Source organism: Bradyrhizobium hereditatis (genome assembly GCF_020329435.1).
Classification (GTDB): Bacteria; Pseudomonadota; Alphaproteobacteria; order Rhizobiales; family Xanthobacteraceae; genus Bradyrhizobium; species Bradyrhizobium hereditatis.
Map to the genome: position 1 here is coordinate 114,023 of NZ_JAGKJK010000012.1, position 55,565 is coordinate 169,587.

Genomic DNA, 55,565 nt, shown 5'->3' on the forward strand with positions numbered 1-55,565 from the left:
GCCGGAATTCCTCGCCAAGGTAAAGACGACGTACATCGGGATCGTTGACGATTTCTTCCGGACTGCCCTCGGTCAAGATCTGCCCGGCATAGACGATATAGGCGCGGTCGGTGAGGCCGAGCGTCTCGCGGACATTGTGGTCGGTGATGAGGACGCCGATGCCGCGGTTGGTGAGGTGACGGACCAGATCCTGAATGTCGCCGACTGCGATCGGATCGATGCCGGCAAAGGGTTCGTCGAGCAGCATATAGTTCGGCCGCGTGGCCAGCGCGCGCGCAATTTCGACGCGGCGGCGCTCGCCGCCGGAGAGCGCGATCGAAGGCGACTTGCGCAGCCGCGTGACGTTGAATTCGTCGAGCAGCGCGTCGAGCTCGCGCTCGCGCTTCTTGCGGCTGGGCTCGACCACTTCCAGCACGGCGCGGATGTTCTGCTCCACGGTGAGGCCGCGGAAAATCGAGGCTTCCTGCGGCAGATAACCGATGCCGAGCCGCGCGCGCTGATACATCGGCAGCTTCGTCACGTCGTGGCCGTCAAGTTCGATCGCCCCACGATCCGCCTTGATCAGGCCGGTGATCATGTAGAATACCGTGGTCTTGCCGGCGCCGTTCGGACCGAGCAGGCCGACCGCCTCGCCGCGGCGGACATAGATGCTGACGCCACGCACGACCTGGCGCGTGCCGAAACTCTTCTCCACGCTGTGCACGGCAAGGAAGCCGGGCCGCTTGATCAGTTGCGGCGCGCCGCCACCATTGGTCTTGGCGTTCGGTTTGGAACGCGGCGACTGCGCGCGCGGACGCGGTTCACGTGGCGGTTCGACGTTGGGCGGCGGCTCTGGCAATTCCAGCCCGGGCAATGAAGCGGAACGCGCGATCGGCGGCCCATCGCGTACCGGGCTCGTGAGCATGTCGTCGAAGGAATCGCCGAGCGCGGTAATGTCCTCGCGCGAACGCGCAAAGCCCGCAGGGCCGCGTTTTGCGGGGCGTCGACGAAACATGCCGAGTAAATCCACCATCCCGCTTCGCTTACGCCTTTCACGGTGATTCCGCGACGCGCCCGCCAGCGAATCGCTTCGCTGCCGAACCATGAATGAATGGATGTCCCCTTCTTAGCGAAACACCCCTGCGCGCCCCGCTTGAGTAGATACAGGCTCACGCCATCAGCTTCAACCGCACGAGCCCGAAATAATCTTTAAGGCGCTGATATGCCTTATTTTTTACCCGGAATCAGCGACGGTATCTGCACCGGAGGCTGCTTCGCCCCGCCTGATCCCGGCCCGCAATTCTCTCCCTGGATGAACATGCCCTGGACCTTGCCGCTGTCGGATTCGACGCGCGACACGCCCGTGGTCATGTCGACCTTGAGGCGGTCGCCTTTGAGCACGTTCTTGCACTGGGTCAGCACGACACCGCCGACCATGGTGATGAGATTGGCGCGCGTGTCGAAGATCGCGGTCTCTCCCGTCACCACCTGGTCCTTCTGCGTCACCACGACGGAGCCCTTCGCCTCCAGGCGGCGGATCGACGAACTGCCGCCGGGCCCCGGCGTTGCGGATTGCATCGTCCCGGACTTCGATCCTTTCGGCGCTGCGGGCTGCGGCGAGTCCGGCGCAGGGCCGGAATCGTAGAACACCACCAGCGACTTCGAAGTCATGGTGGTATCGCCCTGCACGACCTTCACATTGCCGGAGAAGGTGGCTTCCTTCTTCTTGTCGCGCATTTCGAGCGAAGCCGCCTCGATCTGAATCGGTTGGTCGCGGTTCTGCGAAAAGCCTTGCATCGCATTGGGCACGCCCGACATCGCGCCCTGGGCGCGGGCGTCACCGGAAGCGAGCAGCGCGAGTGCAAGCGCTGCGGGCGCAAGACGGCGCGAGAAGAACTGCATCATCAAAATCACTTCGTGTTGACGGACTTGCCGGTGACGGACCGCGTCTTCGGCGGTGGCGGCGGCTCGGGCTCAGGCTCGGGCGCCGGAGGGCTTTCCATGATCAGGTTCATCACCACATTGCCTTCGAAGCGAACGATCTCGCCGCTGTTGATGATCCTGAGCCGATCGGCAGTCAGCGTGCCGTTCAGCAATTTGACGTCGACATGCTCGTCCGACGTCACCGTTCCCTTGTTGATGTCGACATAGGCCTGCGAAAGCTTGGCCTCGTAGCCGGTGGAGGATTGCAGGAAGATGTCCTTGCGCAGGTCCAGCATCTGCTGCTTGCTGTCGAAATATCCCGTGCGCGCATCCATCGTCACCGTGCTCTTGTCCTCCATCATGACCTTGGCGCGCAGCGTCTGGAGCTCGACCTGATCGGGGTTGGCGAGATCCTGGACCGCGGCCTTGGCCCACAATTCGTAGGGACGCTGGTCGGTCGAGAAACCGGCGAGATGCGGCGTTTCCATGGTGATCTTGGTGCCTGATACGACGAGATTGCCCATCTCGACGGGCAGCTTTAGCACCGGCACGTTGAACGGATTGAAAATCGAGATCGCGACGATGCTCGCCAGCGCCAGCGCCACTGCCGCCGGAACTGCGACCCGCAGCATCCGTACCATCCGGCTGTGGCGGGCGGCCGCGGCGAAGCGGACCTCCAGTCCGGGGTCGTAGGCAGGGTTCTGTACCGAGTTCACCGGGGCTCCAAGACGCCAGGAAAGCGTCATTCTACCCGCAATTGCGGGATTATGCAGCCCGGACACTCCTGATCAGTGTGACCGAAACGGGGCGGAAGCGGCCTGCCGGACCGCTTCAAATGGTCCCGGTCACGAATGCGCGAAGATGTCTTCGGCCTCCCAGCCACCGAGATCGAGCTTGGCCCGGGTCGGCAGGAAGTCGAAACAGGCCTGCGCCAGGTCGTTTCGGCCCTCGCGTGCCAGCATGGCATCGAGCTTCTCGCGCAAGGCATGGAGGTGCAGCACGTCGGACGCGGCATAGGCGAGCTGCGCCTCGCTAAGGCTCCCTGATCCCCAGTCGCTCGACTGCTGTTGCTTGGACAGGTCGATGTTGAGTACCTCGCGCACTAGATCCTTCAGGCCATGGCGGTCGGTGTAGGTGCGCGTCAGCCGCGAGGCGATCTTGGTGCAGTAGACCGGCTGCGGCATCACGCCAAAGGTCTTGTACAGCACCGCGATGTCGAACCGTGCGAAGTGGAAGATCTTTGCGATGTTCGGATTGGCCAGCAGCGCCTTCAGATTGGGCGCGTCGACATGGTCCTTCGGGATCTGGATGACATCGGCGCTGCCGTCGCCGTTCGACATTTGCACCACGCAGAGCCGGTCGCGGTGCGGATTGAGCCCCATGGTCTCGGTATCGATTGCCACTGAATCCTTGTAGCGGGACAGATCGGGCAGATCGCCGCGATGCAGGCGGATGGTCATGAAGGAAAGCCTCGTGTCATCAGTCGATTCGACGGAAACACTAGCGCCCGGCGCCGCGGGAGGCGAGCGGCTGGGCACGGCTTATAGGCCGGGAATTGGCGGCTTTGGGGATTTTGTTGGGCCGGCCCGCGCGAACCACCGCCGCGCCTTGGACCATCCTTTTCGCTAGTGACTTCGAGACTTTGGCTGCTCAGCCGCGTTGCCTTCGGATTTCGGGGGCTGAAGCTCTGGACTGTTGGCCCAGCGGTCGAGATTTTCGATGACGTCCGCATGGCTCGGCCGTCGCGGAGGCGGCGACTCCCGCTCTTCCGATAGCTTGCGCGGTAGCTTGAGGTTCTCGGTCATGGGCATTCTCCAAGGCCAGGATTATGTGCCTCCAGTGACCGCAAATCAACCCGCAACACATTGTTTTTACTTATGTATTTAGCTAACTTAGCGCGGGACTCGCGCTTCGGGGAACCAGCGTCAATGACGCACGTTGAGTAAATTACTCAATCATCTCATTTTGGGCTTCTTGACACCTCGAGGGGACCGTTCCGATGTCCGATATCCGCGGCGAACGACTACAGGTAATGCTGTCGCCCGAGGAACTGACGGCAATCGATGATTTCCGCTTCAAGCACCGGATGCCGACGCGAGCAGCGGCCGTCCGCGAGCTCCTGAAGCTTGGGCTGACCGTCCTGGCGCCCGCTGGACGCGGTCGGATGAAATCCAGCAACTACGGCGTGTTCAGCCGCGGTCCGGATGGACATTTGTCCGAGTCCGATCCGGATCCTGCGACGTAAGGTTCAGGAAAATATCTCGCCGCCACCGGCGGACTCGCGGCCGACGCGACGTCGCCAGCCGGCATCTTCGTTCGCTCGGGATGGGTGATGGTGCCCAGGAAAGGACTCGAACCTTCACGGCCGTGAAGCCACTGGCACCTGAAGCCAGCGCGTCTACCAATTCCGCCACCTGGGCACGTGGCGGGCTTAGTAAGGATCGGTTACGCGCTTGTCAAATTGCTTCAACGCCATCGGAATACGCTGTACAGCGGGGCCGTGTTGGCGTATCGCGAATCCGCTAAATCCCACCAATATCTTCGAATTTGACCGGCAGGAATTGACCCGATGGCATCGAACCTGGAAACGCTCGTCACGGTTTTTGGGGGATCGGGGTTTCTGGGGCGCAACGTGGTCCGGGCGCTGGCCAAGCGGCAATACCGGATCAGGGTGGCGGTGCGCCGGCCTGAGCTCGCCGGGCACCTGCAGCCACTCGGCCGGGTCGGCCAGATCCATCCCGTCCAGGCCAATATCCGCTATCCGGCTTCCGTCGAAGCCGCGATGCGCGATTCGGCTGTCGTCATCAATCTGGTCGGCACCCTCGCCGAGAGCGGCGCCCAGACCTTTGACGCGGTCCAGACCAAGGGCGCCGAGACCATCGCCCGGGCCGCCGCGGCCGCCGGCGCGCGGATGGTGCACGTATCGGCGATCGGCGCCGACGAGAATGCCCTCTCGGCCTACAGCCGCACCAAGGCGGCCGGCGAGAAGGCCGTGCTGGCAGCCCTGCCCTCGGCCACCATCCTGCGGCCATCGCTATTGTTTGGGCCCGAGGACCAGTTCACCAACCGGTTCGCGGCGCTGGCCCGGATATCGCCGTTCCTGCCGCTGATCGGCGGCGGGATGAATCGGGTGCAGCCGGCCTATGTCGGCGACGTCGCCGCCGCGGTCGCTGATGCCGTCGACGGCAAGACGAAGGCAGGCAGCATTTACGAGCTCGGCGGGCCGGAAGTGCTGACCATGCGCGAGGTCATGGAAATCATTCTCGCGATCACTGACCGCAAGCGCATGCTGCTCTCGCTGCCCTTCGGCTTGGCGCGGTTCAAGGCGCTGTTCCTGCAATTTGCGCCGGGCCCGTTCAAGCTGACGCCGGACCAGGTGGCGATGCTGCAGTCGGACAATGTGGTGTCGGATGCCGCCAAGGCTGCAGGGCTGACGCTCGAAGGGCTCGGCATCATGCCCGAATCGATCGAGGCGATCGCCCCGCAATATCTCTGGATGTTCCGCCCCGCAGGGCAGTTTCAACGCAAGAACGCGTAGGGATTCAAGGTGAGCAAGGCGAAGCGTGCCCACCATCCAGTATGCTGATGGACAGATGGTGGGCACGGCGCAAGCGCGCCTTTGCCTACCCTACAGCTTCGGAGAAGCTTACTTCCCCAGCGCCAGCGCGATCAGACCGACCGTGCCGAGGGCGACCCGCCACCACGCGAAGAACGTAAATCCGTGGCGGGTGACATAGGTGAGGAACGTCTTCACCACGATCGCCGCGGTGATGAAGGAGACCACGAATCCGATTGCGAGGATTCCGATGTGATCGAGGGTCATCTCGCCGCGGTTCTTGTAGAAATCATAGACGAACGCGCCGACCATGGTCGGGATCGCGAGAAAGAACGAGAACTCCGCCGCCGATCGCTTGTCGCCGCCGAGCAGCATAGCCGCGACGATGCTGGCGCCGGAGCGCGACACACCTGGAATCATCGCCACGCATTGCGCGATCCCGATCCACAGATACATCGTCAGCGGATAGCGGGTGGCGTCGTCTTCGGTTGGCTTGAGTTCGAGCTGATCAACCCACAAGAGGATCGCACCGCCGACGATCAGTGTGAAGTTCACCACCCATGGATTGAACAAGAGCTCCTTGATGTATTTTCCCGCAATCACGCCGACAATGACAGCGGGCAGAAACGCCAACAGCACGCCGATGACGAAGCGACGGTCATCAGGATTGGTGAACATGCCGACCGCCACGCGCGACAGCTTGAAGAAATACAGCATCACAATGGCGAGGATCGCGCCGAGCTGAATCAGGATCACGAAGCTCTGCCAGAACGCGCCCTCGCCAAGGCCAAAGAAGCGTTGCGCCAGCAGCATATGTCCCGTCGAAGAAACCGGCAGAAATTCCGTGATACCCTCGATGATGCCGAGAATCACTGCCTTCACTGCATCCGACATCATGATGGGGTCCATTTTGACGGGAAAAGCCGCGTTCTTCTCGCCCAATTATCCGGATGCCGCAATCGCAAAAAAACGCCAAACACAGGTTGCCTGATGCGCCTGCTTGGCTAGTGTCCCGATTCGCGTGCCGCGGACCTGACCCGCTTTTGGTTCCCAGAGCACGACGAATTTACTTCAAGGAATTCATGTACACGCTCTATCATCACCCGTTCTGCCCGCATTCGCGCTTCATTCGCCTGGTGCTCGGCGAATACGGCCTCGACCTGCGCCTGGTGGAAGAGCGGGCGTGGGAGCGGCGCGAGGGATTTCTCCTGCTCAATCCCGCGGGCACCACGCCGGTGTTGATGGCTGACGGCTTTCCGCCGATTCCCGGCGCGGGCGTGATTGCCGAATATCTCGACGAGACACACGGCCTGGAGGCGGGCGACCGGCGGCTCTTGCCGGCCGCGATGGGCGAGCGTGTCGAGGTGCGCCGCCTGATGGCGTGGTTCAACGAAAAATTCTTCGAGGAGGTCTCGAATCCGCTGGTGACGGAGCGCATCTATAAGCGCTTCATGAGCGAGGAGAATGGGGGCGGGGCGCCGGCGACCGACGTGATCCGCGCGGCCAAGGTCAATGTGCGGTATCATCTGGCCTATATCGGCTGGCTGGCGCAGACCCGGAATTTCCTCGCTGGCGACCGGCTGACCTACGCGGATCTCGCCGCCGCGGCGAATCTTTCGGCGATCGATTATCTGGGCGATGTGCCATGGAGCGAGGACGAAGCGGCAAAGGCGTGGTACGCACGGGTGAAATCCCGCCCGTCGTTCCGTCCGCTGCTCAGCGAGTGGCTGGCGGGCGTGCCGGCGTCGCGCACCTACGTGGACCTCGATTTCTGAACAAGACCGCACTCTCCGCTGCCGACCTGAAGGCCGCGCTCGTGCGCGAAGCGGAGACTCTCGGTTTCGACTGCATCGGCGTGACCGATCCCGCCAGGATCAGCGGCGCTGCAAAATATTTCCGTGAATTTCTCGATGCCGGCGCGCATGGCGACATGGACTGGCTCGCCGCGCAGCCCGAACGGCGGATGGATCCGCGCGTGCTCTGGCCTGGCGTGCGCTCGATCATCATGCTCGGCGTCAACTACGGTCCTGCGGAAGATCCACTCGCGCTGCTGGCGAAGCGCACGTGCGGTGCGATCTCGGCTTACGCGCAGGGCGATGACTATCACGACGTCATCAAGAAACGCTTGAAGACGCTAGCGCGGTGGCTGGCCGCCGAAACCGGCGAAGAAGTGAAAGTGTTCATCGATACCGCAGCCGTGATGGAAAAGCCGCTGGCGCAGGCGGCCGGCCTCGGCTGGCAGGGCAAGCACACCAATCTCGTCTCCCGCGAATTCGGCTCATGGCTGTTTCTCGGCGCGATCTTCAGCGCATCCGACCTGCCACTTGATAAAGCCGACACCGACCATTGCGGCTCCTGCAATGCCTGCCAGGAGATCTGCCCGACTGCGGCGTTCCCCGCACCTTACAAGCTTGATGCGCGGCGCTGCATTTCGTACCTGACGATCGAGAACAAGGGACCGATCCCGCACGAGTTTCGCAAGAGCATCGGCAACCGCATCTATGGCTGTGACGATTGCCTTGCGGTGTGCCCGTGGAACAAGTTCGCGCAGGAGGGCCGCGAAGCGAAACTCGCCGCGCGTACCGAATTGCGCGCGCCGTCGCTTGCCGAACTGGCACGGCTCGACGATGCCGCGTTTCGCGCGCTGTTTTCCAAATCCCCTGTCAAGCGCATCGGCCGCGACCGTTTTATCCGCAACGTGCTGATCGCTATCGGGAACGCGGATGATGTATCGCTGGCCGCTGAAGTTGAACGCTTGCTCGATGACGCAAGCCCGCTGGTGCGCGGCGCGGCGGTATGGGCGCTATCGCAATTGGTCGAGCGGAGGAGATTCGACGCGCTGGCAGCGAAGGCGCTTGACGCCGAGGCGGATGAAGACGTGCGCGCGGAGTGGCGCAGCGGCACCGCTGCCTGACCCTCACCCTGAGGAGCGCGCAGCGCGCCTCGAAGGGCGAGGCCACCAGCCGGGCCTGCATGGGTCGAGACGGCGCTCTGCGCCTCCTCACCATGAGGGTCGTACTTGATTCCAAGCAACGAAATCCGTCATGGTCATCAGCCATGACAAAGAACCAGCCCTTCTTTACTCATAACCGCGACAACGACACGTTCATGCCCACGCCCGTTTCCAACGGTCCGTGGGACCCCAATTCTCTGCACGGCCGCGTCGTCATCGGCCTGCTTGCCCACGTCATCGAGCAGCGCCACGGCTCCGACGAGTTCGTGCCGGCGCGGCTCACCGTCGACATGTTTCGCCTACCGAACATCATGACGCCGATCGAGGTCACGACCAGGCTGATCCGCGACGGCCTGCGTATCAAGGTGGTGGAAGCCGAGTTCTTCTCGGGCGGCACCAGCATGGCGCGCGCCTCCTGCCAGTTATTGCGCAAGACGGAAAACGCGCCAGGCAATGTCTGGTCGCCCCCGAACTGGGATGCGCCCAAGCCTGCGGATATTCCAAGGCCCACTGATCCAAGGCTCGGCATGAACGGCAAATGGACCACACGGCCCATCGTCGGCCATATGGGTTCGCTCGGACCGCGGCGGCTATGGATGAGCGAGGTGCGCGAGCTGGTCGAGGGTGTGCCGATGTCGCCCTTCGTCCATGTCGCGACGGGAGCGGATTTTGCGAGCCCCTTTGCCAATGCCGGTGATCAGGGCCTCGGCTATATCAACAGCGACGTCACGCTTTACCTGCACCGCCTCCCGGTCACGCCATGGGTCGGATTCGAGGTCGTCAACCATCACGCCACCGACGGCGTCGCGATCGGCGAATGCTGGCTCTATGACGAAGCGGGCCCGATCGGCACGTCGACGGTCGCAGCCCTCGCGCAGCGCAAGCCGATGGCGAAGCCGCCGCCGTGAGGTGAGCCTACCTCCCAGGCCGTCATTGCGAGGAGCACAGCGACGAAGCAATCCATCGTTCCGCATACGCGGAAGCATGGATTGCTTCGCTTCGCTCGCAATGACGGTGGAGACAGATCACTCCACCAAATGCCGCTTCATCTCTGGCCGCGCCTTCAGTGCCGCGCCCTGTTTGGCAACGATCTTCGCGATCCGCTCGGGCGCGAAGTGGAGATCGACAAACGCCGGCGCCGTGTTGGCGATCTCATGATACTCCGCGATCTTGCCGTTGCGCAGGTGCATGATCGCGACGCCCTCGAACATCGCCCGCACGCCTTTTGCTTCCGGCAATGTCGAGCGGTAGCTAAAGGTGTAGCGCGCATAGAGCTTCTCGCCGTCGCTGACGGGATCGTGCATGTCCCAGCGGAAATCGCTCGCCGTGCGGTAGAACCAGTCGTCGATCATATCTGCGATTTTCGTGCGGCCTTCAAACGCGCCATAGAACACATCGTGATAGACGCCGTCTTCAGTGAACAGTTCTGCGAAGGCCTTGCCGTTGCGCTGCTCGACGGCGTCGCAGAAGGTGCGGAGCATGGCTGTGGTGTTCATCGTTTTATCTCCGGTCGTCATGCCCCGCGAAAGCGGGGCATCCAGTATTCCAGAGAATGCGACGTTAATCGATAGGCCGCGGCGTACTGGATCATCCGCATTCGCGGATGATGACGTTGAGAGGAGTGGAAAGAACTCACCCCATCTCCGCCACCGCCGCGAGAATCCGCGCGATGTCCTGCGGGCGCGACAGGCGGTGGTCGCCGTCCTGGATCATGGTCAGCACCACGTCTTCCGCCGGCAGGCGGTGCGCCAGCGCGAACGCGTGCTGCCAGGGCACGTCGGGGTCCTGCGCGCCCTGCAGGATGCGCACCGGGCATCCGACCTCGATGGCGCTGCCGAGCAGGAGATGGTTGCGGCCCTCCTCGATCAGCGCGCGGGTGATCGGATAGGGCGTGCCGTCGTCATACTCGGAGGGGCGCATCCACACGCCCTTGGTCTTGATCTCCTCGCGGATTTCGTCGGAGAAGCTGTTCCACATCAATTGCTCGGTGAAATCAGGCGCCGGCGCGATCAGCACCAATCCGGCGAGCGTTGCGACCGGCGCCTCGCGCTTGGCGATGGCCCGCGCCAGCAATAGCGCCATCCAGCCGCCCATCGACGAGCCGATCACGACCTGCGGGCCTCGGGCGAACTGTTCGAATACCGCAACGCTCTCTTCCAGCCAGCGTCCAATGGTGCCGTCGATGAAAGCGCCGCCCGATTCGCCGTGTCCGGAATAATCAAATCTAATACAGGCGCGGCGATGTTCCGCGGCCCAGGCGTCCAGCGCCAGCGCCTTGGTGCCCCGCATGTCGGAATTGAAGCCGCCGAGCCAGAACAGCCCTGGGCCACTGCCGGCACGGGCGCGCACCGCGATGCGGCGGCTCCCCTCGCCCTCTCCCACCTCGATAAAGGCCGGTTCCTGGTCGGTTGTCGCAGAATTTGTCATGGATCGGTTACTCTTATCAGCCGCTTTGTCGGCGAGCGTGCTTCACTGGTCAAGCGCGACCCTGTGGCGCTTGCGGATCAGGCGGCTGCGCTATATTTGCCGGACGTGACCGAAATGCCTCGCATTTGACGGTTTTCGGGCGCAGGTTGCGAGTTCGCTTGCTGTCTGCGGCGTATTGTTTCAAACTACCGCCCTTCCTTTCACAACTTTGGAGAACTACCCATTCGCCGTCCCAACAGAGCCCCGCCCGCTGCAACCAAAGACGGGCCGCGCACCAATGATGATATCCGCAACGCGCAGATCCAGCTGATCGATCAGAACGGCGCCAACCTCGGAGTTGTCGAGACCGTGGTCGCCATCAAGATGGCCCTTGAGGTCGGCATGGATCTTGTCGAGATTTCGCCGAACAACAATCCTCCCGTTTGCAAGATTATGGACTACGGGAAGTTCAAGTATTCGGCGCAGAAGAAAGCCGCCGAGGCCCGCAAGAAGCAGAAGATCGTCGAGATCAAGGAGATCAAGCTGCGACCGATGATCGACGATCACGACTACGACGTGAAGATGCGTGCGATGCAGCGGTTCTTCGAGGAAGGCGACAAGGTCAAGATCACCTTGCGCTACCGCGGCCGCGAGATGGCGCATCAGGAGATCGGCACCAAGCTTCTGGACAAGGTGAAGGCCGACGTCGCCGAATTCGCCAAGGTCGAGCAGGATGCCAAGTTCGAGGGACGCCAGGTCGTGATGGTGCTGGCGCCGCGCTAAGGCTGAAGTTGGATGTAAAACGGCCCGCCAGATGATCTGGCGGGCCGTTTTCGTTGGTGCCGGTTGTGTCCCGGACGCGGTGCAACGCGCCGCCTTGTCGCGTGGTGTGCCGCTGATCCGAGGCCCATCCAATGAGGCAGGTGCCGGCTCTGCGTCGCAGCGTTACGCGTTGCACCGCGTCCGGGACACGAAACTCTTCTCAGTTCCGCGTGGCCTGCCAGGTACCGCTACAGTAATCACCGGTGATGATGCCGCGCCACCAGCCTGCGCCATAGCTGCCCACAAGCCGGCCACCGCCGCGCGCGCGGGAGGCGCCGACCGAAACACTGACCGCAACCGCACCAGCGCGACTGACCGATCCCGAAACCCTGCCGCCGCCAGCGGACGAAACCCGTCTGCCGACGACGGTGAAGGGAACGCTGTAACCTGAACTGCAATTGCCCCGCGTCGTGGCAAACACCACGTTCCAGATGCCGTCATAGCCTCGGACCGCCCTGCCTCCCCTCCGGGCGGCTTCAGCTGTGTCCGGGGCTGCCATCACGACCAGCGCAGCGAAAACGGGAAGCCAACGTGCAATGCGCAGGCCGCAAGATGCGCCAAAACAGACGATCAATCGCTGAAAATGGGCCATTTGTTCCTGCTCCGGGCTGGTACGTTAATGATATCACGCGTAGGTAGCTGGAGCAGGTTTGGCGGTTCATTATTGCCATTTGGCGCTTCCTCTGTCATAAGCCCGACCTTCATCGCCCGGCTGATTAAGGGCTGCCGTGTCGATGTCCGTGCGGGTGCCTCGAAGCTTGAGGAAAACCTGAGCACTTTCAACGCTCTAACGAGCATTTTAGCCGGCCGCGCGCCTTCACGGGCGCCTTTGTGTTGCGGCCATAGGAGAGCCAAATGCCCAAGTTGAAGACCAAGTCAGGCGCCAAAAAGCGCTTCAAGGTGACTGCCACCGGCAAAGTGATGCACGCCCAGCGCGGCAAGCGCCACGGCATGATCAAGCGGACGAAGAAGCAGATTCGTCAGCTCCGCGGCACCCGCGTGCTGTTCAAGACCGACGGCGACAACGTCAAGAAGTACTTCTTGCCGAACGCGTGAAGCGCGTTCACGCCCCATCACAGCCGAGCCGCGCCCGCGCGGCGATTCCGTCACCTCATTTCTGATCAAGGATACCTGTCATGTCTCGCGTCAAACGCGGTGTGACCGCCCACGCCAAGCACAAGAAAGTCTACAAGGCCGCCAAGGGCTATTACGGCCGCCGCAAGAACACGATCCGTATCGCCAAGCAGGCCGTCGAGAAGGCCGGGCAATATGCGTTCCGCGACCGCAAGCGCAAGAAGCGCACTTTCCGCGCGCTCTGGATCCAGCGCCTGAACGCGGCCGTGCGCCCGTACGGCATGACCTACAGCGTGTTTATCAACGGCTTGTCGAAGTCGGGCATCACGGTGGACCGCAAGGTGCTGTCGGATCTCGCCATCAACGAGCCGGCGGCGTTCCAGGCGATTGCCGAGAAGGCCAAGGCCGCACTCGCGGCCTGAGTCCGCCGCGGCCCAAGGGCACCGACGGCCCGAGGCACTGTCGGCCTGGCATCAGCGGGCCCGTGCCTTGAGCGTGCGCTGCCAGTAACGCTGGGCGACCTTCGCCCGGCAATACGCAGCGAACGAAATATACATGGTGCCCTCCTCGTGGCTGAACTTTCGGTCGCAGGCGTCCTTTTCGCGCTGATAGGTCCGCTTCTGCCGCGCGTTGAAGCGGGCCAGGAAGTCGCCCTCGCATCTCGTCTCAACGGCATCAGCGAGTGCGACGTCTCCGGTCGCCCCGGATGAGCAGGCGGACGCTATTTGCATGGCGCGCTTGCAGCTCGGAGCCGCCTTCAGCGCGGTCATGACATCGTCCCTCGACTTCGCCGGACAGTCTTCGGCGGCGGCCGGTACGGCAAACGACAGGACGAGGGCCAGAACGGCCATTCCGGGTCCAAAACGCATCTCGAGCTCCGTGATCGAACTCATCTTGGTGCGCCGCCGCTTGAATTGGTTCGCGAGCACCCAAGGCCCTTAACGGGCTTTTTGCTTGACGTTTTGGTCCCCGAGCGGCGACAACCCGGCGGCCATTTTGCGAGAGAGATTTGACCGTGTCCGACCTTGCCACACTCGAAAAGTCCATTCTCGACGATATCGCTGCCGCCGGCGATGAAGCCGCCCTCGAAGCCGTACGCGTCGCAGCGCTCGGCAAGAAGGGTTCGATCTCGGCACTGCTCGCGACCCTCGGCAAAATGTCGCCGGACGAGCGCAAGACGCAGGGCGCGGCCATCAATCTCGCCAAAGACAAGGTTACCCAGGCGCTTACCGCCCGCCGCGACATTCTCAAATCCGCAGCGCTCGATGCCCGTCTCGCCTCCGAGACCATCGATGTCACGCTGCCACTGCGGGAGGCACCCGCCGAAGCCGGCCGGATCCATCCGCTGAGCCAGGTGTTCGAGGAGGTCAACACGATCTTCGCCGACATGGGATTTTCGATAGCCGAAGGTCCCGATATCGAGACCGACGACTACAACTTCACCAAGCTGAATTTCCCGGAAGGACATCCGGCGCGGGAAATGCACGACACCTTCTTCTTCAACCCGAAGGAAGACGGTTCGCGCATGCTGCTGCGCACGCATACGTCACCGGTGCAGGTGCGCACGATGTTGTCGCAGAAGCCACCCATCCGCGTGGTCTGCCCCGGCCGCACCTATCGCATCGATTCGGACGCGACCCATACGCCGCAATTCCACCAGGTCGAGGGCCTCGTCATCGACAAAGGCTCGCATCTTGGCCACCTCAAATGGATCCTGCACGAGTTCTGCAAGGCGTTCTTCGAGGTTGACCATATCAACATGCGGTTCCGACCGTCGTTCTTCCCGTTCACCGAGCCCTCGCTCGAGGTCGACATCCAGTGTCGCCGCGACAAGGGCGAGATCCGTTTCGGCGAAGGCGAGGACTGGCTCGAAATTCTCGGCTGCGGCATGGTGCATCCGAACGTGCTGCGCGCCTGCGACATCGATCCCGACGTCTATCAGGGCTTTGCCTGGGGCATGGGCCTCGACCGCATCGCGATGCTGAAATACGGCATCGCCGACTTGCGGCAATTGTTCGAGAGCGACGTACGCTGGCTCAATCACTACGGCTTCAAGCCGCTCGACGTCCCGACGCTCGCGGGGGGATTGAGCACGTGATGTCAGTTCCTGAGAAATATCAGGGTTTGCGCTCCTTCGCCTTCGGCGATGGACCGGAGCTTGCCGACGAGCTGCTCGACCTCGTGATCAGGGGCGTGAAGACCGCGACCTGCTCTACCGAGGACGAGCCGAACACGTCGACGCCGGGCGAGCAATGGATCGTGCTCGACGGGCGCGGCGCGCCCCGCTGCGTGATTGAGACGATCGAAGTCACCTACCGCCGCTTCCCCGAAGTGGGTGCCGCCTTTGCCTATGAAGAAGGCGAAGGCGACCGCAGCCTCGATTATTGGCGGCGGGCGCACCACAACTATTTCGGCCGGCAAGGCAAGTTTCGCGAAGACATGATGCTGATGTGCGAACGCTTCCGGCTGGTTGAGGTATTTGCACAGACGGAAACGTCATGAACGGGCTTGAGATGCTATCGGGCTCTGTCATGCCTTCTCTCGCCACTGTCTTTGCGGAGAGAGCCCCCACCCTAACCCTCCCCCGCAAGCGGGAGAGGGAATGGACCGCGTTCGGGGCGACTAGTTCGCGTCACAAGGATATGAACCATCTCTCCGCGCGACCGCTCGGACTCCCTCTCCCGCTTGCGGGGGAGGGCTGGGGTGGGGGTGTCTCCGCATCGGAGGTCTCAATGGCTGACGAAAATTCGCCGACCTGGAAGATACCCTCCAGACTCCGTTCAAACGCGCGCGCGCTCCGGAAAAACTCCACCGACGCGGAACGCCTTCTCTGGGCTGCGCTACGCGGCCATCGTCTGAACGGCGCCGGCTTCCGTCGCCAGGTCCCGATCGAAAACTACATCGCCGATTTCGTCTGTCACACAGCCAAACTCGTGATCGAGCTCGACGGCGGCCAACATTTTTCCGATCAGGCCGAGCGAGCCGACGCTGCCCGATCGGCCGTGATCGAAGCGCAGGGCTTCAAGGTTCTTCGCTTCAGCAATCATGAAGTGATGACAAACCGCGTCGGCGTGCTCGAAACGATTGCCGCTGCCGTTGCGGAGAGAGCCCCCACCCTGACCCTCCCCCGCAAGCGGGAGAGGGGACAAGAGAAGCAGACACCATGAAATTCACGCTCTCCTGGCTGAAGGAACATCTCGACACCGACGAGCCGCTGGAAAAGCTTGCCGACAAGCTCACCATGATCGGGCTTGAGGTCGAGAACATCGAGGACAAGGCGAAGGCGCTTGCGCCGTTTTCGATTGCGCGGGTGATCTCCGCCGAGCAGCATCCGAATGCCGACCGTCTGCGCGTCTGCATGGTCGATACCGGCGACGGCGGCGCGCCGGTGCAGGTCGTCTGCGGCGCGCCGAATGCGCGCGCCGGCCTCATCAGTGTGTTCTCGCCGCCCGGCACATTCATCCCCGGCAAGAACATGACGCTCGGTGTCGGCACGATCAGGGGCGTCGAGAGCCGCGGCATGCTGTGCTCGGCGGCCGAGCTGCAGATTTCCGAGGACCATGACGGCATCATGGAGTTGCCGGCCGATGCGCCGATCGGCAAACCCTACGCCGAATGGGCGGGCCTCGGCGATCCCGTGATCGAAATCAATCTGACACCGAACCGGCAGGACTGCACCGGCGTGCACGGCATCGCGCGCGACCTCTCCGCCGCCGACATGGGCAAGCTCATTGATCCCGGCATCAAACAGATCAAAGGCGAATTCCCCTGCCCTGTGAAGGTGACGGTGGAAGACGCAACGCTCTGTCCGGGCTTCGCGCTGCGGCTGGTGCGCGGCGTCAAAAACGGTCCCTCACCGGAGTGGATGCAGAAGCGGCTGGCCTCGATCGGGTTGCGCCCGATCAACGCGCTGGTCGATATCACCAACTTCATGACCTACGACCGCGCGCGTCCCTTGCATGTGTTCGATGCCAAGAAGGTGACGGGCAATCTCACCGTGCGCCGTGCCAAGGAGGGCGAGAGCCTGCTGGCGCTCGACGGCCGCACCTACGCGCTCGATCCCTCGATCTGCGTGATCTCGGACGAGCACGGCGTCGAATCGCTCGCCGGCATCATGGGCGGCGAAACCTCCGGCTGCGACGAGAACACCACCGACGTGCTGATCGAATCGGCGCTGTGGAACGCGATCAATATCGCGCAGACCGGGCGCAAGCTCGGCATTAATTCGGATGCGCGCTACCGCTTCGAGCGCGGCGTCGATCCGGCCTTCATGGTGCCGGGGCTGGAGCTTGCGACCAAGATGGTGCTGGAGCTCTGCGGCGGCAGGCCGTCGGAGACGGTTGTCGTCGGTAACGCCTTCGGCGACGACCGCATCATCGATTTCCCGCTGAACGAGGTCAAACGCCTGGCCGGAATCGAGGTGCCGCTGGTCGAGATGAAGCGCATCCTCGGCCATCTCGGCTTCATGGTCGCAGGTAGCGGGCCAGTGGTGAAGATCGCTGTCCCCTCCTGGCGCACCGACGTGCACGGCAAGGCCGACATCGTCGAGGAGATCGTGCGCATCGTCGGTGTCGACAAGGTGCCGGAGACGCCGTTCGAGCGTGGCGACGACGCCCGCAAGCCGGTGCTGACCACGATGCAGAATCGCACCCGCCGCGCCAAGCGCGCGCTGGCGGCGCGCGGCATGGTAGAGGCCGTGACCTGGTCGTTCATTACAAAGCCGCATGCCGAACTGTTCGGCGGCGGCCAGGCCGAGCTTGCGCTCGCCAACCCGATCGCGTCCGACATGTCCGATATGCGACCGAGCCTGCTGCCCGGCCTCATCGCCGCCGCGCAAACTAATGCCAACCGCGGTTACTCTGACGTCGCGCTGTTCGAGGTCGGCCAGGTCTTCAAGGGCGACAAGCCCGAGAACCAGTTCGTTGCGGCCGCCGGCGTGCGCCATGGCTACGCCTCCTCGAAGGGCATGGGCCGGCACTGGTCCGGTTCCGACATGACGGATGCGCTCGACGCAAAGGCTGATGCGTTCGCGGTGCTCGCGGCCGCCGGCGCGCCGATGCAGGCGCTGCAGATCGTGCCGAGCGGTGCAAGCTGGCTGCATCCGGGACGCTCCGGCACGATCCAGATCGGCCCGCAAAACGTGCTCGGCTATTTCGGAGAACTGCATCCGCGCGCGCTGGAAGAGCTTGGCGCCGACGGCCCACTGATGGCGTTCGAGGTGATCCTCGACCGCATTCCCGATGCCAAGAAGAAGCCGACCCGCGCCAAGCCGCTGCTCGAACTCTCCGCATTCCAGCCGGTGTCGCGCGACTTCGCATTCATCGTCGATCGCAGCGTGAAGGCCGGCGACATGGTTCGCGCCGCGCAGGGCGTCGACAAGAAGCTGATCACGGAGGTGTCCGTGTTCGACGTCTACGAGGGCAAGGGCATTGATCCCGCCAAGAAGTCGGTCGCGATCGCCGTGACGATCCAGCCGCGGGAGAAGACACTGACCGACCAGGAGATCGACGCGGTGGCCGCGAAGATCGTGGCCGAGGTGACGAAGAAGACCGGCGGCACCCTGCGGGGATGATACCGCATGACCCCTGCGGTGCTCATTCCGGCTGACGTCGGTATCAACGCGGCGATCGCGATTTGCGCGGTCGCCTTCGTCTCCGGGACGGCGCGGGGATTTTCCGGGTTCGGCTCGGCACTGATCTTCATGCCACTTGCCAGCAGCATGGCCGACCCGCGTCTGGTTGCAGCATTGCTGCTGATTATCGATTTCGTCGCCGCCGCACCGCTGTTGCCTAACGCATGGCAGAAAGCCGACCGCAAGGCGACGGCAGTCATGGTGCTCGGCGCTCTGATCGGTGTCCCCATCGGCACCTATTTTCTGAGCCGGCTCGAACCGGTGACGACACGCTGGATCATTTCCGTCTTCGTGTTCGCGCTGCTGCTGCTACTGCTGTCTGGCTGGCGCTACCGCGGCAAGGACCATGCGGCGGTTGCGGTCGGCATTGGTGGACTCTCGGGCTTTTGCAGCGGCCTCGCCCAGACCGGCGGCCCGCCGATCGTCGGCTACTGGCTTGGCCGTCCGATTCCATCCGTCATTGCCCGCGCCAATATCGTGCTGTTCTTCGGTGCGTCGGATTTCTTCTCCGCGATCAGCTACGCGGCGACCGGGTTGATCACGATGGACTCAATCAAGTTCGCATTCGTGGTCGGTCCGGTCTACGGCTTCGGCGTCTGGTTCGGTGCCTCGCTGTTCGGCAAGGCCAGCGAAACCGTGTTCCGCGCGATCTGCTACGCACTGATCGCCGCGGCCGTGATCTTTGGCCTCCCGGCGCTCGATGGCGTGCTGCGGTAAGCCGTCGTCCCTGCGAACGCAGGGACCCATAACCACAAACGTTTGGGATTCGATTCGATGTAGCCCCAGCCTGCTACAAGGCTATCAACTGTGGTTGTGGGTCCCGGCTCGCGCTTCGCTTGGCCGGGACGACGGAAAAGTTTTATCCAGCATCAGATCGCAATACGCATACCCATCGCGCTCGACGCGTTCGCCTGTCTTGATCGGAATTCGCCGCGAGAACATCGGACCCGCGACCACGCAGGTGTGAAACTCGCCATTCTCGCCGCAGGGGTCGACGGCTTCAGGCAAATCGGCCAGCAAAGTCGCATCGAATTTGCGCCCGGCAAACTCCACCGGCATCTTCTTCAAGTCGACGGTCGCGATGTGCGCTTCCAGCCCGCTTTCAATCATCTCGCGCGCCAACTCGCCCGTCGGCCGCTCCCAGAGCGGAAACACCGGTGTGATGCCGGTACCGGCCAGCTTCTGCTCGCGATAGGCGCGGATGTCGGCAAGAAAGAGATCGCCGAAGATCATATGCGTAACGCCATCGGCGACGGCCTGCGCAACCGCCTCGCCTATGCGCCCCTCATAGACTTCATTTGGACAGGGATAGGGGATCGGCACGATCCGCTGCGGCAGACCGGCGGCCTCGCACTGTGCCTGCAATATCTCCTGCCGCACGCCGTGAATCGAGACCCGGCCGAACGTCTCCGTCACCGTGGTCAGCGCACCCACGACATCGAATTCGCCCGCGCGCATCACCTCATGCAGCGCGAAGGCCGAATCCTTGCCGCTCGACCAGGAGATCAGTGCCTTGGGACGGATCATCAGTTGATCGGAGATGCCGAGCTGCGCCGCCGCTGCTTTAACGGCCGCGGCTCCGGCTCCGGATCCCTTAACGCGCCGATCCGTCGTAGCGCCGCCTCCGCCGCGCGCTCGCCGCTCTCCCAGGCGCCGTCGATCGTCCCCCACAGCGTTTCATGGGTGGCCTCGCCGGCGAGATAGATGCAGCCGAACGGGTCGGTGAGAACTTTTCGCGAGGATTGTGCGCCGGGACCGGCCGCCGATATTGCGCCGAGTGCAAACGGTGCCGCGTTCCAGCGCGTCGCGCTCGATTTCTTCACCGCGGCGGCCGCCTCACTCCCAAACAATTTTGTCAGCCATTCCACCGCAAACGCCACCATGGCCTTCTCGCCCTGCGCTGAGAGATCGCGGCCGAACGAGCCGCCGACATCGATGGTGCAGAGCGATGAGCCGCCGATGTTGGCGAATATCAGCCCCGTCCTGGTCGAATCGCTCTTCTCGATGACGATGTCGTCGCGCGCCAGGCCCAGCGGATTGCCCGGCATCTGCAGTGCGATCCGGTCATAGCTGCCCAGACTCAACCTCGAGGCGGCCTCGAGCGTTTTCTTGGGGATGTCGGGAGCGAACTTGATATTGCCCGCCGCCAGTACGTTGGTCGATACGGTGATGACGGCGGCGCGTGCCGCGATTTTGCCGGCCGGTGTTTCCACGCTGGCGTCGCGATTGCTCCAGACGATGCGACCAGCCGGCGTCGACAGCGATACCGGCACCTGCTCGCCGAGCTTTGCGATCAGCGTGCCGAGCCCCTGGCGGCAGGCGATCGCAGTATTGCGATCTAGCGCGCGAGCCTTGTCGCCGACCGAGAGGTCCCTCAAATCCTTACCCGCGAGATTGGCCCCTAGTAGAAATTCCGCTGTGCCGGCCCAATCGCCGATTTCCTTCGGCATCACCGACGCGCAGGAGACATCGGACCGCCGCGCGGCTTCATCAATGGCGCGGTTGGCGCGCACCAGCGCTGCAAGAAATTCCTCGGTCTCGCCAGCGCGCGCATAGCGGCGGCCGATGCGGATCTTCTGTCCCGACGGCGCGCTCGTGATCTCGAGGCCGGCAGCTCGCGCCAGCTTGATCATCGGATTGGTTTCGGGATTGTGCATCCAGCGCGCGCCGCGATCGAACGGCGCGTCGAACGTCGACGTATCAGTCTGGCAGCGGCCGCCGATCTGGCTTGCCGCTTCCACGACGATCACCCTGCGGTTGGCTGCCATGATCCGCCGCGCCGCAGCAATGCCGGCGGCACCTGCGCCGATCACGACGATGTCGGCATCCCGCGGCAAGGGTGCTGCTCCCACACGTCCCCCGGAGAAAACCGGGACCATCGCCAGGCCTGCGGACGCCGACAGAAAAGTGCGGCGGGTCAATGTCATGTCATGGTTTCCACGGCCTGAAGGAAGCAGAGAACAGCTCGCGAACTGTGCCGCAACTCACGCCACGCAGCAACACTCATGGTAAATCAATCATGATTGATCCATCGATCGCGTGAACCAAATTGAAATGGCTTGCGACCATGATAAGGAAACAAAAAAAGCGGAAGAAAAGCCGCTCCGGGGGAGTTACATGGGCGTAATGCTCGACACGATCGGCCAGTTGATTGCCCGCTACCTGCAGAAAGAGGTGCCGGGCTACGAGCCTTTCACACCCAGCGATCCCGAGCATCTACGCGGTGTCATTGCGGCCGGCGATGTGCTGCTAGTCGAGGGCAACAACCGCATCTCCGGCATCATCAAGTATCTCACTCAATCCACCTGGTCGCATGCCGCGCTTTATGTCGGCCCGATCGACGGCGCCAGCGAGCCCGATGGCGAGCCGCATGTGCTGATCGAGGCCAATATCGGCGAAGGCGTAACCTCGGCGCCGCTGTCGAAATATTATCCCTATCACACCCGCCTCTGCCGCCCGATCGGCCTGTCCTACGAGGACCGCACCACGGTGTGCCGCTATGCCATCAACCGCATCGGCTTCGGCTACGATACCAAGAACATCGTCGACCTGATGCGCTACCTGATTCCGCTGCCGGTGCCGCAGCGCTGGCGACGGCGCATGATCGCGTTCGGCTCCGGCGATCCCACCAAGATGATCTGCTCGGCATTGATCGCGCAGGCGTTCGACGCCGTGCGCTATCCAATACTGCCCAAGATCACCCGCGCCGCCTCACGGAAGGCACGGCGCGAGATCCTGCATATCCGCGATTCCTCGCTCTACATGCCGCGCGACTTCGACATCTCGCCCTATTTCGAAGTCGTCAAACCCACCATCGTGCACGGCTTCGACTACACGGCCTTGCACTGGGCCGACAAGCAGAAGCCGCTCGCGGAGGTAGCGGGCCAATTCGGTGTGTTTCCAGAGGTCAAGTCGCCGCCGCTTGTTCCTGAAGAGATTGACCAGGAGGCGCCGCTTCCGGTTGCGGCTGAAGAAGTGATCGTTGAAGAAGTGACCATCGAACCCAGGATGATCGAGCGCGTCACCGTGTCGGAACACTATCTTGCCGTCGAGTACGTGGCGGTCCGCCCGCCCGATCGCCGCATGAAGCCGCGCATACCGGAGCGAGTGGCCTGATATGAGTAGCCCGGATGAGCGAAGCGACATCCGGGGTCGCTGCGGCAGATTTCCCGGATGTCGCTTCGCTCATCCGGGCTACAAATCCCTAAAACCTCCCCGCTAGCGTCAGCCGCACCGCAAGCGGCTCCGCCGGATGAACATGGCGGTCGGCGACGCCGCCGATCGGTTCGCCCGGCAATCGCGACAGATAGTAGTATTCGATCTGGTTGGTCTTCGCGTTGAAGAGATTGAGCACATCGAGCTGCAGCTTCAGCCCGTTGTCGAACCTGTAACCCGCGCGCGCATTGAAGATCAACGACGCTAGCGAACGGACGCTATCGTCCTCGATCAGGGGACGCGACCCGAAATAGCGCGCCCGCAGCGCGCCGAACCAGCCGGTCTCGCTGCCGAACGTAACGCCGCCGGCCGCTACCCAGGCAGGCGCGCCCGGGATGAAGTTGCCGGCGGGATCGAAATCGGTGAAACGGGCGCGCGTATAGGCGACGTCGAGATCGAGCCGCATCCACGGCAACACCTGGTACTGGTTGGTCCATTCCACGCCGACTCGCCGGCTCGGCCGGCTGGCTTCAGTAGTCCCAGCGTCGCCGACGAACAGCAGCTCCGAATCGAAATCGAGCACGAACGCAGCGAGCGAGCTGGTGAGACCTTCGACCGCCTTGGTACGAACGCCGATTTCGGCGCCCTTTGAACGGACCAATAGCGGCACACGATCCTGCGGCGTCACCTTGTCGACGGGATCGACGGTGATCGTCGCGCCTCTGATATCGTTGGAGTGCAGGCCGTAGCCGGCATTGCCGTAGAGTTCGGTCTTGTACCAAGGCCCGAACACTATGCCGGCTTTCGGACTCGTCATCGACGCCTGTGCATTCCCCGAATTCGCCGGCGTATCGCTGAGCACCCTTCCCGCGAAATAATCCTCGCGGATGCCGATCGTGGTGCGCAGCCAGTCGGTCCAGCGCGCCGTCGTGTCAGCCCAGAGGCCGACATTGCCCTCCCTGACGCTGTCTTCGCGCACGGTCGAAAGCGTCTCACGCTGCAAGGTCTTGAACAGGCCGACACGAATATCGTCGCCGCGCGTCTGCAGCCCGACGCGGGTCTGCGTTTCGATGCCGCCCACGCGTGCGTCGAAGGCATGGCTGGCGTTGAGGCCATAGACCGTGCGCCGGTCCATCTGGCTGAACTGATCGCCATTGACGGGGTCATCGAGGAAATAGGTGAAGTTGTTGTAGAGCCGGAGCGACGAGCTGATCGCGTAGGCATTGACCTTGCTCTGCCCGTACTCGCTGGACTGCGCCCAGTTGCTCGACAGCGAGAACCGGCTCGAGACGCCACCGTCGGTCGGATCGAGCGTGCCGAACCGGCCTATTAAACTTTGATCGATCGCGCGCTGCGCCACCTGATCGGTCGAATTCCAGCCGTTGGAATAGGCCATCGCCGACAGCGCGAAGCCATCGGTCGCGGTACCCTGGCTATAACGCAGCACGCCATTGATCTTGCGCAAATTGTCCGGCACGTCCCACGGGCCGCTGTATTTGACGCCTTCGACAGCTGCGAGCAACGTGCCCGCACCGACCGCGGTCGATCCTGCCGCTAACCCACGGTGATAGCCAAAAGTGCCGTTGGTCGTCTCCAGAATGTTCTTCGGCAGCCGATTGACATAGTCGATTGCGACCGAACCGGCGGAGCCGAAATCGCCGACGTCGGCGAAATACGGCCCCTTCCGCACATTTACCGACTTGATCAGCTCCGGAATCAGGAAATTGATGTCGGCGTAGCCCTGTCCGTGGCCGTGGGTCGGCATGTTGACTGGCATGCCGTCGACGCTGATGGCAAGATCGGTACCGTGGTCGAGATTGAAGCCGCGCAGGAAATACTGGTTGGCTTTGCCTTCGCCGGAATGCTGGGTGACGATCAGCCCTGGTACCACCTCCAGCGCCTCGCCGGGGCGCGCGAACGGCCGGGCGTTCACCTCGGCGCCACTGATGGTCATGGCGCTCGCGGCGGTTGGTTGCATGTATGCCGGCCCAGCGGTCGCGGAGGCGGACGTCACGCCGCCACTGACCTGCGGCGGCACAGTCACGGTGGGTTGAATTGCGGATGGATTTCGCGCGACCTGCTCACGATGCGGCGGCTTGGGACGGCTGAGCGGCCTCGTCTCAGGAGAATCGACGGTCACTGCGGGAAGCTGGCTCGAGCCCGACGCGACCGCGCTCTGCGCTACGGCTGGAGACTCCATGACCAACAACGATGCGGCGGCCGAAATTGCTCCCCAAACAAACCGACGCAACGCGCATGCCCCCGCATGATAACTGCTACAATCGGCACACGACCGCATCAGTTCAGAGTACCCCAGCACCTCACGCTAGCAGGCGCAGTATGATGTTACAATAAGAATGTCATACTGATGCCCTCGACGGAATTTTCCATGCAACGGATCACCATCACCATCGAAGACGATCTGCTCGCCGAGATCGACGCGGCGGCGGAGGCGCGCGGTTATCAGAACCGTTCCGAGATCATCCGCGATCTCGCCCGCGCCGGCCTGCAGCAGAGCGCCGAGGATGTCGCACCCTCCGGCCAATGCGTCGCCGCGCTGGTTTACGTCTACGATCACGCCGCGCGCGATCTCTCAAAACGGCTGGTGCAGAGTTTCCACGGCCACCACGATCTGTCGCTGGCGACGCTGCACGTGCATCTCGACGACGATCGCTGCATGGAAGTGACCGCGCTCAAAGGCGCGAGCGGCGAGGTCCGGCATCTGGCCGAACACGTCATTGCCGAGCGCGGCGTGCGCTACGGCCGCGTGGTAATGATTCCGACGGGATCGGACAAGAAGCCGAAGACGCGCAAGCACGGCCACCGGCACGACTGAGGACTCATCAACTTAGCTGTGCGCCCGGAGCCACCAGGCGCGCATTCGCGTGACCCGTTGGCTCCATCCTGCTTACAGAGATTCGCACTATCTGTCGGAGCGGCTGATCACGGCCATCAGTTCGGCGATCTTCTCGCGTTGGTCGGCCTTGTTGCCGCTGGTGATCGCGTGCTCGACGCAATGCGCGACGTGATCGCGCAGGACTTCCTCCTCGACCCGCCGCAGGGCCGCCCGCACGGCGGAAATCTGCGTCACGATGTCGATGCAGTAGCGGTCCTCCTCAACCATTTTTGAGAGGCCGCGGACCTGCCCCTCGATCCGGCTGAGACGTTTCTGACACGATGCCTTGATGTCTTTTCGCATGCGGCCTATATACCCCTACAGGGTATGGGTTTCAAGTGCCGGAGCAAAACGATGGACAAGAACAAAAACGCCGACGGAAACGGCGCCTCAAGGAGCGGCTGTTGCGGCGGCCATGGCCATGGCGGCCACAGCCACGCGGCACATAGCCACCACGACCATCGGGCCCACGATACGGCTACGGTGCGCGACCCCGTCTGCGGCATGACCGTGAATCCTGCGACCAGCAAGCATCGCTTCGATTACAAGGGCGAGACCTATCATTTCTGCTCGTCCGGCTGCCGCGCGAAATTCGCTGCCGATCCTCTCGCCTATCTGGAAAAAGACAAGCGGCCAAAGCCCGCCGTACCGGAAGGCACGATCTATACCTGTCCGATGCACCCGGAGATCCGTCAGGTCGGACCCGGAAGCTGCCCGATCTGCGGCATGGCGCTGGAGCCGGAGGTGGCAAGCCTCGATGCACCGCCCAATCCCGAACTCGCCGACATGACACGCCGTTTCTGGATCGGTCTCGTGCTCGCGCTGCCGGCGGTCGTCCTCGAAATGGGCGGCCATCTCGTCGGCGGCCATGGCTGGGTCGATCAAACGCTATCGAACTGGATCCAGTTCGCATCTGCAACGCCCGTGGTGCTCTGGGCCGGCTGGCCGTTCTTCGTGCGCGGCTGGCAGTCGCTGGTGACGCGCAATCTCAACATGTTCACGCTGATCGCGATGGGCACCGGCGTCGCTTACGTCTACAGCGTCATCGGCACGGTTGCGCCCGGCATTTTCCCGGCCACGTTCCGCGGCCATGGCGGCGCGGTCGCGGTCTATTTCGAAGCAGCAGCGGTCATCACCGTGCTCGTGCTGCTCGGCCAGGTGCTCGAACTGCGCGCCCGCGAGGCGACCTCCGGGGCGATCAAGGCGCTGCTACAGCTCGCGCCAAAGACCGCCCGCCGGATCGGCGACGATGGCGATGACCACGAGGTCGCGATCGACACGCTCGCGGTCGGCGACAAACTGCGCGTACGGCCGGGCGAGAAGGTGCCGGTCGATGGCGCCATTATCGAAGGCCGCTCTTCGCTCGATGAATCGCTGGTCACGGGCGAATCCATGCCCGTCACCAAGGAAGTCGGCAGCAAAGTCATTGCCGGCACGCTGAATCAATCCGGCGGCTTCGTGATGCGCGCCGAAAAGGTCGGGCGCGACACGCTGCTTTCGCAGATCGTGAAGATGGTGGCGGACGCGCAGCGTTCCCGCGCGCCCATCCAGCGGCTAGCTGATCAGGTATCCGGCTGGTTCGTGCCAGCCGTGATTGTCGTGGCGCTGCTCGCGTTCGGCGCCTGGAGCTGGGTCGGACCCGAACCGCGTCTGGCATTTGGCCTCGTCGCTGCCGTCAGCGTGCTCATCATCGCCTGTCCCTGCGCGCTTGGTCTAGCCACGCCGATGTCGATCATGGTCGGCGTCGGGCGCGGCGCACAGGCCGGCGTGCTGATCAAGAACGCCGAAGCGCTGGAGCGGATGGAGAAGGTCGATACGCTGGTGGTCGACAAAACGGGCACGCTCACCGAAGGCAAGCCGAAGGTGATCGCCATCGTGCCAGCCACAGGCTTCGACGAAGCGGAGATTCTGCGGCTGGCCGCCACGGTCGAACGCGCGAGCGAACACCCGCTGGCCGATGCGATCGTACGCGCCGCCAATGAACGCCATCTCGATCTCGGCAAGGTCGATGCGTTCGACTCGCCGACCGGCAAGGGCGCCACCGGCAAGGTGGACGGCAAAGCAATCGTGCTCGGCAACGCGAACTTCCTGCACTCGCTCGGCATCGACGCGCGTCCGTTGAACGACCAGGGCGAGCGCCTGCGCGGCGAGGGCGCGACCGTAATCAGTATGGCCGTCGACGGCAGGCTGGCTGGTCTGTTCGCGATTGCCGATCCGGTGAAAGCGTCGACGCCGGAAGCGCTGAAGGCGCTGGCGGCTGAGGGCATCAAAGTCATCATGCTGACCGGCGACAACCGGACCACCGCCAACGCCGTTGCGAAGAGCCTCGGCATATCAGATGTCGAAGCAGAAGTGCTGCCTGATCAAAAGAGCGCGGTGGTGGCAAAGCTGCAGAAGGCGGGAAAGATCGTCGCAATGGCCGGCGACGGCGTCAACGACGCGCCGGCGCTGGCCGCCGCTGAAGTCGGCATCGCCATGGGCACCGGCACCGATGTCGCGATGGAAAGCGCCGGGGTCACGCTGTTGAAGGGCGACCTTGTCGGCATCGTCCGCGCGCGCCGCCTGTCAGAGGCAACGATGAGCAACATCCGGCAGAACCTGTTCTTCGCCTTCATCTACAACGCCGCCGGCATTCCGATCGCCGCTGGCATTCTTTATCCGACGTTCGGCCTGCTGCTGTCGCCGATCATCGCAGCCGCCGCGATGGCGCTGTCGTCAGTGAGCGTCGTCGCCAACGCGCTGCGGCTACGTCTGACGCGGCTGTAGTATGCTTTGGCCGCCGAGGGCAAGACGATACTCTTGCCGCGCAGACGGTGAGCTCCCTCCCCCCTTGCGGGGGAGGGCTAGGGAGAGGGGTGGCGGCAACGGCGGTGTTTGTGGCTTACCCCTCTCCCTAACCCTCCCCCGCAAGGGGGGAGGGAACATACCTCCCGAGCCGCGATGACTTCGTTCCCACGCGAAGGAGAACGAAGCGCTTTTCACGCCGCCCTCGCCCTCCCGCGCGGCAGACCTGCCCGCGCCAGACCACCACAGAGCGCCTCACCTGGCATTTCCGATTTGAGGATCTCGCGCACCGCGACCAACTTCTCGATATCGATGCCGGTGGCAAATCCCTTGCTCTCGCACAGGAACACCAGATCCTCGAACACGACATTCCGGTCGCGCCGGGCGCGAACGGGCAGCCGCCGAAGCCGCCGAACGATCCATCGAGCACGCGCGCGCCGGCCGGCAGGCTCTTGCCGAAGCCCGTGCACGTATCTACCTCTCGCGCGAGAGTCTGTTCACAAGGGTAGAACCGTCATGTTGGACGCCGCCGTCAAGGCGCTTTCGCAGATCCTGTCGCCGCCGATGCGCACCATCCTGTGGCGCTCGATCGGGCTGGCACTGGTGCTGATCACGGTGCTGGCGATCGGGTTGCAGCGGCTGCTGAGCTGGTTTGCAGACTATGGCGAGGGCTGGGCCGAGGCGATGCTCGGGCCGGGCTTTCACACCTCACTCCACATCCTGTCCTGGATCATATCGATCGCGGCCGGGCTTGGCGTCGTCCTCGGCGGCATCTTCCTGATGCCCGCGGTCACTTCGCTGGTCGCGAGCATCTTCGTCGACGACGTCGCCGAGCATGTCGAGCGCGAACATTATCCGGCAGAGCGTCCCGGCGACGCGCTGCCGCTCGGCATCTCGATTCCCGAGGGCATCAAGACAGCGCTGCTGGCGATCCTGGTCTATCTAATCGCCCTGCCCTTCGTGCTGTTCGCCGGCGCGGGCTTTATCATCTTCTTCATCGCCGCCGCCTGGCTATTGGGGCGTGAATATTTCGAGCTGGCGGCAATGCGCTTCCGCTCGCCGGCTGAAGCCAAGGCAATGCGCCGGGATCATGCGGCGACCGTGTTCACTGCAGGTCTATTCATCGCAGCCTTCGTGGCGATCCCGATCGTCAACCTGGCGACGCCGGTGTTCGGCATGGCGTTCATGGTCCACATGCACAAGCGATTATCGGGCCCACGTCCGGAGCTGATCGAGCCGGCGAAGAAGATGCCGGTGACCTAACATGGTGAGGAGTGCGTCTTCGCGCGTCTCGAAACCCTGAAGCCCGCGGCCCATCCTTCGAGAGGCCGCTTCGCGGCTCCTCAGGATGACGGCGGAGCAAGCGGCCAGAAAGCCGTCATTGCGAGCGCAGCGAAGCAATCCACCTCGCCACGCGGGGATAGATGGATTGCTTCGTCGCTAACGCTCCTCGCAATGACGGGCATTGCGCCCCGCATCCCTCACACCGTCTTCTCCGGCCAGCGGCAGAGATCGTTGATCAAACAAACCTCGCAACGCGGCTTGCGCGCCAAGCAGGTGTAGCGCCCGTGCAGGATCAGCCAGTGATGGGCGTGCCGCATGAATTCCGACGGAATCACCTTCTCCAGCCCACGCTCGACCTCGAGCGGCGTGTTGCCGCGCGCGAGTCCCGTACGGTTGCCGACCCGGAACACGTGTGTATCCACCGCCATCGTATGCTCGCCATAGGCCATGTTGAGCACGACATTGGCGGTCTTGCGCCCGGCGCCGGGCAACGACTCGATTTCGGCGCGGGTGCGCGGCACCTCGCCGCCGAACTCGTCGATCAGCTTCTGCGATAGCGCGATGACGTTCTTGGCCTTGTTGCGGTAGAGCCCGATGGTTCTGATGTAGTCGCGCAGCTTCTCTTCGCCGAGCGCGAGCATCTTCTGCGGCGTATCAGCGACCGCAAATAGCGTACGCGTCGCCTTGTTGACACCGGCGTCGGTCGCCTGCGCCGACAGCACCACGGCGACCAGGAGCGTATAGGGGTTGAGATGTTCCAGCTCGCCCTTCGGCTCGGGATTGGCCTTGCGAAACCGGCTGAATGCCTCGTGGATCTCTGCCGGGGTCCATGGCTTTGGAGATTTGGCCGATTTCCTCGCGGGCTTCGGCGCTGCCTTGGCGGCCTTCTTTGCCGCTTTCTTCGGCACGGATGGAACGCCGGCTTTTTTGGCGCTGACGGAACGGGTGATTTTGGCCATGATCGGGATATACTGATACGCGATGACCGCAAGCAACGACTTTGATCCGACGCTGGACCAGCCGACGCTGTTTTCGGCGCGGGTGACGCCGCATCGCTCCCTCAACCGCACCGGCTTTCTGGTGCTGATGGGCTTTATCTGCGCGGTGAGTTTTGTGGCCGGCGTCGCCTTCCTGATGATGGGCGCTTGGCCGGTGCTCGGCTTTTTCGGCCTCGACGCACTGGTGATCTACTGGGCGTTCAAGGTCAATTTTCGCAGTGCCGATGCCACCGAGGACATCCTGGTGACACCGTCGGAATTGCGGGTGCGGCGGGTCAGCCATCGCGGCCATCTGATCGAATGGTCGTCCAATCCGCTCTGGGTGCAGCTCGAACAGACCGGCGATCCGGAGTTCGGCATCGAGCATCTCTACCTGGTATCCCGCGGCCGCCGGGTTTCCATCGGCCACGTCCTTGGACCGGATGAAAAGGCCAGTTTTGCCAAAGCCTTACTAGCCGCGCTGCAAACCGCCAAACGGGGCGTCACCTACAACCCGGTTAATTGAGCGTTGTCAGAAATCGGGTGGTTTGAGCCGCGCATGAGCCCTAAATCAGACCCATGATGACACTCGCGATACATGACCAGCGCCTGGCCAAGCCGGGCCCGCAAAACACCGCGGCGCTGCGCGATTATGACTCAGTGCGCCGCGCGATTGCGTTCATCTCGGAGCATTGGCGCACGCAGCCGACCATCGAGGCGATGGCGGATGCCGCTGCCGTGACGCCGGATGAGCTGCACCATCTGTTCCGCCGCTGGGCCGGGCTGACGCCGAAGGCTTTTATGCAGGCGCTCACTCTCGATCATGCCAAGAGCCTGTTGCGCGATTCCGCCAGCGTGCTCGATGCCGCGCTCGATTCCGGGCTGTCAGGCCCGGGCCGGCTGCACGACCTCTTCGTCACCCATGAAGCGATGTCGCCGGGCGAATGGAAGAACGGCGGCGCCGGTATGACGCTGCGCTACGGCTTCCATGCCTCGCCGTTCGGCACCGCGATCGTGATCGCCAGCGACCGCGGCCTTGCCGGCCTCGCCTTCGCCGACCCCGGCGAGGAGCCGATCGCGTTTGCCGACATGAAGCGGCGCTGGCCGAACGCGACCTATGTCGAAGACCATGACGGCACGGCAGGGCTCGCGCAGCGCATCTTCGATACGCGCTTGTGGCGGCCGGACCAGCCGCTTCGCGTCGTCCTGATCGGCACCGACTTCGAAGTGCGGGTATGGGAGACGCTGCTCAAGATCCCGATGGGTCGCGCGGTCTGCTATTCCGACATCGCCAACAAGATCAAAAGCCCGAAGGCCTCGCGCGCGGTCGGCGCCGCTGTTGGACGCAACCCGGTGTCGTTCGTGGTGCCCTGCCATCGCGCGCTCGGCAAGGGCGGTGCGCTCACCGGCTATCACTGGGGCATCACGCGCAAGCAGGCGATGCTCGGCTGGGAGGCGGGGCAGGTCGGATTGCATTAGAGCGCGCATCTCGTGCGATGGGTAGAGCGCAGCGAAACCCATCATTCCTTGCGCGGAGCCATGATGGGTATCGCTGCGCTCCACCCATCCTACGAATCCTGCGCGACCGAAATCACGCCGCGAGATCAATCTTCGTCGCCACCGTCGAATCCGCATTGAGCCGGTAAATCACCGGCACACCCGTCGCCAGCTCGCGCTTCAAGATCTGCTCGGGCGTCAGCTTCTCCAGCACCATGATCAGCGCGCGCAGCGAATTGCCGTGAGCGGCGATCAGCGTGCGCTGTCCACGCAGCACGCCGGGCAGAATCTCCTGCACGTAATAGGGCAGCGCACGCGCCAGCGTATCCTTCAGGCTCTCGCCGCCGGGCGGCGGCACGTCATAGGAGCGGCGCCAGATCAGCACCTGGTCTTCGCCCCATTTCTTGCGGGCATCATCCTTGTTGAGGCCGGAGAGATCGCCATAATCACGCTCATTGAGCGCGAGATTTTTGGTCGTCGGCAGTCCCGTTTGACCGATCTCGGCGAGCATCAGCTTCAGCGTATGTTGGGCGCGCGTCAGGTCGGAGGTGAAGGCCACATCGAACGTCAGCCCCTGCGCCTTCAGTTTGCGGCCGGCTTCCTTGGCCTCCGCAATGCCCAGTTCGGTGAGATCAGGGTCCTTCCACCCCGTGAACAGGTTCTTCAAATTCCATTCGCTCTGCCCGTGGCGCACGAGCACAAGAAGACGTTCGCTCATTGTTGGGATTTTCCGTTCGTTCGATTCTCAGAAGTCGGCAAGCCCCAGCACGTCGGCCATCGTGTAGAAGCCCGGCTGCTGGCCGTGCGCCCATAGCGCGGCCTTGACCGCACCTTGCGCGAACATGGTCCGGTCTTCGGCGCGGTGGGTGAATTCAATGCGCTCCATGGGACCGGCGAAGATCACGGAGTGATCGCCGGTGACGGTGCCGCCGCGCAGCGCGGCAAAGCCGATATCGCCGGGCCGCCGCGCCCCGGTATGCCCGTCACGGCCACGTGCCGAGCGGGCATGCAGGTCGATGCCGCGGCCGGCTGCAGCGGCCTCACCAAGCAGGAAGGCGGTGCCCGACGGCGCGTCGATCTTGGCCTTGTGATGCATCTCGACGATTTCGATGTCGAAGCTTTCGTCGAGCGATTGCGCCACGCGCTTGACCACCGCAGCGAGCAGGTTGACCCCGAGACTCATATTGCCGGACTGCACCACCTTCGCACGCGTGGTGACGCTCTTTATCACCGCCATGTCCGAGATCGACAGGCCAGTGGTTCCGATGATGTGCACGAGCCCGCGCTGGGCGGCGATCGCGACATTGGCGATGGTGGCGGCCGGCACGGTAAAATCGACAATACCGTCGGCATCGGCCGATAGCGCCCAGAGGTCGGCGGAGAGTTTGATGCCATTTTCAGGCAGGCCCGCGAGCACGCCAGAATCCTTGCCCAGGAGTTCCGAACCCGGCGCTTCCAACGCGCCGGTCAGGACGGCGCCGGGCGTCTCGGAAATGACGCGCACCAGCGCGCGGCCCATCCGGCCGCCGGCCCCCGCAACGATCAATCGCATATCGGCCATGGCTTCACCTCTTCACGCCCTATAGCGGGATGAGGCCGTTCCGGCAACCAATCATGAGCTTCGGGGCTCCGGGCGCGAGGCGTATCCCGGCTAGGGACGAGAACACGCAGGACGGCATCCCGTACCGCGCTCGATCCCGCCGCGAGCGGCATCTACGGCCCCGAAGGGCGGCTCCGGTTGCGGCTAAAAAGTAGATCCCAGATTCCCGCTACAGAACGACGTGGCCGTCGTCCGGAGATCATCGCGAAACCGGTGCATCAGTCCGGTGGACGCTTATCTACCGCATCGAGCAGCCGGCAATCCGACGATGCCACGCCGACGGCCTTCTCACGCCTGCCGGCGCCGAACGGAGATTGCGTGAGATGATAGAGCAGAAAGAACTCCGCCTGCCGATTAATTCCCAATTTCAGCATGATACGCTTGGTGTAAGTTCTTACGGTCGCCTCTGTTAACCGAAGCTCAGCCCCGATATCACGTGGACACTGGAACTGAAGAATCCGGGCGACGATCCTCTCCTCGGCCCAATTCAAGCCGAAGGCGGCCGCAATACGGTGCGCGCCCAGCGCTTCATCGAATTGCGGGACGATCACCAACGCTTTTCCCGTGTCCCAATCCGTTGGTGCAGCCCCGATCTTGGCGAAGGCAAATTGCTGACGCTCTGTCGAGAGAGGCACCGTTGTGTTCAGCCGGACCTCACCGGGCCGCCGAACCAACGCCTCACGGATTGCTTCCTTCAAGCTCCCGGTGACCGGTCCGCTAGGCCCCGCCAGCCTGCCACCATCTACCTTGAGAAGCTCGCCTTTTGCCAACAGCGTCGCTCGGCCGCAGCGATTGACCTCATGGACGTGCAGACTCTCGTCCACGATGAACGCAGGCGAAGCCAGTTTCTCCAGCCATATTTCTGCGTCCGGATGTCGATGAGGTGAACGTTGCGCGAGGGAATGAGCCGTCTCCCAAACCGTGCGCACCGCGCGCGCGAGAGCAGGAATTTCGGCTCGAACGAGCGCGGCCCGCCGCCATCCCGCTACAAATACCACAGTCGATCTGTCGCGCGTGGCAAACCGGCCAATCACGGAATGACTGCCCGCTTCTGGCTCGGAGCCGATCAATCTTCGCACAAAGGTCGTGCGCGCGTTGACTGGTTCGAGAAGTGAGCAGTCCGCACCGGCACCCTTGCGGGCAATTCGAGCGACGGTCATGGTGCATGACGGATCGATTCCGGCGTGACCGATTCGGACCTCCTTAAGCTCCGATCCGTTCCTGTGAGACATGACCGCGACGTAGCAACTGGCGCAATCGAAAAGCTCGGCAACAGCCTTGCCGAAATATTCCATTGCGCTCTGGTGTGGATCTTGCTTCGCAATCCCCGCTATCTCAGGATCATCGGTGTTCTGATGAGGCACCTCGCCCACAGCGTTACTGATGTGAAGTCGGCCCTGCCTCGAGGGCAGTGGCTTGGTATTCCCATGCATGGGCGCCTCCCGCAACAAGATACACTCGGACTTCTGCCGACGGCTTAATGCTCCTTAAATGCGCGGTTTATGCGCAGTTCCATTGGCTGCAATAAATATGCGGCAAAGGTTCTTTCTCCGGTCTGTATGAATATCTCGACGGGCATCCCGGGCAATAAGGAAGAATGATACGCGGCGGTCGGCGCGTTGATATCAAGTTCCAGTTCCGCCATGTAAGACGTAACGCCAGTCTTGGCGTCAGTCAGCGCGTCTGCCGCCACGGCGACGACTTTTCCATCGAGCATGGGCCGACGACGGATATTCAACGCGTGAACTCGCACGCGCGCGGTTTGTCCGGCATAGACCTCTTCCCGATCTATTGGTTTCAATGCTGCCTCGATAACAAGGCGGTCCTCCGTCGGAACGATTTCGAGGAGTGTTTCGCGGGGCGCAAGCACGGCTCTGAGATCGCGGCTGTTAAGGCCGACGATCTTTCCGCTCTCGGGAGCATACAGTTCAGAGCGGCCAAGTTGATCGCGCAAAGCGGCGATTCGATGCCGCAGATCTCCAATCTCCTCGCTCGCCGCATGGCGATGCTTCGCGACTTCCTGGTTTTGATTGAAGCCGAGCTGTCGACGCCTGTCTTCGAGCTCCGCCATTTTGCCTCGCATCTCCGCGACCGATGACGAGTTACGGGCAATCTGTCCGCTGGCTTCGGCTTCGGCTCGCTTCAAGGCCAACAAGCGTGGTTTTCGGGCGAGGCCCTTTGCCAGGAGATAACTTGTGTCAGCTATTTCCTCTCGCAACAACGTAAGTTGTTGCTCGACGCCCTTCGTGCTGCTTTCGAGGCCGCGGATGGAGTCCGTCAGTTGCAGCATCTGCTGATCGATCATCTTGCGCTCATTCTCGATCGCAGCCAGTCGCGCGGCAAACTCCGCCTCCTGGGTTTGCATGGCAATGCGCGCGGACCCATGGCTCGCGTTTTTCTTCAGTTCGTCAGGAAACGTGATCGATTCCGCCCCGGCCTCTTCCGCCGCCAGCCGCGCCTCCATCGCCAGAACAGAAAAGTATTTCGTCTCCAGCGAGCCTAGATTTGCTTCGATCTGAGTGGTGTCGAGCCGCGCGATGAGCTGGCCGGCCTTGACCTGATCATTTTCCCTGACGTGGATTGATTTTACTATTCCTCCCTCAAGATGCTGAACTGCCTTGCGCTTCGAATGAACCTTTATGACACCCGGTGCCATAACCGCGCCGCGAAGCGGGACTGTCATCGCCCACACTCCAAAGCAGCAGAATTGCAGGACAAGCAGTACACATCCCCATCCGATGATCCGCCGCATGTCGGATCGCGGCCGTTCCTTGCGGAAAACGGCGACTGCGCGATTTTGACGTCTTTCCGTCATCGAGCAGTTCTCCCCGTGGCCAGTTTCGCAGGTTCCGTGCTGTCCCGGACCACCTGCGGCTTCGAGACGGAAGTGACAGCAGGGCGGAGAACTTCGGCAGGTGGGCCGAAACCGATCTGCACACCATCCCTCAAAAGGAGCGCAGCATCTGCGATGGTCAACAGCCCGGGCCGATGTGTGACAATGACGAGCGTCGCGCCGCGCGCTCTCGCACGCTCGATGGCGTTACACAGCGCTTGCTCGCCCTCCGGATCGAGATTGGCATTTGGTTCGTCGAGCAGGATTAACTTGCGATTGCCAAAGAAGGCGCGGGCAAGGCCGATACGCTGACGCTGACCACCGGAAAGCTTGTTGCCGTCGCGCCCTATTTCGGTCTGGTAGCCGGCGGGCAGCGCCAGGATCATCTCATGCGCCTGCGCGAGCATGGCCGCGGCAACAATGTCCTCGTCACGCGCGTGTTCGCTAAACCCGGCGATCGCTTCGGCCACGGTGCCGCCAAGAAGCTCCACGTCTTGAGGTAGATAGCCGACAAACTGGCCAAGCTGGTCAGGGTCCCAGTTGTGCAGGGCTGCGTCGTCCAGGCGGACCGTACCGCCGCTCGGTCGTTCCAGCCCTGCCATCAGGCGCAGCAAGGTCGATTTTCCGGCACCGCTCGGGCCGATCACGACGATTAGCCTGGAAGGAGGGCACCGAAAGTTTATGCCTGCGAGGATCGGACGCTGCGTCGCGGCCGTCCGATATGTCACCCGCTCGACTTCAATTCTGCCTGATGGCGACGGAAGCAGCGTGCGTCGTTCTCGAACAAGAAGTGGGGTCGCGGCAGCCTGAACTTGTGTCCAAGCCTCGCGCGCGGATGTCAGCACGCGTCGCGCCGAGATCAGACCCTCCATCGGCTGCAGCGTACGGGCGATCAGGATCGAACTGGCAATCAAACTGCCCGCCAGCACTTCGTTCTGGAGCACGAGCCAGGCGCCTGCGCCGATTGCGGCAACCTGCAAAATGGTTCTGACCATGCGCGCCGCAGCGCCGATTGCATAAACGCGCTCGCTGGCGCGAACAACTGGCGACAAGGCCTGGTCGTTGAGGTCCATGAATTCGCGGATGGCGCCTCTGGTCCAGCCCATCGCACGAACCAGAGCGGCATGGCGGACAATTCCGTCAAGCGTCGCCTGGGTCTTTTGCGCGGCCTGGGTCGCCTGCGCGATTTCGGCGCGCGCGATCCAGCGGCTCGCGATGCCCATGACGAGCAGCACTGCCGTTCCGACCAGCGCAATCAGGCCGTACCAGGGATGAAGGAGGAAGAGGATGAAAATAAAGGCCGGAAGAAACGGAGCGTCGAGCAGCGACGCAATCGCTGCGCCGGAAAGGAACGACCTCAGCTCGCGCAGCCTTACAATATCCTGCGCCCGGCCGTCGCCGCGATTGGTGGCGTCAACAATCATGCTCTCAAGCACGATGGGAACGAGGTGGCGCTCAAACCTTACCGCAAAGCGACTGAGCAACCGGCTGCGCAGGGTGTCGAACGCAGCATTGAAAACAAGAGCAATTGTGGCGATGACGGTGAGACCAACCAGGGTTTCGACACTGCCGCTGCTGATCACCCGATCGAACACCTCGATCGAGTAGAAGGGTACGACCAAGAGCAGCATGTTTATAGACACGCTGAAGGCGACGATCCACACTAGTGCGGATCGTCCCGGAATCAATCCAAGCAGCGAGCGTTGGCTAGACGCTGGGATTTCACAACGATGACGCAAGTGCATAAGTGGCCGGCACTCTCACGAACTGGGTATTGCAGAGGGCCCGGCGGGGCGGCACGGCAGCCGCCCCGCTCGAGTTTGCATCTACACGATTTCGATGAGCGTATCGCCCGCAGCTTCGTTGATGTCGTCGATCGACGTGAACGCCGTTGCACCACCCGTGATGCCATCAAGCGTGATCGTGCCGAAGCCGAAGTCGATCACCGTATTGGTGCCGTCGTCGTCGACCACGACCGTGGTCGGATCGAATCCAGCTTCGGCATCGACGTTGATCTCATCGCCGTCGGCAAAGCTGAAATCGGTGACTTCGTCGTCGCCGAAGTCGGCTCCGGTACCATCACCGAAGTTGAGCGTATCCGTTCCGGCGCCGCCAGTCAGCATATCGTCGCCGGTTCCGCCATCGAGGACATCGGCGCCATTGCCGCCGTCCAGCTCGTCGTCCCCGGCGCCGCCGTTCAAAGTGTCGGCACCAGCGCCGCCCGCCAACGTGTCGGCCCCGTCGCCGCCGTTCAGTGTATCGCTGCCATCGCCGCCGTCGAGCGTGTCGTCTCCGGCATCGCCGTCCAGCGTATCCATGCCGGCTCCGCCGCCAAGCTCATCGTCTCCGTCGCCGCCGCTCATGACGTCGTCACCATCGCCGCCGGCCATGACATCGTCGCCGGCATTGCCAAACATCGTATCGTTGCCGGCACCGCCATCCATCGTATCCGCGCCGGCGCCACCATTCATGGTGTCGTTACCGTCCTCGCCGTTCAGCGTATCGTTGCCGGCGCCTCCGTTCAGCACGTCGTCATCGGCACCGCCGTTCAACTCGTCGTTGCCCAGGCCGCCGCTGAGCGTATCGGCACCCGCGTCGCCATTCAGGACATCATCGCCGAGGCCGCCGCTCAGCTCGTCGACACCATCACCGCCGTTCAGCTCGTCATCACCGGCACCGCCACTCAGCGTGTCGTCACCAGCATCGCCAAAGAGGGTATCAGCACCGGCGTTGCCGCTGATGTCGTCGTTTCCATCGCCACCATTGATGTCGTCTTCGCCCGCGCCACCGGACAGAACATCATCGTCGGCTCCGCCGTCGATAATGTCGTCACCGGCGTTTCCATTGATCGTATCGATGCCGGCATTTCCGTTCAGCGTATCGTCTCCGGCGCCGCCATTGATCTCATCATCGCCATCACCGCCGTCGATCGTGTCGTTACCGGCATTGCCGTCCAGCGTATCGTTGCCCGCTCCTCCGTCTATTGTATCGTCACCGGGCCCACCGCTTACGTCGTCGTCGCCCTCCAATGCGGTTATCGTGTCCATGCCGGCGAGGCCGTTGATCTGGTCGTCCATTGCGGTGCCGGTAAGTGTATCGTCGCCAGGCGTTCCATTGATCAGTGCCATGGTATCTGCTCCTTACGCCAGAGCATTCGCGATGCGGGACGGCTTGCAGTCCGTCATGCACTAGCGGTGTTGTGTTGCTTCAATTTCCATCACGATCAACGTGGATTCGTCACGATCGATGTGAGGTGCGATGGCGGCAACTTGGATGAAGGCGGGGCGGAGTCACAATCCCCATCTGGGGACAAAAGAAATGTCAGGTAGACGACGTTGACGCGCAGAGCGCGCGCTCGCTAGCAGATTTGACTATGAGTCTGCTGTGACAGAAGCCGAATTCGGTCACGATCGGAAATATTCGCACATACTTTTTGATGCGTTGGGCTCGGCGAACGCGCGCGACATTAACGCCTGCCGCCGAACCCGATCACCTTGGCGCAGGCTTGAGCTATAGCGTTTTTCAGCAAAGTGGATACCGTTCGCGTGAAGAGAACGCGTTGAAACAAGATCTAGAGCTTCGGTTCTAAATCCATCAGAACCGAAGCTCTAACTACGTAGATCGCGAAGGAAAATATATCGGGTTTACGGCTGCGGGCCGTCATAGCCCTCGATGACGATGAGGTCCGCGATCGAATGCGGCTGCCGCACCTTGATGTTGGCCTGATATTCCGGTGAGTTGTAACAGGCCAGCGCTTTCTCGTAGCTGTCGAACTCGATCACGACGTTGCGCGAGCGGCTTTGGCCCTCGACTGCGGTGAACTTGCCGCCGCGTACGACATAGCGCCCGCCGAATTTTTTGAAGATCGCGAGATTGGCCGCCGCATAGGGCTTGTAGCCCTCGTCATTGTTAACGTCGACACGACCGATCCAGTACCCCTTCGCCATCTCACTCTCCTTTTCTCGTTTCACCGTTTTGATTACGTCAGCGCCTGCTTGATTTCTGCCTGAATGGCATCCGCCGCGACCTTGGGATCGGCGGCTTCCGTGATCGGCCGTCCGACCACGAGGTAATCTGCGCCGGCAGCGATTGCACGCGCCGGCGTCATGATGCGCTTCTGATCACCAGTCGCAGCGCCTGCAGGCCGAATGCCCGGCGTCACCAGGTTCATCTGGTGGCCGACGATTTTGCGCAAGCTTGCCGCCTCTTCTGGCGAGCTGACGAGGCCGTCGACGCCGAGCACCTGCGCCTGCTGCGCGCGCGCTTCGACCAGGTCGGAGACGTTGAGGCGATAGCCCGCGGCGTGGAGATCGCCGTCGTCATAGGAGGTCAGCACGGTGACGGCGAGAATCTTCAGGCCCGAGCCGGCGCGCGCCTCGACCGCGGCCTTCATGGTCTGCGGATAGGCATGCACGGTGAGGAACGTTGCGCCGAGCCTTGCGACGCTCTCGACGCCGCGCGCTACCGTATTGCCGATGTCGTGCAGCTTGAGATCGATGAAGACCTTCTTGCCTGACTTCGCCAGTTGCTGCGCCAGCGGCAGTCCGCCAGCATAGGCTAGCTGATAGCCGATCTTGTAGAAGCTGACGCTGTCGCCGAGCCGAGCGATCATCGCTTCCGCGTCCGCGACCCCGGGCAGATCGAGCGCGACGATCAGGCGGTCCTTTGCTGCGATATCGGCTGGCTGCATGTCACCTCACATCATGCGTTGGGAAACGTCGATCAACTGCCGTACCAGCGCTTTTAACGCATCGCTATCGGCTGAATTTCTCAGGCGATCCATCTCATCATAGGCGTCCTCGGCGAAGGACAGAGCGAGCTGGTTCGGGATCACCTGGGCATGACAGGCCGAGAGGATCAACCGCAGCGCAGCCAACGCGCGGGCGCCGCCGAGCCGGTTTCCGGACGCAGAGGCGATCGCGAACACCCGCCCGCGAAACACTTGGCCCCGTGTCTCATGCGGGTCCTGCACCCGGCTCACCCAGTCGATGGTGTTTTTCACCAGCGCCGGCACTGAGGAATTATATTCCGGCGTCACGATGAGCACGCCATGATGCGCCGCCATCATGCGCTTCAGGTTGACGGCATGCTTCGGCACGCCGGACTTTGCCTGCAGGTCGCCGTCATAGATCGGCAGCGGATAATCGCCGAGCGAGATGCGGGTGACGTCGACGCCTTCCTGCGCCAGCGCATGCGCGGCCACCGCAGCCAGCTTCGCATTGAGCGAGCCGGTCCGTAGCGATCCCGGGATCACGAGGATTTTCAGCGCGGACATCGTTGAATTCGTATTCGGGGCAAAGCCTGCCAACGCGAATACGCGTGGCGAGCATTTCTTCAAAATGCTCTTAGCGGATAAGTCGCGCGTATTCTATTCGCAAAAACCGGTACCCGCTTTTGCGGAATACACGGTATCAGCCCTTGCGATACACCCAGACCCGGGCGGGCGGAAGGTTCATCCAGATCCGCTCGGAAGCTTCTGTGGTCACGCCCGGCAGCGATTTCGGGATCGGCGGGGCGACCGAATAGGTGAACTGCACGAAGGGCGCACCGGGCGCCAGCGCCATGAAGGCGTCGCGGATCAATTTCAGGCGCGTCAGCATGGGCTTGGTCACGAGCGGCAGGCCGGAGACCACGGCAGAGGCAGGCGCTTCCAGCACCTCGCCCAGCGACTCGCGCAGCGCATAGGCGTCACCCTGCACCACCTTGGCCTGCGGATAACGGTCGCGCAACAGCGCGCAGAAGCCTGGATTGTACTCGACCAGCACCAGCCGCTTCTGGTCGACGCCATGCTCGATCAGCGCGTTGGTGATCGCGCCGGTGCCGGGCCCAAGTTCGATGACCGGTCCTTCAGATTCGACGTCGACATATTGCGCCATGGTGCGGGCGAGCACCTTGCTCGACGGCATCACCGCGCCCATGTGCAGCGGCTTCTCGATCCATGAACGGAGGAAGCGAACCTCGTCGTCGAGACGAGGCTTCTTCAACGCACGCACGGACGATTGCAAAGGCATGTCGCTACCAGGCGGGACCCGCTTTGAGCGGGGATGTCAGAAAACGGTCATAAACACGTATAGGTCGACGGTGGTACGGTCAAGCCAAACGGTGATGCGCCAGCCGCGCCAAAGTGCCCGCGACCGGGCAATAACACACTGTGCAAGCTGAATGAATCATGACTGACGGGGCGAGGATCACACGCTCGCCCGGCCTGTCTGGTGCGGCTCAGGAGCTGCTGGCGCGGTTGCCGAAGAAGTCCTTGACCTTGGTGAAGAAGCCCAAAGCTTCCGGCTGGGTGGCGCCGGACGACAGTTTTTCGAACTCGGCGAGCAGTTCCTGCTGCTTCTTAGTCAGATTTTGCGGCGTTTCGACCACGACCTGCACATACATGTCGCCGGTCTGACGTGAGCGGAGTACCGGCATGCCTTTTGATGCAATGCGGAAACGGCGGCCAGACTGCGTTCCCGCCGGCACTTTCACCTTGGTCTTGCCCTTGTCGATGGTCGGCACCTCGAACTCACCGCCAAGCGCGGCCGACACCATCGAGATCGGAACCCGGCAGTGCAGATCGGCACCGTCGCGCTGGAAGAATTCGTGCGTGGCCAGCGACAGGAAGATATAGAGGTCGCCGGGCGGGCCGCCGCGGATGCCGGCCTCGCCTTCGCCAGCGAGGCGAATGCGCGTGCCGTCCTCGACGCCCGGCGGGATATTGACCGACAGCGTGCGGTCGCGCGTCACGCGGCCCGTCCCTGAGCAGTTCGGGCAGGCATCCTCGATCATCTGGCCGCGGCCCTGACAGCCGGGGCAGGTCCGCTCCAGCGTGAAGAAGCCCTGCGCCTGGCGGACACGGCCGGCGCCGCCGCACATCGAGCAGGTCTTCGGCTTGGTGCCGGCCTTGGCGCCGGTGCCCGAGCAGGGTTCGCAGGTGACCGAGACCGGAATTTCGATCTGCGCGGTCTTGCCCTGGAACGCCTCTTCGAGCGTGATTTCCATGTTGTAGCGCAGGTCGGCACCGCGCTCGCGGCCGCCGCCGCGGCGCTGTCCGGCCATGCCGAACAGGTCTTCGAAAATATCCGAGAAGGAAGAGGCGAAGCCGGCGCCGAAGCCGGGGCCGCCGCCGCCCATGCCCTGCTCGAAGGCAGCATGGCCGTAGCGGTCGTAGGCGGCGCGCTTCTCGCCGTCCTTCAGCACCTCGTAAGCTTCGTTGATTTCCTTGAACTTCACTTCGCTGGTGGCATCGCCCGGATTGCGATCGGGGTGCCATTTCATCGCCAGCTTGCGAAAAGCCGCCTTGAGCTTCGAGTCGTCCGCGTTCCGATCGACTTCCAGGGTTTCGTAATAGCAGCGCTTCGTGGACATCAGTCAAACCCGCCCGAATTCGTCTTCATGCCGAAGGCACCCTCACCAGAAAAGATGCCGCCATCGGCTTAAAGAAAAATGACCCTCACCCATTGAACGCAGCGCTCGCGCTCTTTTGGATGAGGGTCATGATCGAAAGCCCGCTTTAAGCCGACTTCTTGTTCTTGTCGTCGTCGACTTCGGTGAATTCCGCATCGACGACATCATCCTTGGCGGCGTCCTTCTTGGCGTCCGCCTCGGCCTGCTGCTTGTACATGGCCTCGCCGAGCTTCATCGAAGCCTGCGCCAGCGTGTTGGTCTTGGCCTTGATGGCCTCGGCATCGTCGCCCTTCAGCGCTTCCTTCAGGTCGCTGACGGCGTCCTCGATAGCGCGGCGCTCGCTCTCGGCGACCTTCGAACCGTGCTCGGCCAGCGCCTTCTCAGTGGAATGCACCAGCGCGTCGGCATGGTTCTTGGCGTCGACGGCCTCGCGGCGCTTCTTGTCCTCGGCCGCATTGGCCTCGGCGTCCTTGACCATCTTCTCGATGTCGGATTCCGACAGGCCGCCGGACGCCTGGATCCGGATCTGCTGCTCCTTGCCGGTCGCCTTGTCCTTGGCCGAGACGTTGACGATGCCGTTCGCGTCGATGTCGAAGGTGACCTCAATCTGCGGCATGCCGCGCGGCGCCGGCGGAATGCCCATCAGGTCGAACTGCCCGAGCACCTTGTTATCGGCTGCCATTTCGCGCTCACCCTGGAAGACGCGGATGGTGACGGCGTTCTGGTTGTCCTCGGCCGTCGAGAACACCTGGCTCTTCTTGGTCGGGATCGTGGTGTTGCGGTCGATGATGCGGGTAAACACGCCGCCCAGCGTCTCGATGCCGAGCGACAGCGGGGTCACGTCGAGCAGCAGCACGTCCTTGACGTCGCCCTGCAGCACGCCAGCCTGGATCGCAGCACCGATGGCGACGACCTCGTCCGGGTTGACGCCCTTGTGCGGCTCCTTGCCAAACAGCTGCTTCACGACTTCCTGGACCTTCGGCATGCGGGTCATGCCGCCGACCAGCACCACTTCGCCGATTTCGGCGGCGGTGAGGCCTGCGTCCTTCAGTGCCTTGCGGCAGGGCTCGATGGTCTTCTGGATGAGATCATCGACCAGCGCCTCGAACTTGGCGCGAGTCAGCTTCATCGTCAGATGCTTCGGCCCGGTCTGGTCCGCCGTGATGAACGGCAGGTTGACTTCGGTCTGCGTGGTCGACGACAGCTCGATCTTGGCCTTTTCAGCGGCCTCCTTCAGGCGCTGCAGGGCAAGCTTGTCGTTGCGCAGATTGATGCCTTGCTCCTTCTGGAATTCGTCGGCGAGATAGCCGACCAGGCGCATGTCGAAGTCTTCACCGCCGAGGAAGGTATCGCCGTTGGTGGACTTCACCTCGAACACGCCGTCGCCGATTTCGAGAATGGAGACATCGAAGGTGCCGCCGCCGAGGTCGTAGACCGCGATCGTGCCGGCCTTCGCCTTGTCGAGACCGTAGGCGAGTGCGGCCGCCGTCGGCTCGTTGATGATGCGCAGCACTTCGAGACCGGCGATCTTGCCGGCGTCCTTGGTAGCCTGACGCTGGGCGTCGTTGAAATAAGCGGGGACGGTGATGACGGCCTGCTCGACCTTCTGGCCGAGATGAGCTTCCGCGGTCTCCTTCATCTTCTGGAGAATGAAGGCCGAGACCTGCGAGGGTGAATAGGTTTTGCCGTCGGCTTCGACCCAGGCGTCGCCGTTCGATGCCTTGACGATTTTGTAGGGGACGAGCTTCTTGTCCTTCTCGACCATCGGGTCTTCGTAGCGGCGGCCGATCAGGCGCTTCACCGCGAAGAACGTACGCTCGGGATTGGTCACCGCCTGGCGCTTGGCAGGCTGGCCGACGAGGCGCTCGCCGTCATCGGTGACGGCAACGATCGAAGGCGTGGTGCGCATGCCCTCGGCGTTCTCGATGACTTTCGCAGTCTTGCCATCCATTACGGCGACGCACGAATTCGTGGTGCCGAGATCGATCCCAATGACCTTTCCCATGGTCCTCATATCCTTCTTTTTGCGGCAGGTTGGCTGGGCCCTGGACGGCGCACCTAACCGAACCCCCAACGTTCAAATACTCGCGATATTGCGACGGTGAGCCTCATATAGGAGGGTGGGTTGTGCCTGCAAGGACCGAACGCAAGCTTAGGGCCTGAAAAACCTGACGTTTGAAAGATTGTGTCAGCGGCGAACCGGCCCCGGGCTCTGCGTCAAGCGCGGTTAAGAAACTGGCAAGACCCTCCATCGTCATGCCGCCAAAGTGTTGTCCGCCGATGCGGCTCATCCCGACCGCGGACCGGCGGCAAGGTGGGAGGGAGCGGTATTTGGCCGCTGCGAACGCCTCAAAAAAGCGCCCCGAGAGCGGGCAAAATGCCGACATATCGCGATGTAACGGGGGAACGGACGTCTACCCTGCCCTGTTGCACGGACGTCAAAACCGCTAAAAGCGGGCCGACTGGAACGACCCTGTCGTGCCTTGAGGCCCTCCTAAGATTCCAAGAGCTGCATCGTCCGACCTTGAACGGCCTCGATACCAACCGGTAGACCCGCTATGACGCCATTTCGATCCTTCGCTGCGGTTGCCCTGATCGTCACCGCCATCTCTTCCGCCGTTGCCGATTCCGCGTTGGCCGCCGATCCGGTCTTCCCGCCCGGCGCCAGGGTGGGCATGACGCCGCTGGTCGGTCTCAACAAGGCCAAGGCGTTCATCGGCTTCGAAACCGAGGACCGTGGCGTCAAGGTGCTGGTCGCGGACCTGCCGGCCGAGGCCTATGGCGAAGTCGCCAACGCCTTCAAGGCTAATCCGGGCGGCACCGGCGGCATCAAGCCGGAAAGCATCGAAACCGCGGCCGGGCTTGGCTACTACACGGTCGAAAACGGCAAGGATGGTACGACCAATGTGCGCCGCTATTCGATGATCCTGCCCGGCCCGAGCTTCTCCGGCTATGTCGCCATGCAGGTGCCGGAGAACGCCTCGAAGATCTATACCGACGATGCCGTGCGCCAGATGTTCGCCACCGCCGCCATTCGCACTGAGGTGCCGGTCGACGAGCAGCTTGGGCTGATGCCGTTCAAGATCAGCGAACTCTCGAGTTTCAAGAACGTGCGCACGCTGGCGCCGGGCGCGGCCCTCATTCTCTCCGACAGCGACGAGAAGAAGGGTTTTGAGATCGCACCCTTCATGATCATCGGCCTGATCGGCTCGACTGCTGCTTCGCCCGACGATCGCGGCCGCTTTGCCCAGCAGATCGCAGCCACCATCCCCGGCGTACGCGACGGCAAGATCACGATGTCCGAACCGGTCCGCATCGACGGCCAGCCCGGCTACGAGACGCGTATCGACGCCATCAGCGGCAAGGACAATACGCCTGTCACCATCGTGCAATGGCTGCGGTTCGGCTCCCAGACCTCGATGCGCATCATCGGTTCTTCGCCGCGTGATGAGTGGAGTAAGGCCTTTCCACGCTTCCGTGCGGTGCGGGACGGAATCCAGCCGCGGACCTGATCCCCACATTGGGGCCAACCCGCAATTTCGGGCTTTCGTTCGTACACACATGGAACTAGCCTTCCCTGCAGTCGGGTTCGCAAGGGGAGATGTGCTATGCTTTCTCGCAGGCTGGTTCTGACAGGTCTCGGCGCGACGTCGGTCGCTGCCTTCACGCCAGGAGCCCTCATGGCCGCACCGATCAAACCCGATGACGCGTCCGCGCTCATCGTCATCGACGTACAAAACTGTTTCCTTCCCGGCGGGAGTCTCGCGGTCAAGGACGGCGACCAGGTCATTCCCGTCATCAACCGTCTCGCCAAGGGCTTTGCCAATGTGGTGCTGACGCAGGATTGGCACACCGCGGACCATGTCTCGTTCGCGACATCGCATTCCGGCAAGAAGCCGTTCGATACCGTCGATCTTCCCTACGGAAAGCAGGTGCTGTGGCCCGATCACTGCGTGCAGGGTACCGAGGGCGCGTCGCTGTCGAAGGATCTCGCGATCCCGCATGCCGGGCTCGTTATCCGCAAGGGTTTCAACAAGAACGTCGACAGCTATTCGGCCTTTACCGAGGCCGACGGCAAGACCTCGACGGGGCTCGCCGCCTACCTGAAGGCGCGCAAGCTGAAGCGGGTGTTCCTCGCCGGTCTCGCCACCGATTATTGCGTGGCATGGAGCGCGCTCGACGCACGCAAGGCCCGCTTCGAAACCTATGTGATCGAGGACGCCTGCCGCGGCATCGACCTCCAGGGCTCGCTCGCCAAGGCCTGGGCCGACATGACCAAGGCCGGCGTCAAGCGCATCCAATCGAGCGATATCGCCGTCTAGCCTGTAACCTCATCGCGGAGATCGGGATGTCCGATCCGGCGGCCCCTTTCGCGTTCGAATTGGCCCGGCGTGCGCCGTCACAACGCACGGCGGGCCTCATCTCGGGGATGACCGGCTACCGTGAGACGGCGCGAGGCCGGTTTTTCCAGCGCGAAGCCGCAGGCCTGGTCGTGCCGCTAATCATCAGCTTCGGCACGCCGTTTCTGATCGCGCTTGGACGCGAGCCCAATGCCGCGGACCGGCAGCCAAGCTTCGCCGCCGGGCTTCATGCCGGCCCGGTCTTTATCGAGTCCGATGGCGGCGCCGAATGCGTGCAGCTGGATCTCACGCCGCTTGGCGCCTATCGCTTCTTTGGCGGCGCCGTGGTCGATCTTGCCGCGCGCATGGTCGATATCGGCGATGTGCTCGGCAGCGAAGGCCGACGGCTGCGCGAGCAGCTTGGTGCAACATCGGGCTGGCAGAACCGCTTCGATCTGATCGAGGATTTCGTTGCTGTCCGCGCCAGCCATTTGCCGTCGCCCGAGATCGAATTCGCCTATCGCCGGCTGGCACGTACCTCGGGCGGTGAACGGATCACTGCACTCGCAAGTGAGATCGGCTGGAGCCGCAAGCATCTCGTCGATCGCTTTCGATCTGAACTTGGTCTTGCGCCGAAGTCGATCGCTCGCATGATGCGCTTCCATCAGGCCTGCCGGCTTGCACGCAGCGGAACCGTGATCGGCTGGGCAGGAATTGCGGCCGAGGTCGGCTATGCCGACCAGGCGCATCTCGCCCGCGAATTCTCAGCTCTTGCCGGCGAAACACCAACGGCCTGGGCGCGGCGGCTTGCGCTGACCGACAGCCGCCTGGTGCGCCCGCTGGATGAGCCACTGCGGTAACAAATCTTCAAGCCGACATTGCCGCGCTTGGCCCATACTGGCGCAGCAGCCGCCCGCAAAGGAGTTTCCCGTGACCGAGAACAAAATCGAAGCGCCGCGCCTTTATCCGACGATGCGCTGTCGCGATGCCGAGGCCATGATCCGTTGGCTGATGGACGTGATTGGTTTCACCGAGCGCATCGTCTATCGCAAGGACGGCGCGATACAACATGCTGAGCTTGCCTATGGATCCTCGATCCTGATGCTCGGCCAGAGCCGCGACGACGAATACGGCAAGCTTGTTGGCGACATCGCTGGCCGCCGCACGGACGCGATCTACGTTGCGGTCGACGACCCGGATGCACTGCACGCCAAGGTCAAGGCCGCCGGCGCCAGAATCGAAATGGAGTTGCACAACACCGACTACGGCAGCCGCGACTTCGCCTGCCGCGATCCGGAAGGCAATCTCTGGAGTTTTGGCACTTACTGGCCAAAGACAACCGAGAAACCGATGTAAGCTAAGTTGGCATCACACCGCTGCGGAGCAGCGCCGAGGTGCTGCTCCGCGTCCAGGACGCGAGACATTAGCTTTGCTCTGAAGGAGCCGCCGCCGGCGTGGCCTTGGCGCCACCCTTCGATACGCCGACCAGTGCCGGGCGCAGTACGCGGTCACCGATCATGAAGCCGGCTTGCACGACCTGAACCACTGTCCCCGATGGGACGGACGGATCGGGCACTTCGTACATCGCCTGCTGGAAGTTGGGATCGAACTTCTCGCCCGACGGATCGAATTTCTTGACGCCGTTCTTCTCCAGCGTATTGAGCAGCGAGCGTTCGGTCAGCTCGACGCCTTCAATGAAGGCCTTGATGCCGGGATCGGCGGTCTCTTTCACGTCGGCCGGAATCGCGTCCAGCGCGCGCTGCAGATTGTCGGCGATTTCAAGAATGTCGCGCGCAAAGCCGGTGATGCCGTAGGCGCGCGCGTCGGCGACTTCCTTGGCGGTGCGCTTGCGCAGGTTTTCCATCTCCGCCAGCGTGCGCAGCATCTTGTCCCGCGCGTCAGCCGCTTCCTTCGTCAACGCCTCCACCGACCCTTCCTCGGGATCGTCGGGCATGATGTAGGGTTTCGAGACTACGGGCTCGCCGGTCTCGGCCGGTTTCAACTCATCGTCACTCGGCCCGTTGGGATCGGTCATAAGACTGCCTTCTCAAAAGTCATTGGTTCGATGGGGATTTGTTGGGCGGGATATCGTGCTTTAGGGGCCGAAAATCAAGCGTTCCATGGCGTTTTCGCGTAAGCATCCTCGCGGGCTCCGAACCGCGGGGAGAAGGCAGCGGTTCGCAGGAACATGCGTCAGAAACAATAAGGCCTCGAATCCGGCCTCAAGTCGGCCCGGTTGAGCCCAGCATCCGGCTGACGATCCTCGCGGCATAATCGACCGTCGGGATCACCCGCGCATAGTTCAACCGTGTCGGCCCGATCACGCCGAGAACGCCGACAATGCGCCCCGAGGCGTCACTGTAGGGCGCAATGATGGTGGAGGAGCCGGACAGCGAGAACAGCTTGTTCTCCGAACCGATGAAGATACGCACGCCTTCGGCGCGCTCGGCGCGGCCGAGCAGATCAATCACGCCGCGCTTGGTCTCAAGATCGTCGAACAGCGACTTAACGCGCTCGAGATCCTCCAGCGCGTGCAGATCTTCGAGCAGATTGGCGTGCCCGCGCACGATCAATTGGCGCTCCTCGTGTTCGCCGCCGGACCAGCTGGCAATGCCGGCCGCGATCACTTTCTGCGTCAGCTGATCGAGCTCGGCGCGGCTCTGCGCCAGGGCGGTTTCGAGTTCGAGTCGCGCCTCGGAAAGCGTGCGGCCGCGAATCCGCGCATTGAGGAAATTGGTCGCTTCCGTCAGCGCGGAAGGCGGAACGCCGGGCGGCAGCGTCAGCACGCGGTTTTCGACCTGACCGTCTTCGCCGACCAGCACCACCAGCGCGCGCTCCGGCTCGAGGCGCACGAATTCGATGTGCTTGAGCCGCGAGTTGGATTTAGCGGTGAGCACCACGGCGGCCGCGCGGGTCAGGCCGGAGAGTCGCGTCAGGGCCTCGCCGAGCGCCGCCTCGACCGATTGCGCGCGCCCGACCGACGCTAGCTGACTCTGGATCGATTCCCGCTCGGGCTCGGTGAGATCGCCGACCTGCATCAAGGCATCGACAAAGAAGCGCAGGCCGAGTTCGGTGGGCAGCCGGCCCGCGGAAGTATGCGGCGCGTAGATCAGGCCGAGCGCTTCGAGGTCCGACATCACGTTGCGGACGGAAGCCGGCGACAACGGCACCGCGATCAGGCGGGAGACGTTGCGCGAACCGACGGGCTCGCCGGTTGCAAGGTAGCTCTCGACGATTTGTCGAAAAATGTCGCGCGAGCGCTCGTTGAGCTGAGCCAGCCCCGCATGCGGCGCGATCAAGCCAATCGGATCGTGATGGGCCACTGTTAACTCCCTGATACCCCCTAATTTGTCGCTCCGGCGCACTGATGACAAGCGCGCTTTGCCCGCGAAATAAGCGGCCAAAACCCTTGCCGCTGCCCGCTCCCCCTCCTACAAGCACCGCAAACGAATTTTCGCTCGATTTTCGAAAGGATTTCCCATGCGGCCAAGCCGCCGTGCGCCCGATCAGCTGCGCCCCGTGTCGCTGGAACGCGGCGTCGTCAAATACGCCGAAGGTTCCTGCATGGTGAAGTTCGGCGATACCCATGTGCTGGTGACCGCCACGCTGGAGGAGCGGCTGCCGCCCTGGCTGAAGGGTCAGGGCCGCGGCTGGGTTACCGCCGAATACGGCATGCTGCCGCGCGCGACGTTGGAACGGACCCGCCGTGAGGCCGCGGCCGGCAAGCAGGGCGGCCGGACCGTCGAGATTCAGCGGCTGATCGGCCGCTCCTTGCGCGCGGCCGTCGACCTCGAGGCGCTCGGCGAGCGCCAGATTACCGTCGACTGTGACGTGATCCAGGCCGATGGCGGCACGCGTACCGCCTCGATCACCGGCGCCTGGGTGGCTCTGGCCGACTGCATCGGCTGGATGAAGGCCCGCAATATGCTGAAGACCAACGTATTGCGCGACAATGTCGCTGCGATCTCCTGCGGCATTTATCAAGGCACGCCGGTGCTCGATCTCGACTATGCCGAGGATTCCGACGCCGAGACGGACGCCAATTTCGTCATGACCGGCGATGGCCGCATCATCGAGGTGCAGGGCACCGCCGAAAAGACGCCGTTCTCGCAGGACGAGTTCCTCGCGCTGATGGAACTCGCGCGCAAGGGTGTCGCGCGCCTGGTGGACTTGCAGAAGCTGGCCGTCGCGTAGTCTGATCGCCTATGCACCGTCGAATCACCGGCAAGCTCGTGATCGCGACCCACAATCCCGGCAAGCTCGCCGAGATGCGGGAATTGCTCGCGCCGCATGGTGTCGAGGCCGTTTCCGCGGGCGAATTGGGCCTGGGCGAACCTGACGAAACCGGCGACACCTTTCGATCCAATGCGGCAATCAAGGCGATGGCGGCGGCGAAAGCCTCCCAGCTTCCGGCTTTCGCCGACGATTCCGGTCTCGTCGTCGATGCGCTCGACGGCGCGCCCGGAATCTACTCGGCGCGCTGGGCCGGGGAGGGCAAGGATTTCACCGCCGCGATGACCCGGATCGAGCGCCTGTTGCAGGAGCGCGGCGCGACCACGCCGGCGAAACGAAAGGCGCACTTCGTCTCCGCGCTGTGCGTCGCCTGGCCGGACGGCCATCTCGAAGAAGTCGAGGCGCGGGCCGATGGAACGCTGGTCTGGCCGCCACGCGGCACCGCCGGTTTCGGCTATGATCCGATGTTCCTTCCCGACGGGCACACGCGGACTTTTGGCGAGATGACCTCGATCGAAAAGCACGGCCTGCCGCCGCTTGGTCTTGGCCTGTCACACCGGGCGCGGGCCTTCGTCAAACTGGCGGAGATCTGCCTTGGCTAGCACTGAGCGCCATTACGGAAAGCGTGCCTTCGGCGTCTACGTGCACTGGCCGTTCTGCCTGTCGAAATGTCCGTATTGCGATTTCAACAGCCACGTCCGCCACGCTGCCATTGATGAAGAGAGATTCGCCCGCGCCTTTGCGCGCGAGATCGAAACCACTGCGGCACGCGCGCCTGATCGAACCGTCACCTCGATCTTTCTCGGCGGCGGCACGCCGTCGCTGATGCAGCCCCGCACCGTTGGCGTGATCCTGGATGCGATCGGCAAGCACTGGCGCGTCGCCGGCAATGTCGAGGTAACGCTGGAGGCCAATCCGACCAGCGTGGAGGCGACGCGGTTTAGCGGCTACCGCGCAGCCGGCGTCAACCGCGTCTCGCTCGGCGTCCAGGCGCTCGACGACGCCTCGCTGAAAGCGCTCGGGCGGCTCCATACCGCACGCGAGGCGCTCGATGCGGTCGCGATCGCGCGCACCGCATTCGAGCGCTACTCGTTCGACCTGATCTATGCCCGCCCGGACCAGACGCCGCGGATGTGGGCGGATGAACTGAAGCTTGCAATCGCCGAAGCCGCCGAGCATCTGTCGCTCTACCAGCTCACTATCGAGGAAGGCACGCCGTTCTTCGGCCTGCATGCCGCGGGCAAGCTGAAGACGCCGGACGAGGCAGTTGCCCGCGCGCTCTATGACGTGACCCAGGAAGTGTGCGCCGCGCATGGCCTTCCGGCCTACGAGATCTCCAACCACGCCCGCGTCGGCTCAGAGTGCCAGCATAATCTGGTGTACTGGCGCGGTGACGAATATGCCGGGATCGGCCCCGGCGCGCATGGGCGTCTCGATGTCGATGGCGGGCGCTACGCGACCGCGACCGAGAAGCGGCCCGAGGCCTGGCTGATGCGCGTGGAGGCCAAAGGCCACGGCGTCGTCACGGACGAACGCCTCAACAGCGAAGAACGCGCCGATGAATATCTGCTGATGGGATTGCGCCTCGCTGAAGGCATCGATCCCAAACGCTACGCGACGCTGTCAGGCCGCGCGCTCGATCCGAGCCGGATCGCCATTTTGCGCGACGAAGGCGCCATCATTGTCGAGTCCGATGGACGCTTGCGCGTGACCAAGGACGGTTTCCCCGTGCTCGACGCCGTCGTGGCGGATCTCGCCGCGTAAAGGTTTTGCTACAAGCGGCAGGAAGCTACGCACCAAAACTCTTCGGCGAACCGGCCACCGGCGTGCTGCCGCCGCTGGCGACCTTCATTACCGCAAGGCCGCGCTCATTGGTGCCGTCGGAGCGGAAGCGGAACAGGCCGTCGATACCGGCAAAGCCCGACGGGTTGGTCAGCGTCTCCGCCGCAAAGCGCTGGCTACCCTGCTTCGATAGCGCCGCAACCAGCGCCACCGCATCATAGGCGAGGGTCGCTGTGCGCACTGGGTCGGCGGCGAATTTGGCGCGGTAGCGGCCGGAGAAGGCGCGGAAGCCCGATGGATCCGGCGCGGCATAGAGCCCGCCCTGCAACGCCGGGCTCGCATAGACACGCGGATTGTCCCAAAGCCCGGTGCCGAGCATCTGGATGTTGCGCAGATTGGCGCCGGCTGCGGTCAGGGCATCGGCCGCTGCGACCACCGAATCGCCGTCATCGGCGATGAACAGCGCATCCGCCGAGCCCAGCGACTGCGCCACCGTCCGTGCCGCCCCTGAACGATCGGCGGCATATTTCTCGAAGGCGACGATGCGGCCCTTGCGACCGGCCGCCTGCTTGAAGGCGGCTTCCACCACATTGCCGTAGGCATTGTCCGGCAAAAGCGCCGCGAACGACCGCTTTCCGATGCTGGCGGAATAGTCGACGATCCGGTTGACGTCGGATTCGGGCAGGAAGCTGAGCAGATAGACACCGCGCCCGGCGACGCTTGAATCGGTCGAGAACGCGATCACCGAAATGCCGCGGCTGCGCGCCAGTTGCGCGGTCGCCGGCACCGAGCCGGCAAACAGCGGGCCCAGAATGATCTCAACGCCCTCGCCGAGCGCCTCCTGCGTGACCTGCTGGGCGCCCTGCGGGGTGCCGCCGTCATCCTTGATCAGGAGCTGGATGTTCGGATTCTGAAATTCCGCCAGCGCCATCTCGGCCGCGTTCTTCATCGACTGCGCGGCGACGCCGGCATTGCCGGCGGCCGAGAGCGGCAGGATTAGGCCAACCTTGACGTTGCCGGTGCCAACCGCGAGCGGCTGCTGCTGCGGCCCGGGGGGTCCCTCGGGCGCTGACGGGCCGAACGGGTTGGAAACCTGGCCACCGCTGGAGCAGGCGCCGAGCAGGGGCGCCGCGAGAATAAGTCCGACCGCCGTCCGCCGGGTCGGGCCTGAGGGGCGCGAGTCCGGGGATCCAAGCTTGCGATTGAACGGACCTTCCATTCTGTCTCTTCTCTTGACCGACCGCCGTCGGCCAGGATTCCGGCCTTCTGGGCCGAGGCACCTGAACCGCTACTGAACCCAATCTGGGATTGATGCATATTGTCGAGGATTAGTTAACCAAAACAAAAAGATTACTACCCGGCCGCGCATTGCCCGCCCCTCGGGAACCTTCGCTTGCTGCCATCACGCCAGATATGGTGCTTGACCTGCGACCCCTCTAGATTGCCG

General features: G+C 63.1%; 56 protein-coding genes, 1 tRNA gene and 1 pseudogene (1 of these 58 cut by a window edge). 26 read left to right on the forward strand and 32 right to left on the reverse strand.

Translation table 11 applies throughout. The features are described from left to right. The 5 genes from lptB to J6524_RS26305 form a co-directional block, all read right to left on the reverse strand. Positions 1 to 1,012, reverse strand: the 5' portion of a protein-coding gene (gene lptB / locus J6524_RS26285; protein ID WP_225675963.1) for an LPS export ABC transporter ATP-binding protein. Its footprint begins 5 nt before the window's first position; the window shows 1,012 of its 1,017 coding nt (coding positions 1–1,012); it begins with the start codon at positions 1,010 to 1,012; the stop codon falls past the left edge of the window. Between the two features lie 194 nt (positions 1,013 to 1,206). After that, positions 1,207 to 1,884, reverse strand: a complete 678-nt coding sequence (locus J6524_RS26290) for an LptA/OstA family protein (protein WP_225675965.1) — start codon at positions 1,882 to 1,884, stop codon at positions 1,207 to 1,209. A gap of 5 nt (positions 1,885 to 1,889) precedes the next feature. Next, positions 1,890 to 2,618, reverse strand: coding sequence for an LPS export ABC transporter periplasmic protein LptC (lptC, locus tag J6524_RS26295; RefSeq protein WP_225675967.1), 729 nt, complete (start codon positions 2,616 to 2,618; stop codon positions 1,890 to 1,892). Between the two features lie 129 nt (positions 2,619 to 2,747). Then, a complete protein-coding gene (locus tag J6524_RS26300) occupies positions 2,748 to 3,362 on the reverse strand; it encodes a ribonuclease D (RefSeq protein ID WP_225675969.1) in 615 nt (204 codons plus the stop codon). A 165-nt stretch (positions 3,363 to 3,527) separates the two neighbouring features. Continuing rightward, a complete protein-coding gene (locus J6524_RS26305) occupies positions 3,528 to 3,707 on the reverse strand; it encodes a hypothetical protein (RefSeq protein WP_225675971.1) in 180 nt (59 codons plus the stop codon). Positions 3,708 to 3,901: 194 nt separating this feature from the next. On the opposite strand from J6524_RS26305, the gene J6524_RS26310 reads away from it, so the two are divergent. Next, entirely contained in the window at positions 3,902 to 4,147 is a 246-nt protein-coding gene (locus tag J6524_RS26310; RefSeq protein WP_225675973.1) for a hypothetical protein, read from the forward strand. An 88-nt stretch (positions 4,148 to 4,235) separates the two neighbouring features. On the opposite strand, the gene J6524_RS26315 is transcribed toward J6524_RS26310, so the two are convergent. Next, positions 4,236 to 4,322, reverse strand: a tRNA-Leu gene (locus J6524_RS26315). A 149-nt stretch (positions 4,323 to 4,471) separates the two neighbouring features. Between J6524_RS26315 and J6524_RS26320 the strand changes: the two genes are divergently transcribed. Next, the gene (locus tag J6524_RS26320; protein ID WP_225675975.1) at positions 4,472 to 5,440 is read left to right on the forward strand and encodes a complex I NDUFA9 subunit family protein; all 969 of its coding nucleotides are present in this window, start codon (positions 4,472 to 4,474) and stop codon (positions 5,438 to 5,440) included. 108 nt (positions 5,441 to 5,548) lie between these two features. On the opposite strand, the gene J6524_RS26325 is transcribed toward J6524_RS26320, so the two are convergent. After that, positions 5,549 to 6,355: an undecaprenyl-diphosphate phosphatase gene (locus J6524_RS26325; protein ID WP_225675977.1), complete on the reverse strand. Its 807-nt coding sequence runs from the start codon at positions 6,353 to 6,355 to the stop codon at positions 5,549 to 5,551. A 185-nt stretch (positions 6,356 to 6,540) separates the two neighbouring features. Here J6524_RS26325 and J6524_RS26330 point away from each other — a divergent pair, with 185 nt between their 5' ends. The 3 genes from J6524_RS26330 (at position 6,541) to J6524_RS26340 (ending at position 9,319) form a co-directional block, all read left to right on the forward strand. Continuing rightward, positions 6,541 to 7,233, forward strand: coding sequence for a glutathione S-transferase family protein (locus J6524_RS26330; protein WP_225675979.1), 693 nt, complete (start codon positions 6,541 to 6,543; stop codon positions 7,231 to 7,233). After that, a complete protein-coding gene (gene queG, locus J6524_RS26335) occupies positions 7,182 to 8,372 on the forward strand; it encodes a tRNA epoxyqueuosine(34) reductase QueG (RefSeq protein ID WP_225675980.1) in 1,191 nt (396 codons plus the stop codon). The genes J6524_RS26330 and queG overlap by 52 nt, the downstream gene beginning before the upstream one ends. 143 nt (positions 8,373 to 8,515) lie before the next feature. After that, a complete protein-coding gene (locus J6524_RS26340) occupies positions 8,516 to 9,319 on the forward strand; it encodes an acyl-CoA thioesterase domain-containing protein (protein ID WP_225675982.1) in 804 nt (267 codons plus the stop codon). Between the two features lie 117 nt (positions 9,320 to 9,436). Here the strand turns inward: J6524_RS26340 and J6524_RS26345 are convergent, their stop codons facing one another. Beyond that, a complete protein-coding gene (locus J6524_RS26345; RefSeq protein WP_225675984.1) occupies positions 9,437 to 9,907 on the reverse strand; it encodes a nuclear transport factor 2 family protein in 471 nt (156 codons plus the stop codon). Positions 9,908 to 10,043: 136 nt separating this feature from the next. After that, entirely contained in the window at positions 10,044 to 10,838 is a 795-nt protein-coding gene (locus J6524_RS26350) for an alpha/beta hydrolase (protein WP_225675986.1), read from the reverse strand. Positions 10,839 to 11,060: 222 nt separating this feature from the next. On the opposite strand from J6524_RS26350, the gene infC reads away from it, so the two are divergent. After that, on the forward strand, positions 11,061 to 11,600 hold the full coding sequence (gene infC / locus J6524_RS26355) for a translation initiation factor IF-3 (protein WP_225676200.1): 540 nt from the start codon (positions 11,061 to 11,063) through the stop codon (positions 11,598 to 11,600). Positions 11,601 to 11,799: 199 nt separating this feature from the next. Here infC and J6524_RS26360 read toward each other — a convergent pair whose 3' ends face one another. Next, positions 11,800 to 12,231, reverse strand: a complete 432-nt coding sequence (locus J6524_RS26360) for a hypothetical protein (protein WP_376712082.1) — start codon at positions 12,229 to 12,231, stop codon at positions 11,800 to 11,802. A 263-nt stretch (positions 12,232 to 12,494) separates the two neighbouring features. Here J6524_RS26360 and rpmI point away from each other — a divergent pair, with 263 nt between their 5' ends. Further along, positions 12,495 to 12,695: a 50S ribosomal protein L35 gene (rpmI, locus tag J6524_RS26365; protein WP_008539890.1), complete on the forward strand. Its 201-nt coding sequence runs from the start codon at positions 12,495 to 12,497 to the stop codon at positions 12,693 to 12,695. Between the two features lie 80 nt (positions 12,696 to 12,775). Continuing rightward, positions 12,776 to 13,135, forward strand: a complete 360-nt coding sequence (rplT, locus tag J6524_RS26370; RefSeq protein ID WP_225675988.1) for a 50S ribosomal protein L20 — start codon at positions 12,776 to 12,778, stop codon at positions 13,133 to 13,135. A 51-nt stretch (positions 13,136 to 13,186) separates the two neighbouring features. Here the strand turns inward: rplT and J6524_RS26375 are convergent, their stop codons facing one another. Next, complete coding sequence (locus J6524_RS26375; protein ID WP_225675991.1) at positions 13,187 to 13,582, reverse strand: hypothetical protein; 396 nt, start codon at positions 13,580 to 13,582, stop codon at positions 13,187 to 13,189. 146 nt (positions 13,583 to 13,728) lie between these two features. On the opposite strand from J6524_RS26375, the gene pheS reads away from it, so the two are divergent. The 5 genes from pheS to J6524_RS26400 all read left to right on the forward strand — a co-directional run bounded on the left by pheS (position 13,729) and on the right by J6524_RS26400 (position 19,062). Next, complete coding sequence (gene pheS, locus J6524_RS26380) at positions 13,729 to 14,811, forward strand: phenylalanine--tRNA ligase subunit alpha (protein ID WP_225675993.1); 1,083 nt, start codon at positions 13,729 to 13,731, stop codon at positions 14,809 to 14,811. Next, positions 14,811 to 15,215 carry an ASCH domain-containing protein gene (locus tag J6524_RS26385; protein ID WP_225675995.1) on the forward strand — a complete coding sequence of 135 codons (405 nt, stop codon included), beginning with the start codon at positions 14,811 to 14,813 and terminating at the stop codon, positions 15,213 to 15,215. Before pheS ends, J6524_RS26385 begins: the two co-directional genes overlap by 1 nt. Positions 15,216 to 15,445: 230 nt before the next feature. Next, positions 15,446 to 15,880, forward strand: a complete 435-nt coding sequence (locus tag J6524_RS26390; RefSeq protein WP_225675997.1) for an endonuclease domain-containing protein — start codon at positions 15,446 to 15,448, stop codon at positions 15,878 to 15,880. Next, on the forward strand, positions 15,877 to 18,285 hold the full coding sequence (gene pheT / locus J6524_RS26395; protein WP_225676000.1) for a phenylalanine--tRNA ligase subunit beta: 2,409 nt from the start codon (positions 15,877 to 15,879) through the stop codon (positions 18,283 to 18,285). Before J6524_RS26390 ends, pheT begins: the two co-directional genes overlap by 4 nt. Before the next feature lie 6 nt (positions 18,286 to 18,291). Continuing rightward, complete coding sequence (locus J6524_RS26400; RefSeq protein WP_225676002.1) at positions 18,292 to 19,062, forward strand: sulfite exporter TauE/SafE family protein; 771 nt, start codon at positions 18,292 to 18,294, stop codon at positions 19,060 to 19,062. Between the two features lie 84 nt (positions 19,063 to 19,146). On the opposite strand, the gene J6524_RS26405 is transcribed toward J6524_RS26400, so the two are convergent. Together J6524_RS26405 and J6524_RS26410 are read right to left on the reverse strand one after the other, a co-directional pair. Then, on the reverse strand, positions 19,147 to 19,872 hold the full coding sequence (locus J6524_RS26405; protein WP_225676004.1) for a Dph6-related ATP pyrophosphatase: 726 nt from the start codon (positions 19,870 to 19,872) through the stop codon (positions 19,147 to 19,149). Continuing rightward, positions 19,872 to 21,272 (reverse strand): flavin monoamine oxidase family protein, encoded by a 1,401-nt coding sequence (locus tag J6524_RS26410; RefSeq protein ID WP_225676006.1) that lies wholly within the window; start codon positions 21,270 to 21,272, stop codon positions 19,872 to 19,874. The genes J6524_RS26405 and J6524_RS26410 overlap by 1 nt, the downstream gene beginning before the upstream one ends. Positions 21,273 to 21,462: 190 nt before the next feature. On the opposite strand from J6524_RS26410, the gene J6524_RS26415 reads away from it, so the two are divergent. Beyond that, the gene (locus J6524_RS26415; protein WP_225676008.1) at positions 21,463 to 22,461 is read left to right on the forward strand and encodes a YiiX/YebB-like N1pC/P60 family cysteine hydrolase; all 999 of its coding nucleotides are present in this window, start codon (positions 21,463 to 21,465) and stop codon (positions 22,459 to 22,461) included. Positions 22,462 to 22,549: 88 nt separating this feature from the next. On the opposite strand, the gene J6524_RS26420 is transcribed toward J6524_RS26415, so the two are convergent. Next, positions 22,550 to 24,700 carry a TonB-dependent receptor gene (locus J6524_RS26420; RefSeq protein ID WP_225676010.1) on the reverse strand — a complete coding sequence of 717 codons (2,151 nt, stop codon included), beginning with the start codon at positions 24,698 to 24,700 and terminating at the stop codon, positions 22,550 to 22,552. Positions 24,701 to 24,889: 189 nt separating this feature from the next. Between J6524_RS26420 and nikR the strand changes: the two genes are divergently transcribed. Further along, on the forward strand, positions 24,890 to 25,336 hold the full coding sequence (gene nikR / locus J6524_RS26425) for a nickel-responsive transcriptional regulator NikR (protein ID WP_225676012.1): 447 nt from the start codon (positions 24,890 to 24,892) through the stop codon (positions 25,334 to 25,336). 87 nt (positions 25,337 to 25,423) lie between these two features. Here the strand turns inward: nikR and J6524_RS26430 are convergent, their stop codons facing one another. Beyond that, positions 25,424 to 25,699 (reverse strand): metal-sensitive transcriptional regulator, encoded by a 276-nt coding sequence (locus tag J6524_RS26430; protein ID WP_225676014.1) that lies wholly within the window; start codon positions 25,697 to 25,699, stop codon positions 25,424 to 25,426. 51 nt (positions 25,700 to 25,750) lie between these two features. On the opposite strand from J6524_RS26430, the gene J6524_RS26435 reads away from it, so the two are divergent. Then, positions 25,751 to 28,162, forward strand: coding sequence for a heavy metal translocating P-type ATPase (locus J6524_RS26435; RefSeq protein ID WP_225676016.1), 2,412 nt, complete (start codon positions 25,751 to 25,753; stop codon positions 28,160 to 28,162). Between the two features lie 212 nt (positions 28,163 to 28,374). On the opposite strand, the pseudogene J6524_RS26440 reads toward J6524_RS26435, so the two are convergent. Beyond that, positions 28,375 to 28,631, reverse strand: a pseudogene (locus J6524_RS26440) (hydroxymethylglutaryl-CoA lyase); the annotation flags it as partial. 65 nt (positions 28,632 to 28,696) lie between these two features. Here J6524_RS26440 and J6524_RS26445 point away from each other — a divergent pair. Next, on the forward strand, positions 28,697 to 29,443 hold the full coding sequence (locus J6524_RS26445) for a sulfate transporter family protein (protein WP_225676020.1): 747 nt from the start codon (positions 28,697 to 28,699) through the stop codon (positions 29,441 to 29,443). Positions 29,444 to 29,661: 218 nt separating this feature from the next. Here the strand turns inward: J6524_RS26445 and nth are convergent, their stop codons facing one another. Beyond that, positions 29,662 to 30,423, reverse strand: a complete 762-nt coding sequence (nth, locus tag J6524_RS26450) for an endonuclease III (RefSeq protein WP_225676022.1) — start codon at positions 30,421 to 30,423, stop codon at positions 29,662 to 29,664. 22 nt (positions 30,424 to 30,445) lie between these two features. Here nth and J6524_RS26455 point away from each other — a divergent pair, with 22 nt between their 5' ends. Both J6524_RS26455 and J6524_RS26460 read left to right on the forward strand, forming a co-directional pair. Continuing rightward, on the forward strand, positions 30,446 to 30,967 hold the full coding sequence (locus J6524_RS26455; RefSeq protein ID WP_225676024.1) for a DUF2244 domain-containing protein: 522 nt from the start codon (positions 30,446 to 30,448) through the stop codon (positions 30,965 to 30,967). A gap of 53 nt (positions 30,968 to 31,020) precedes the next feature. After that, positions 31,021 to 31,920 carry a methylated-DNA--[protein]-cysteine S-methyltransferase gene (locus J6524_RS26460; protein ID WP_225676026.1) on the forward strand — a complete coding sequence of 300 codons (900 nt, stop codon included), beginning with the start codon at positions 31,021 to 31,023 and terminating at the stop codon, positions 31,918 to 31,920. 112 nt (positions 31,921 to 32,032) lie between these two features. Here the strand turns inward: J6524_RS26460 and J6524_RS26465 are convergent, their stop codons facing one another. The 12 genes from J6524_RS26465 to dnaK form a co-directional block, all read right to left on the reverse strand. Further along, positions 32,033 to 32,656, reverse strand: coding sequence for a 2,3-bisphosphoglycerate-dependent phosphoglycerate mutase (locus tag J6524_RS26465; RefSeq protein WP_225676028.1), 624 nt, complete (start codon positions 32,654 to 32,656; stop codon positions 32,033 to 32,035). A 27-nt stretch (positions 32,657 to 32,683) separates the two neighbouring features. Then, positions 32,684 to 33,499 carry a 4-hydroxy-tetrahydrodipicolinate reductase gene (gene dapB / locus J6524_RS26470; protein ID WP_225676030.1) on the reverse strand — a complete coding sequence of 272 codons (816 nt, stop codon included), beginning with the start codon at positions 33,497 to 33,499 and terminating at the stop codon, positions 32,684 to 32,686. Between the two features lie 257 nt (positions 33,500 to 33,756). After that, positions 33,757 to 34,833 carry a helix-turn-helix transcriptional regulator gene (locus J6524_RS26475; RefSeq protein ID WP_225676033.1) on the reverse strand — a complete coding sequence of 359 codons (1,077 nt, stop codon included), beginning with the start codon at positions 34,831 to 34,833 and terminating at the stop codon, positions 33,757 to 33,759. Positions 34,834 to 35,015: 182 nt separating this feature from the next. Then, complete coding sequence (locus J6524_RS26480) at positions 35,016 to 36,353, reverse strand: HlyD family type I secretion periplasmic adaptor subunit (protein ID WP_225676035.1); 1,338 nt, start codon at positions 36,351 to 36,353, stop codon at positions 35,016 to 35,018. After that, a complete protein-coding gene (locus J6524_RS26485) occupies positions 36,350 to 38,035 on the reverse strand; it encodes a type I secretion system permease/ATPase (RefSeq protein WP_312002480.1) in 1,686 nt (561 codons plus the stop codon). Before J6524_RS26485 ends, J6524_RS26480 begins: the two co-directional genes overlap by 4 nt. 162 nt (positions 38,036 to 38,197) lie before the next feature. After that, positions 38,198 to 39,499 (reverse strand): calcium-binding protein, encoded by a 1,302-nt coding sequence (locus J6524_RS37460; protein ID WP_283843353.1) that lies wholly within the window; start codon positions 39,497 to 39,499, stop codon positions 38,198 to 38,200. A 516-nt stretch (positions 39,500 to 40,015) separates the two neighbouring features. Next, positions 40,016 to 40,318, reverse strand: a complete 303-nt coding sequence (locus J6524_RS26500; RefSeq protein WP_225676038.1) for a DUF1330 domain-containing protein — start codon at positions 40,316 to 40,318, stop codon at positions 40,016 to 40,018. 32 nt (positions 40,319 to 40,350) lie between these two features. Further along, on the reverse strand, positions 40,351 to 41,061 hold the full coding sequence (gene pyrF, locus J6524_RS26505) for an orotidine-5'-phosphate decarboxylase (protein ID WP_225676040.1): 711 nt from the start codon (positions 41,059 to 41,061) through the stop codon (positions 40,351 to 40,353). A gap of 6 nt (positions 41,062 to 41,067) precedes the next feature. Beyond that, on the reverse strand, positions 41,068 to 41,646 hold the full coding sequence (locus tag J6524_RS26510) for an NADPH-dependent FMN reductase (protein WP_225676042.1): 579 nt from the start codon (positions 41,644 to 41,646) through the stop codon (positions 41,068 to 41,070). A 136-nt stretch (positions 41,647 to 41,782) separates the two neighbouring features. Then, the gene (locus J6524_RS26515; protein WP_225676044.1) at positions 41,783 to 42,382 is read right to left on the reverse strand and encodes a class I SAM-dependent methyltransferase; all 600 of its coding nucleotides are present in this window, start codon (positions 42,380 to 42,382) and stop codon (positions 41,783 to 41,785) included. A 208-nt stretch (positions 42,383 to 42,590) separates the two neighbouring features. Further along, entirely contained in the window at positions 42,591 to 43,724 is a 1,134-nt protein-coding gene (gene dnaJ, locus J6524_RS26520) for a molecular chaperone DnaJ (protein WP_225676046.1), read from the reverse strand. Between the two features lie 145 nt (positions 43,725 to 43,869). After that, positions 43,870 to 45,768 (reverse strand): molecular chaperone DnaK, encoded by a 1,899-nt coding sequence (gene dnaK / locus J6524_RS26525; protein WP_225676048.1) that lies wholly within the window; start codon positions 45,766 to 45,768, stop codon positions 43,870 to 43,872. Positions 45,769 to 46,321: 553 nt separating this feature from the next. Between dnaK and J6524_RS26530 the strand changes: the two genes are divergently transcribed. From J6524_RS26530 to J6524_RS26545, 4 genes are all read left to right on the forward strand, one after another. Then, positions 46,322 to 47,275 (forward strand): hypothetical protein, encoded by a 954-nt coding sequence (locus tag J6524_RS26530; RefSeq protein WP_225676050.1) that lies wholly within the window; start codon positions 46,322 to 46,324, stop codon positions 47,273 to 47,275. Between the two features lie 96 nt (positions 47,276 to 47,371). Further along, complete coding sequence (pncA, locus tag J6524_RS26535) at positions 47,372 to 48,085, forward strand: bifunctional nicotinamidase/pyrazinamidase (RefSeq protein ID WP_225676052.1); 714 nt, start codon at positions 47,372 to 47,374, stop codon at positions 48,083 to 48,085. A 26-nt stretch (positions 48,086 to 48,111) separates the two neighbouring features. After that, a complete protein-coding gene (locus J6524_RS26540; RefSeq protein ID WP_225676054.1) occupies positions 48,112 to 48,963 on the forward strand; it encodes a helix-turn-helix domain-containing protein in 852 nt (283 codons plus the stop codon). Between the two features lie 112 nt (positions 48,964 to 49,075). Further along, entirely contained in the window at positions 49,076 to 49,459 is a 384-nt protein-coding gene (locus J6524_RS26545) for a VOC family protein (RefSeq protein ID WP_225676206.1), read from the forward strand. Positions 49,460 to 49,526: 67 nt separating this feature from the next. Here the strand turns inward: J6524_RS26545 and grpE are convergent, their stop codons facing one another. Then, a complete protein-coding gene (grpE, locus tag J6524_RS26550; RefSeq protein WP_225676056.1) occupies positions 49,527 to 50,138 on the reverse strand; it encodes a nucleotide exchange factor GrpE in 612 nt (203 codons plus the stop codon). Between the two features lie 187 nt (positions 50,139 to 50,325). After that, the gene (gene hrcA, locus J6524_RS26555) at positions 50,326 to 51,426 is read right to left on the reverse strand and encodes a heat-inducible transcriptional repressor HrcA (protein WP_225676058.1); all 1,101 of its coding nucleotides are present in this window, start codon (positions 51,424 to 51,426) and stop codon (positions 50,326 to 50,328) included. A gap of 157 nt (positions 51,427 to 51,583) precedes the next feature. On the opposite strand from hrcA, the gene rph reads away from it, so the two are divergent. From rph to hemW, 3 genes are read left to right on the forward strand one after another with little or no spacing between them, the layout of a single operon-like run. Further along, complete coding sequence (rph, locus tag J6524_RS26560) at positions 51,584 to 52,297, forward strand: ribonuclease PH (RefSeq protein WP_225676060.1); 714 nt, start codon at positions 51,584 to 51,586, stop codon at positions 52,295 to 52,297. Between the two features lie 11 nt (positions 52,298 to 52,308). After that, positions 52,309 to 52,938, forward strand: a complete 630-nt coding sequence (gene rdgB / locus J6524_RS26565; protein ID WP_225676062.1) for an RdgB/HAM1 family non-canonical purine NTP pyrophosphatase — start codon at positions 52,309 to 52,311, stop codon at positions 52,936 to 52,938. Beyond that, a complete protein-coding gene (gene hemW / locus J6524_RS26570; RefSeq protein WP_225676064.1) occupies positions 52,931 to 54,100 on the forward strand; it encodes a radical SAM family heme chaperone HemW in 1,170 nt (389 codons plus the stop codon). The genes rdgB and hemW overlap by 8 nt, the downstream gene beginning before the upstream one ends. Positions 54,101 to 54,125: 25 nt before the next feature. On the opposite strand, the gene J6524_RS26575 is transcribed toward hemW, so the two are convergent. Beyond that, on the reverse strand, positions 54,126 to 55,337 hold the full coding sequence (locus tag J6524_RS26575; RefSeq protein WP_225676066.1) for a penicillin-binding protein activator: 1,212 nt from the start codon (positions 55,335 to 55,337) through the stop codon (positions 54,126 to 54,128). Between the last annotated feature and the right edge of the window lie 228 nt (positions 55,338 to 55,565).

Excerpts from the sequence above, each read along its gene's own strand:
- J6524_RS26410 (WP_225676006.1), bottom strand. The coding sequence starts at position 21,272 with ATGACATTGACCCGCCGCACTTTTCTGTCGGCGTCCGCAGGCCTGGCG.
- J6524_RS26445 (WP_225676020.1), top strand. The coding sequence starts at position 28,697 with ATGTTGGACGCCGCCGTCAAGGCGCTTTCGCAGATCCTGTCGCCGCCG.
- J6524_RS26360 (WP_376712082.1), bottom strand. The coding sequence starts at position 12,231 with ATGGCCCATTTTCAGCGATTGATCGTCTGTTTTGGCGCATCTTGCGGC.
- J6524_RS26320 (WP_225675975.1), top strand. The coding sequence starts at position 4,472 with ATGGCATCGAACCTGGAAACGCTCGTCACGGTTTTTGGGGGATCGGGG.
- pheT (WP_225676000.1), top strand. The coding sequence starts at position 15,877 with ATGAAATTCACGCTCTCCTGGCTGAAGGAACATCTCGACACCGACGAG.
- J6524_RS26420 (WP_225676010.1), bottom strand. The coding sequence starts at position 24,700 with ATGGAGTCTCCAGCCGTAGCGCAGAGCGCGGTCGCGTCGGGCTCGAGC.
- J6524_RS26330 (WP_225675979.1), top strand. The coding sequence starts at position 6,541 with ATGTACACGCTCTATCATCACCCGTTCTGCCCGCATTCGCGCTTCATT.
- dnaJ (WP_225676046.1), bottom strand. The coding sequence starts at position 43,724 with ATGTCCACGAAGCGCTGCTATTACGAAACCCTGGAAGTCGATCGGAAC.
- J6524_RS26390 (WP_225675997.1), top strand. The coding sequence starts at position 15,446 with ATGGCTGACGAAAATTCGCCGACCTGGAAGATACCCTCCAGACTCCGT.
- J6524_RS26430 (WP_225676014.1), bottom strand. The coding sequence starts at position 25,699 with ATGCGAAAAGACATCAAGGCATCGTGTCAGAAACGTCTCAGCCGGATC.
- pyrF (WP_225676040.1), bottom strand. The coding sequence starts at position 41,061 with ATGCAGCCAGCCGATATCGCAGCAAAGGACCGCCTGATCGTCGCGCTC.
- J6524_RS26515 (WP_225676044.1), bottom strand. The coding sequence starts at position 42,382 with ATGCCTTTGCAATCGTCCGTGCGTGCGTTGAAGAAGCCTCGTCTCGAC.
- J6524_RS26305 (WP_225675971.1), bottom strand. The coding sequence starts at position 3,707 with ATGACCGAGAACCTCAAGCTACCGCGCAAGCTATCGGAAGAGCGGGAG.
- J6524_RS26325 (WP_225675977.1), bottom strand. The coding sequence starts at position 6,355 with ATGATGTCGGATGCAGTGAAGGCAGTGATTCTCGGCATCATCGAGGGT.
- J6524_RS26465 (WP_225676028.1), bottom strand. The coding sequence starts at position 32,656 with ATGAGCGAACGTCTTCTTGTGCTCGTGCGCCACGGGCAGAGCGAATGG.
- rph (WP_225676060.1), top strand. The coding sequence starts at position 51,584 with ATGCGGCCAAGCCGCCGTGCGCCCGATCAGCTGCGCCCCGTGTCGCTG.
- J6524_RS26475 (WP_225676033.1), bottom strand. The coding sequence starts at position 34,833 with ATGGAATATTTCGGCAAGGCTGTTGCCGAGCTTTTCGATTGCGCCAGT.
- J6524_RS26415 (WP_225676008.1), top strand. The coding sequence starts at position 21,463 with ATGGGCGTAATGCTCGACACGATCGGCCAGTTGATTGCCCGCTACCTG.
- J6524_RS26480 (WP_225676035.1), bottom strand. The coding sequence starts at position 36,353 with ATGACGGAAAGACGTCAAAATCGCGCAGTCGCCGTTTTCCGCAAGGAA.
- J6524_RS26375 (WP_225675991.1), bottom strand. The coding sequence starts at position 13,582 with ATGCGTTTTGGACCCGGAATGGCCGTTCTGGCCCTCGTCCTGTCGTTT.
- dapB (WP_225676030.1), bottom strand. The coding sequence starts at position 33,499 with ATGGCCGATATGCGATTGATCGTTGCGGGGGCCGGCGGCCGGATGGGC.
- nth (WP_225676022.1), bottom strand. The coding sequence starts at position 30,423 with ATGGCCAAAATCACCCGTTCCGTCAGCGCCAAAAAAGCCGGCGTTCCA.
- J6524_RS37460 (WP_283843353.1), bottom strand. The coding sequence starts at position 39,499 with ATGGCACTGATCAATGGAACGCCTGGCGACGATACACTTACCGGCACC.
- pncA (WP_225676052.1), top strand. The coding sequence starts at position 47,372 with ATGCTTTCTCGCAGGCTGGTTCTGACAGGTCTCGGCGCGACGTCGGTC.
- J6524_RS26460 (WP_225676026.1), top strand. The coding sequence starts at position 31,021 with ATGATGACACTCGCGATACATGACCAGCGCCTGGCCAAGCCGGGCCCG.
- J6524_RS26575 (WP_225676066.1), bottom strand. The coding sequence starts at position 55,337 with ATGGAAGGTCCGTTCAATCGCAAGCTTGGATCCCCGGACTCGCGCCCC.
- J6524_RS26300 (WP_225675969.1), bottom strand. The coding sequence starts at position 3,362 with ATGACCATCCGCCTGCATCGCGGCGATCTGCCCGATCTGTCCCGCTAC.
- J6524_RS26500 (WP_225676038.1), bottom strand. The coding sequence starts at position 40,318 with ATGGCGAAGGGGTACTGGATCGGTCGTGTCGACGTTAACAATGACGAG.
- J6524_RS26510 (WP_225676042.1), bottom strand. The coding sequence starts at position 41,646 with ATGTCCGCGCTGAAAATCCTCGTGATCCCGGGATCGCTACGGACCGGC.
- dnaK (WP_225676048.1), bottom strand. The coding sequence starts at position 45,768 with ATGGGAAAGGTCATTGGGATCGATCTCGGCACCACGAATTCGTGCGTC.
- J6524_RS26455 (WP_225676024.1), top strand. The coding sequence starts at position 30,446 with ATGACCGCAAGCAACGACTTTGATCCGACGCTGGACCAGCCGACGCTG.
- rpmI (WP_008539890.1), top strand. The coding sequence starts at position 12,495 with ATGCCCAAGTTGAAGACCAAGTCAGGCGCCAAAAAGCGCTTCAAGGTG.
- J6524_RS26345 (WP_225675984.1), bottom strand. The coding sequence starts at position 9,907 with ATGAACACCACAGCCATGCTCCGCACCTTCTGCGACGCCGTCGAGCAG.
- J6524_RS26540 (WP_225676054.1), top strand. The coding sequence starts at position 48,112 with ATGTCCGATCCGGCGGCCCCTTTCGCGTTCGAATTGGCCCGGCGTGCG.
- J6524_RS26385 (WP_225675995.1), top strand. The coding sequence starts at position 14,811 with ATGTCAGTTCCTGAGAAATATCAGGGTTTGCGCTCCTTCGCCTTCGGC.
- nikR (WP_225676012.1), top strand. The coding sequence starts at position 24,890 with ATGCAACGGATCACCATCACCATCGAAGACGATCTGCTCGCCGAGATC.
- grpE (WP_225676056.1), bottom strand. The coding sequence starts at position 50,138 with ATGACCGATCCCAACGGGCCGAGTGACGATGAGTTGAAACCGGCCGAG.
- J6524_RS26310 (WP_225675973.1), top strand. The coding sequence starts at position 3,902 with ATGTCCGATATCCGCGGCGAACGACTACAGGTAATGCTGTCGCCCGAG.
- rplT (WP_225675988.1), top strand. The coding sequence starts at position 12,776 with ATGTCTCGCGTCAAACGCGGTGTGACCGCCCACGCCAAGCACAAGAAA.
- J6524_RS26405 (WP_225676004.1), bottom strand. The coding sequence starts at position 19,872 with ATGATCCGTCCCAAGGCACTGATCTCCTGGTCGAGCGGCAAGGATTCG.
- rdgB (WP_225676062.1), top strand. The coding sequence starts at position 52,309 with ATGCACCGTCGAATCACCGGCAAGCTCGTGATCGCGACCCACAATCCC.
- J6524_RS26290 (WP_225675965.1), bottom strand. The coding sequence starts at position 1,884 with ATGATGCAGTTCTTCTCGCGCCGTCTTGCGCCCGCAGCGCTTGCACTC.
- J6524_RS26435 (WP_225676016.1), top strand. The coding sequence starts at position 25,751 with ATGGACAAGAACAAAAACGCCGACGGAAACGGCGCCTCAAGGAGCGGC.
- J6524_RS26545 (WP_225676206.1), top strand. The coding sequence starts at position 49,076 with ATGCGCTGTCGCGATGCCGAGGCCATGATCCGTTGGCTGATGGACGTG.
- J6524_RS26400 (WP_225676002.1), top strand. The coding sequence starts at position 18,292 with ATGACCCCTGCGGTGCTCATTCCGGCTGACGTCGGTATCAACGCGGCG.
- J6524_RS26340 (WP_225675982.1), top strand. The coding sequence starts at position 8,516 with ATGACAAAGAACCAGCCCTTCTTTACTCATAACCGCGACAACGACACG.
- J6524_RS26530 (WP_225676050.1), top strand. The coding sequence starts at position 46,322 with ATGACGCCATTTCGATCCTTCGCTGCGGTTGCCCTGATCGTCACCGCC.
- J6524_RS26350 (WP_225675986.1), bottom strand. The coding sequence starts at position 10,838 with ATGACAAATTCTGCGACAACCGACCAGGAACCGGCCTTTATCGAGGTG.